Annotated in this window: 52 protein-coding genes (1 of these 52 cut by a window edge); 25 read left to right on the top strand and 27 right to left on the bottom strand. The window is 58.5% G+C overall.

Annotated elements, in window-relative coordinates; all coding sequences use genetic code 11:
- The 4 genes from OXR61_RS19495 to OXR61_RS19480 form a co-directional block, all read right to left on the bottom strand.
- Positions 1 to 687, bottom strand: partial view of a Gfo/Idh/MocA family oxidoreductase gene (locus OXR61_RS19495; RefSeq protein ID WP_021509432.1) — the 5' portion only. The gene continues 387 nt to the left of window position 1, outside the view; 687 of the gene's 1,074 nt are visible here — the first part of the coding sequence; it begins with the start codon at positions 685 to 687; its stop codon lies off the left edge, out of view.
- The gene (locus tag OXR61_RS19490) at positions 687 to 1,433 is read right to left on the bottom strand and encodes an amino acid ABC transporter ATP-binding protein (protein ID WP_021509433.1); all 747 of its coding nucleotides are present in this window, start codon (positions 1,431 to 1,433) and stop codon (positions 687 to 689) included. The genes OXR61_RS19495 and OXR61_RS19490 overlap by 1 nt, the downstream gene beginning before the upstream one ends.
- Position 1,434: 1 nt before the next feature.
- Entirely contained in the window at positions 1,435 to 2,241 is an 807-nt protein-coding gene (locus OXR61_RS19485; RefSeq protein ID WP_021509434.1) for an amino acid ABC transporter permease, read from the bottom strand.
- Positions 2,242 to 2,314: 73 nt separating this feature from the next.
- A complete protein-coding gene (locus OXR61_RS19480; protein ID WP_021509435.1) occupies positions 2,315 to 3,136 on the bottom strand; it encodes an ABC transporter substrate-binding protein in 822 nt (273 codons plus the stop codon).
- A 195-nt stretch (positions 3,137 to 3,331) separates the two neighbouring features.
- Here OXR61_RS19480 and OXR61_RS19475 point away from each other — a divergent pair, with 195 nt between their 5' ends.
- The 3 genes from OXR61_RS19475 to OXR61_RS19465 all read left to right on the top strand — a co-directional run bounded on the left by OXR61_RS19475 (position 3,332) and on the right by OXR61_RS19465 (position 6,091).
- Positions 3,332 to 4,408 carry a LacI family DNA-binding transcriptional regulator gene (locus tag OXR61_RS19475; RefSeq protein WP_021509436.1) on the top strand — a complete coding sequence of 359 codons (1,077 nt, stop codon included), beginning with the start codon at positions 3,332 to 3,334 and terminating at the stop codon, positions 4,406 to 4,408.
- 546 nt (positions 4,409 to 4,954) lie between these two features.
- Entirely contained in the window at positions 4,955 to 5,170 is a 216-nt protein-coding gene (locus OXR61_RS19470; RefSeq protein ID WP_021509437.1) for a hypothetical protein, read from the top strand.
- A 366-nt stretch (positions 5,171 to 5,536) separates the two neighbouring features.
- Positions 5,537 to 6,091, top strand: coding sequence for a hypothetical protein (locus tag OXR61_RS19465; protein WP_155519934.1), 555 nt, complete (start codon positions 5,537 to 5,539; stop codon positions 6,089 to 6,091).
- 457 nt (positions 6,092 to 6,548) lie between these two features.
- On the opposite strand, the gene OXR61_RS19460 is transcribed toward OXR61_RS19465, so the two are convergent.
- Positions 6,549 to 7,241, bottom strand: coding sequence for a hypothetical protein (locus OXR61_RS19460; RefSeq protein ID WP_021509439.1), 693 nt, complete (start codon positions 7,239 to 7,241; stop codon positions 6,549 to 6,551).
- Positions 7,242 to 7,629: 388 nt separating this feature from the next.
- Here OXR61_RS19460 and OXR61_RS19455 point away from each other — a divergent pair, with 388 nt between their 5' ends.
- Complete coding sequence (locus tag OXR61_RS19455) at positions 7,630 to 8,334, top strand: MgtC/SapB family protein (protein WP_021509440.1); 705 nt, start codon at positions 7,630 to 7,632, stop codon at positions 8,332 to 8,334.
- A 24-nt stretch (positions 8,335 to 8,358) separates the two neighbouring features.
- Here the strand turns inward: OXR61_RS19455 and OXR61_RS19450 are convergent, their stop codons facing one another.
- From OXR61_RS19450 to OXR61_RS19430, 5 genes are all read right to left on the bottom strand, one after another.
- The gene (locus OXR61_RS19450) at positions 8,359 to 9,369 is read right to left on the bottom strand and encodes a substrate-binding domain-containing protein (protein WP_021509441.1); all 1,011 of its coding nucleotides are present in this window, start codon (positions 9,367 to 9,369) and stop codon (positions 8,359 to 8,361) included.
- Positions 9,370 to 9,398: 29 nt separating this feature from the next.
- On the bottom strand, positions 9,399 to 10,808 hold the full coding sequence (locus OXR61_RS19445) for a sucrose-6-phosphate hydrolase (RefSeq protein ID WP_021509442.1): 1,410 nt from the start codon (positions 10,806 to 10,808) through the stop codon (positions 9,399 to 9,401).
- Positions 10,808 to 12,178, bottom strand: a complete 1,371-nt coding sequence (locus OXR61_RS19440) for a sucrose-specific PTS transporter subunit IIBC (RefSeq protein WP_021509443.1) — start codon at positions 12,176 to 12,178, stop codon at positions 10,808 to 10,810. Before OXR61_RS19440 ends, OXR61_RS19445 begins: the two co-directional genes overlap by 1 nt.
- A 64-nt stretch (positions 12,179 to 12,242) precedes the next feature.
- Positions 12,243 to 13,769, bottom strand: a complete 1,527-nt coding sequence (locus OXR61_RS19435; RefSeq protein WP_031280094.1) for a carbohydrate porin — start codon at positions 13,767 to 13,769, stop codon at positions 12,243 to 12,245.
- Positions 13,770 to 13,930: 161 nt separating this feature from the next.
- The gene (locus OXR61_RS19430) at positions 13,931 to 14,857 is read right to left on the bottom strand and encodes an aminoimidazole riboside kinase (RefSeq protein ID WP_031280096.1); all 927 of its coding nucleotides are present in this window, start codon (positions 14,855 to 14,857) and stop codon (positions 13,931 to 13,933) included.
- A gap of 236 nt (positions 14,858 to 15,093) precedes the next feature.
- Here OXR61_RS19430 and paoA point away from each other — a divergent pair, with 236 nt between their 5' ends.
- The 3 genes from paoA to paoC are packed head-to-tail and all read left to right on the top strand — an operon-like array spanning position 15,094 to position 18,853.
- Positions 15,094 to 15,714 (top strand): aldehyde dehydrogenase iron-sulfur subunit PaoA, encoded by a 621-nt coding sequence (gene paoA / locus OXR61_RS19425; protein WP_021509446.1) that lies wholly within the window; start codon positions 15,094 to 15,096, stop codon positions 15,712 to 15,714.
- Positions 15,711 to 16,667, top strand: coding sequence for a xanthine dehydrogenase family protein subunit M (locus OXR61_RS19420; RefSeq protein ID WP_021509447.1), 957 nt, complete (start codon positions 15,711 to 15,713; stop codon positions 16,665 to 16,667). The genes paoA and OXR61_RS19420 overlap by 4 nt, the downstream gene beginning before the upstream one ends.
- Positions 16,664 to 18,853 carry an aldehyde oxidoreductase molybdenum-binding subunit PaoC gene (gene paoC / locus OXR61_RS19415; protein WP_021509448.1) on the top strand — a complete coding sequence of 730 codons (2,190 nt, stop codon included), beginning with the start codon at positions 16,664 to 16,666 and terminating at the stop codon, positions 18,851 to 18,853. Before OXR61_RS19420 ends, paoC begins: the two co-directional genes overlap by 4 nt.
- Positions 18,854 to 18,998: 145 nt before the next feature.
- Here paoC and OXR61_RS19410 read toward each other — a convergent pair whose 3' ends face one another.
- Genes OXR61_RS19410 through OXR61_RS19380 form a run of 7 tightly spaced genes read right to left on the bottom strand, consistent with a single transcriptional unit; the run spans position 18,999 to position 25,488 of the window.
- Positions 18,999 to 20,333: an ArgE/DapE family deacylase gene (locus OXR61_RS19410; protein ID WP_021509449.1), complete on the bottom strand. Its 1,335-nt coding sequence runs from the start codon at positions 20,331 to 20,333 to the stop codon at positions 18,999 to 19,001.
- A 3-nt stretch (positions 20,334 to 20,336) separates the two neighbouring features.
- Positions 20,337 to 21,281, bottom strand: coding sequence for an ABC transporter permease (locus tag OXR61_RS19405; protein WP_021509450.1), 945 nt, complete (start codon positions 21,279 to 21,281; stop codon positions 20,337 to 20,339).
- On the bottom strand, positions 21,278 to 22,219 hold the full coding sequence (locus OXR61_RS19400) for an ABC transporter permease (protein WP_031280098.1): 942 nt from the start codon (positions 22,217 to 22,219) through the stop codon (positions 21,278 to 21,280). The genes OXR61_RS19405 and OXR61_RS19400 overlap by 4 nt, the downstream gene beginning before the upstream one ends.
- Before the next feature lie 11 nt (positions 22,220 to 22,230).
- Complete coding sequence (locus tag OXR61_RS19395) at positions 22,231 to 23,202, bottom strand: autoinducer 2 ABC transporter substrate-binding protein (protein ID WP_021509452.1); 972 nt, start codon at positions 23,200 to 23,202, stop codon at positions 22,231 to 22,233.
- Between the two features lie 24 nt (positions 23,203 to 23,226).
- A complete protein-coding gene (locus OXR61_RS19390; protein WP_021509453.1) occupies positions 23,227 to 23,994 on the bottom strand; it encodes an ATP-binding cassette domain-containing protein in 768 nt (255 codons plus the stop codon).
- Entirely contained in the window at positions 23,987 to 24,643 is a 657-nt protein-coding gene (locus OXR61_RS19385; protein WP_021509454.1) for a TenA family protein, read from the bottom strand. The genes OXR61_RS19390 and OXR61_RS19385 overlap by 8 nt, the downstream gene beginning before the upstream one ends.
- The gene (locus OXR61_RS19380; protein ID WP_021509455.1) at positions 24,643 to 25,488 is read right to left on the bottom strand and encodes a BtpA/SgcQ family protein; all 846 of its coding nucleotides are present in this window, start codon (positions 25,486 to 25,488) and stop codon (positions 24,643 to 24,645) included. The genes OXR61_RS19385 and OXR61_RS19380 overlap by 1 nt, the downstream gene beginning before the upstream one ends.
- Before the next feature lie 27 nt (positions 25,489 to 25,515).
- Between OXR61_RS19380 and OXR61_RS19375 the strand changes: the two genes are divergently transcribed.
- Entirely contained in the window at positions 25,516 to 26,379 is an 864-nt protein-coding gene (locus OXR61_RS19375) for a PfkB family carbohydrate kinase (protein WP_021509456.1), read from the top strand.
- A gap of 35 nt (positions 26,380 to 26,414) precedes the next feature.
- On the opposite strand, the gene OXR61_RS19370 is transcribed toward OXR61_RS19375, so the two are convergent.
- A complete protein-coding gene (locus OXR61_RS19370) occupies positions 26,415 to 27,365 on the bottom strand; it encodes a substrate-binding domain-containing protein (protein WP_031280099.1) in 951 nt (316 codons plus the stop codon).
- Positions 27,366 to 27,705: 340 nt separating this feature from the next.
- Here OXR61_RS19370 and OXR61_RS19365 point away from each other — a divergent pair, with 340 nt between their 5' ends.
- From OXR61_RS19365 to OXR61_RS19335, 7 genes are all read left to right on the top strand, one after another.
- Positions 27,706 to 28,743 (top strand): LacI family DNA-binding transcriptional regulator, encoded by a 1,038-nt coding sequence (locus OXR61_RS19365; protein WP_031280100.1) that lies wholly within the window; start codon positions 27,706 to 27,708, stop codon positions 28,741 to 28,743.
- Positions 28,744 to 29,103: 360 nt separating this feature from the next.
- A complete protein-coding gene (locus OXR61_RS19360; protein WP_021509459.1) occupies positions 29,104 to 29,850 on the top strand; it encodes an ATP-binding cassette domain-containing protein in 747 nt (248 codons plus the stop codon).
- 18 nt (positions 29,851 to 29,868) lie between these two features.
- Positions 29,869 to 30,870 (top strand): ABC transporter permease, encoded by a 1,002-nt coding sequence (locus OXR61_RS19355; RefSeq protein ID WP_021509460.1) that lies wholly within the window; start codon positions 29,869 to 29,871, stop codon positions 30,868 to 30,870.
- A 3-nt stretch (positions 30,871 to 30,873) separates the two neighbouring features.
- Entirely contained in the window at positions 30,874 to 31,953 is a 1,080-nt protein-coding gene (locus tag OXR61_RS19350; RefSeq protein ID WP_021509461.1) for a phosphotriesterase-related protein, read from the top strand.
- A gap of 14 nt (positions 31,954 to 31,967) precedes the next feature.
- The gene (locus OXR61_RS19345) at positions 31,968 to 32,723 is read left to right on the top strand and encodes a glutamine amidotransferase (RefSeq protein ID WP_021509462.1); all 756 of its coding nucleotides are present in this window, start codon (positions 31,968 to 31,970) and stop codon (positions 32,721 to 32,723) included.
- Positions 32,723 to 33,838 (top strand): M20 family metallopeptidase, encoded by a 1,116-nt coding sequence (locus tag OXR61_RS19340; protein WP_021509463.1) that lies wholly within the window; start codon positions 32,723 to 32,725, stop codon positions 33,836 to 33,838. Before OXR61_RS19345 ends, OXR61_RS19340 begins: the two co-directional genes overlap by 1 nt.
- Before the next feature lie 142 nt (positions 33,839 to 33,980).
- A complete protein-coding gene (locus tag OXR61_RS19335) occupies positions 33,981 to 34,880 on the top strand; it encodes a LysR family transcriptional regulator (protein WP_021509464.1) in 900 nt (299 codons plus the stop codon).
- Here OXR61_RS19335 and OXR61_RS19330 read toward each other — a convergent pair.
- A complete protein-coding gene (locus OXR61_RS19330) occupies positions 34,877 to 36,172 on the bottom strand; it encodes an MFS transporter (RefSeq protein ID WP_021509465.1) in 1,296 nt (431 codons plus the stop codon). The two genes, OXR61_RS19335 and OXR61_RS19330, sit on opposite strands and share 4 nt — an antisense overlap.
- A 348-nt stretch (positions 36,173 to 36,520) precedes the next feature.
- On the opposite strand from OXR61_RS19330, the gene OXR61_RS19325 reads away from it, so the two are divergent.
- The 3 genes from OXR61_RS19325 to arsC all read left to right on the top strand — a co-directional run bounded on the left by OXR61_RS19325 (position 36,521) and on the right by arsC (position 38,673).
- Positions 36,521 to 36,874, top strand: a complete 354-nt coding sequence (locus OXR61_RS19325) for a metalloregulator ArsR/SmtB family transcription factor (RefSeq protein ID WP_021509466.1) — start codon at positions 36,521 to 36,523, stop codon at positions 36,872 to 36,874.
- Between the two features lie 69 nt (positions 36,875 to 36,943).
- Positions 36,944 to 38,227 (top strand): arsenic transporter, encoded by a 1,284-nt coding sequence (locus tag OXR61_RS19320; RefSeq protein WP_021509467.1) that lies wholly within the window; start codon positions 36,944 to 36,946, stop codon positions 38,225 to 38,227.
- 17 nt (positions 38,228 to 38,244) lie between these two features.
- On the top strand, positions 38,245 to 38,673 hold the full coding sequence (arsC, locus tag OXR61_RS19315; RefSeq protein WP_021509468.1) for an arsenate reductase (glutaredoxin): 429 nt from the start codon (positions 38,245 to 38,247) through the stop codon (positions 38,671 to 38,673).
- Here the strand turns inward: arsC and OXR61_RS19310 are convergent.
- The 5 genes from OXR61_RS19310 to OXR61_RS19290 form a co-directional block, all read right to left on the bottom strand.
- Entirely contained in the window at positions 38,670 to 39,095 is a 426-nt protein-coding gene (locus OXR61_RS19310) for a thiol-disulfide oxidoreductase DCC family protein (RefSeq protein WP_021509469.1), read from the bottom strand. The two genes, arsC and OXR61_RS19310, sit on opposite strands and share 4 nt — an antisense overlap.
- A 128-nt stretch (positions 39,096 to 39,223) precedes the next feature.
- On the bottom strand, positions 39,224 to 39,538 hold the full coding sequence (locus OXR61_RS19305) for a type II toxin-antitoxin system MqsA family antitoxin (RefSeq protein ID WP_058758775.1): 315 nt from the start codon (positions 39,536 to 39,538) through the stop codon (positions 39,224 to 39,226).
- A gap of 232 nt (positions 39,539 to 39,770) precedes the next feature.
- The gene (locus tag OXR61_RS19300) at positions 39,771 to 43,145 is read right to left on the bottom strand and encodes an autotransporter outer membrane beta-barrel domain-containing protein (RefSeq protein ID WP_021509470.1); all 3,375 of its coding nucleotides are present in this window, start codon (positions 43,143 to 43,145) and stop codon (positions 39,771 to 39,773) included.
- Between the two features lie 355 nt (positions 43,146 to 43,500).
- Positions 43,501 to 46,806: an autotransporter outer membrane beta-barrel domain-containing protein gene (locus OXR61_RS19295; RefSeq protein ID WP_267412520.1), complete on the bottom strand. Its 3,306-nt coding sequence runs from the start codon at positions 46,804 to 46,806 to the stop codon at positions 43,501 to 43,503.
- An 18-nt stretch (positions 46,807 to 46,824) separates the two neighbouring features.
- Positions 46,825 to 47,118: a hypothetical protein gene (locus OXR61_RS19290; RefSeq protein WP_127834865.1), complete on the bottom strand. Its 294-nt coding sequence runs from the start codon at positions 47,116 to 47,118 to the stop codon at positions 46,825 to 46,827.
- Between the two features lie 504 nt (positions 47,119 to 47,622).
- Between OXR61_RS19290 and OXR61_RS19285 the strand changes: the two genes are divergently transcribed.
- A complete protein-coding gene (locus OXR61_RS19285) occupies positions 47,623 to 48,246 on the top strand; it encodes a response regulator (protein ID WP_021509472.1) in 624 nt (207 codons plus the stop codon).
- Positions 48,246 to 51,752 (top strand): response regulator, encoded by a 3,507-nt coding sequence (locus tag OXR61_RS19280; RefSeq protein ID WP_021509473.1) that lies wholly within the window; start codon positions 48,246 to 48,248, stop codon positions 51,750 to 51,752. Before OXR61_RS19285 ends, OXR61_RS19280 begins: the two co-directional genes overlap by 1 nt.
- A gap of 10 nt (positions 51,753 to 51,762) precedes the next feature.
- Here OXR61_RS19280 and OXR61_RS19275 read toward each other — a convergent pair whose 3' ends face one another.
- The gene (locus OXR61_RS19275; protein ID WP_021509474.1) at positions 51,763 to 52,347 is read right to left on the bottom strand and encodes a TetR/AcrR family transcriptional regulator; all 585 of its coding nucleotides are present in this window, start codon (positions 52,345 to 52,347) and stop codon (positions 51,763 to 51,765) included.
- A gap of 173 nt (positions 52,348 to 52,520) precedes the next feature.
- Here OXR61_RS19275 and OXR61_RS19270 point away from each other — a divergent pair, with 173 nt between their 5' ends.
- Both OXR61_RS19270 and OXR61_RS19265 read left to right on the top strand, forming a co-directional pair.
- Positions 52,521 to 52,967, top strand: a complete 447-nt coding sequence (locus OXR61_RS19270; protein WP_031280103.1) for a hypothetical protein — start codon at positions 52,521 to 52,523, stop codon at positions 52,965 to 52,967.
- 5 nt (positions 52,968 to 52,972) lie between these two features.
- Entirely contained in the window at positions 52,973 to 53,509 is a 537-nt protein-coding gene (locus OXR61_RS19265) for an RNA polymerase sigma factor (RefSeq protein ID WP_021509476.1), read from the top strand.
- Positions 53,510 to 53,551: 42 nt separating this feature from the next.
- Here the strand turns inward: OXR61_RS19265 and OXR61_RS19260 are convergent, their stop codons facing one another.
- On the bottom strand, positions 53,552 to 54,571 hold the full coding sequence (locus OXR61_RS19260) for an MBL fold metallo-hydrolase (RefSeq protein ID WP_267412519.1): 1,020 nt from the start codon (positions 54,569 to 54,571) through the stop codon (positions 53,552 to 53,554).
- A gap of 214 nt (positions 54,572 to 54,785) precedes the next feature.
- Between OXR61_RS19260 and OXR61_RS19255 the strand changes: the two genes are divergently transcribed.
- From OXR61_RS19255 to OXR61_RS19245, 3 genes are all read left to right on the top strand, one after another.
- Positions 54,786 to 55,127, top strand: coding sequence for a gamma-glutamylcyclotransferase family protein (locus OXR61_RS19255; protein WP_021509479.1), 342 nt, complete (start codon positions 54,786 to 54,788; stop codon positions 55,125 to 55,127).
- A 48-nt stretch (positions 55,128 to 55,175) separates the two neighbouring features.
- Positions 55,176 to 55,979 (top strand): MBL fold metallo-hydrolase, encoded by an 804-nt coding sequence (locus OXR61_RS19250; protein ID WP_021509480.1) that lies wholly within the window; start codon positions 55,176 to 55,178, stop codon positions 55,977 to 55,979.
- A 114-nt stretch (positions 55,980 to 56,093) separates the two neighbouring features.
- On the top strand, positions 56,094 to 56,894 hold the full coding sequence (locus OXR61_RS19245) for a MetQ/NlpA family lipoprotein (protein WP_021509481.1): 801 nt from the start codon (positions 56,094 to 56,096) through the stop codon (positions 56,892 to 56,894).
- On the opposite strand, the gene OXR61_RS19240 is transcribed toward OXR61_RS19245, so the two are convergent.
- The coding region (locus tag OXR61_RS19240; RefSeq protein WP_267412518.1) for a hypothetical protein at positions 56,864 to 57,256 on the bottom strand (393 nt) is incomplete at its 5' end. The genes OXR61_RS19245 and OXR61_RS19240 overlap by 31 nt on opposite strands.

The raw sequence follows: 57,256 nt of genomic DNA, 5'->3' as shown, positions 1-57,256 counted from the left end.
AAAACAGTCCTCGTCGCTGTCCGATTGCGGGCCGGAATGGCGCGCCAGCTCTGCCGTGGCATGGGTGACCGGGCCAAAGAGCTGGATGGCCTGGTCAATCAGATGGCTGCCGAGATCCAGCAGCAAACCACCGCCCTGCGCCAGCGTGACGCTGTCACGCCAATTGCCGAATCCCTGCGGTCGCCACCACTCGAAACGCGACTCAAAACTCCTTACGGTGCCGAAGGCTTCCTGGTGCACCAGGCGCTGCAACGTCAGAAAGTCGCCGTCCCAGCGTCGGTTATGAAACACGGTGAGCAAGGTATTGGCCTGCTGCGCGGCGGCGATCATCATTTCTGCCGCCTGCACGTCTGGTGCGAACGGTTTATCCACCACCAGATGGATCGCGCGCTGGCTGGCCTGTACAGCCTGCTCCGCGTGTTGCGCCGGTGGCGTGGCCAGCACGATGAGATCGATGCCGATCTCGCCGCCATCAATGGCCTTAAGCAGCGCGGGCCAGTCCGGCAGCACGCGCGCCTGGGGGTAACGTTGCTGCGCGATCGCTACGCGTTGGGCATCGCCTGTGACGATAACGTCGAGACGATAGTCGGAGTTATGGGCAAGCAGCGGTGCATGAAACACGCTGCCGGCGACGCCAAATCCCACCAGCGCCGTGCGGACTGGGCCGCTAACCTGAAGATGTGTCATTACAGCACCTCCGACAGAAAACGCTGCAGGCGCGCGGACTGCGGACGGTCAAAGATTTGTTCCGGCGTGCCGGCTTCCACGATTTCACCTTCATCCATAAACACCACCTGGTCGGCCACGCGCCGGGCGAAGCCCATCTCATGGGTCACGACCACCATGGTCATGCCGCGCTGGCACAAATCGGCCATTAACGTCAGAACGCCTTTCACCAGCTCAGGGTCGAGTGCCGAGGTGGCTTCATCGAACAGCATCACTTCCGGTTCCATCGCCAGCGCGCGCGCTATTGCCACGCGCTGCTGCTGGCCACCGGAGAGATCGCGCGGCCGGTGATCGGCTCGCTGAGCAAGTCCCACTTCGGCCAGCCGCTGACGGGCAATCTCCAGCGCTTCGGCTTTCGGGCGGCCTTTCACTTTCCACGGTGCCAGCGCCACGTTTTCCAGCGCGCTGTGATCGGGAAACAGGTTGAAATGCTGAAACACCATGCCAATTCTCAGCCGCAGCGCATCGGGCTTATCTTTCAGAACAGAGCGCCCGGCCAGTAATACATCGCCGTTCTTCGGCTCATGCAGGCGATTGATGCCGCGCAGTAAGGTGGATTTTCCCGATCCCGAGGGACCGATAATGCAGGTGGTGGTGCCCGGTTCGATGCTCAGCGACACATTACGCAGCACCTCAATCGGGCCGTATGCCAGGGTCAGATTGCGCAGCTCGAGGCTGGCGCCGTGAAATGCAGATGGCATGGCCATATTAGTGTCCTCGCTCGCTGGTAAGGGAGACCGCCGGAACCACGTTGCGCTTTTGCTGCACTTCATCGAGCTCCTTCAGGCCGCTTTGTGGCGCGGTGGCGCGGCGACGTCCGGTACGGTAGCGGACGTCGATGTAGTTCACGGCGTGGGTGAGCGGCACGGTGATCACCAGATAGAACAGCCCGGCCAGCATCAGGGGTGACAGGTTGCCGCTCAGCACGGCGGCATCCTGACCGACGCGGAACAGCTCACGCTGACCGGTCATCAGACCCAGCAGATAAACCAGCGACGAGTCTTTGATGATGGCGATGAACTGATTGACTATCGCAGGCAACACGCGGCGGATGCCCTGCGGAATGATCACCAGGCGCATCGCCCGGCCATAGCTCATTCCCAGCGCCCGGCAGGCTTCCATCTGCCCCTGTTCCACGCTCTGGATACCGGAGCGGAAAATCTCGCCCATGTAAGCGCTGGCAATCAGGCTCAGGGCAAAAATGCCGAGCGGATATGGCGTCGGGCCAAACAGCTGATAGCTGAAACGCGCCAGACCCTGACCAATCAACAGAATGGTGAGGATGGAAGGCAAGCCGCGAAACAGATCGGTATACAGCCGCGCGGGCACGCGCAGCCAGCGCGAGGGCGAAATGCCCATCAACGCCAGTATCAGGCCGAATAACGTGCCCAGCACGGTGGCCGCCACGGAGATAATGATGGTGTTGACCAGTCCGGTTGCCAGCAGCTGTGGCAGGACGTCCATCATCGATGGAATATCAAAAAACGTACGGGAAAGAATAGTGATCAGATCCATAGCCGATTCTCGGTTGCGGGTGACGGACATGCGCCGTCACCGGATGCAGTCTCACGCATAACGATGCGCAGGGTTATTGGCCGCCGGGCAGATACTGTTGCGGCATTGGTGAACCCGGGAACCATTTCTGGTACAGCTGTTTCCAGGTCCCATCCTGCATCGCCGCTTTGATGGCTTTATCCAGCGCTGCTTTGAACTCGGGCTTGCCTTTGGCGATGGCGACACCCGCAGGCGCGTCAAATGAAGGGATGTTCGCTGCCGTGACCAGCTTAAAGCGGGTGGCATAATCTTTGGCGGCTTCGTAGTCGAGGAACATGGCATCCAGCGTGCCGTTATTCAGCGCGGACACCGCTGCGTTGTTATCGGGGAAACGCACCAGATCGGTCTGTTTGAAGTGCTGCAGCGCATAGTTCTCCTGCAGCGTGCCCTGAATCACTCCGAGCCGTTTATGCGCCAGGGTTTCTACGTTTTTCACCCCGGAATCGCTGCGGGTCAGCACTGTCAGATAGCCCGCAAGATAGCCGGTGGAGAAATCGACGGTTTTTTCGCGCAGCGGCGTGATACCAATCGCGGCGACGCCGGCATCATACTGGCCATTTGCCACCGCCGGCAAAATGGCGGAGAAGTCCTGACCGATAAAATCCACCTGATCGATGCCCATGCGATGCGCCACATTTTTGAAGAATTCGACGTCAAAGCCGGTGAAGTTGCCGCTTTTATCGGTGAAGGTGTAGGGCTTCGCGTCGCCGAGGCTGGCAACGCGGAGATGACCGGGTTCGATCAAACCCCATGGATTACTGTCGCTGGCGGCGTGGGCGCTCCAGCTGGCGGAAACCAGCATGGCCGTGCCGAACAGGGCGGCGGTCAGGTGATTGAAACGTTTGTGCGATGTCATAAGGCTCTTCCGTCTGTGCAGGTGAAACTTCAGAGTTCGCCAAGCCGGTTTATTGTTATTGAGACCGGTCTCAACGCGGGGTAAAATGAAACCGGCTCTGGTTGTGAGACCGGTCTCATTCGGATATACTGATATTAAGCACACGCTATCAGCAGCGTCAATTATGTTGTTATCAACTTGTGATTCGAAATAATTATGACCAATGAAAATGCTCGTTCCCGCGGTCCGACCGTTGCCGACGTCGCCCGCGCCGCCAATGTTTCCAAAGCTCAGGCGGCACGCGCGCTGGGCGGATATGGTTCCGTCAGTGAAGACGTGCAGACGCGGGTGAATCAGGCGGCTGAAGCGCTGGGTTACCGGCCAAACGAGCTGGCGCGCAGCATGAACACTGGCCGCTCCAATACTATCGGGGTGATTGTCGGCGACATCGAAAACCCGCACTTTGGCCTGGCGCTGCGCGGCATGGCGGACGTAGCGCGCCAGGCGGGCTTTCACCTGCTGCTGAGTAACAGCGATGAAACGCTGGATGAAGAGCGGGAAGCCGTGCGCGTGATGCTGGATAAACGCGTCGATGGCATCATCGTCGCGCCGTGCAGCTCATTGTTTGAGGATAACGAACATCTTCGCCAGGTGCTGGCAGAAGGGCGTTCATTAATGATGTTCGACCGGGCAGTGCAGGGGATGGAGGTGGAGACCATCCAGGCAAACTTTGTCGCAGTGGCCAAACAGGCGACGGAACTGTTACTGGCGGCCGGGCATCAGCGTATTGCTTATCTCTCCAGCATGCGCAGCGCTGCACCGTATTCGCCGGCAATCACGCTGGGCCCCACGCCGGTGGCGCAACGTGTTAGCGGAATGATTGATGCTTACCGGGCCGCAGGTAAGGAACTGGATCCAGCGCTGATTCGGCTTAATGCGCTCAGCGAAGCCATCATCGAGCAGATCCTGACTGAACTGCTGGCGCTCGCCGAACCACCCAGCGCGCTGATTGCCTCCGATAACCTGATTGCGATGGGCATCCTGCGCGGTCTGGCCAAACGCGGCCTGCGCGTACCCGAAGATATCTCTTTCGTGATGTACGACGATTTTCCCTGGACCGAGCTGATGTCACCGCCGCTGACCGTGGTCGCCCAGCCGGTGTATGAAATGGGGCGCGAAGCCGCGCGCCGGTTGATTTGCCATATCCGCCAGCAATCCCCCGGCGTCTTACCCGCGTTTGACAGCTGGATGGTGGTGCGCGGTTCGGTGGGGGAAAATCCGTCGGCCCGGTGATACAATGTGCGGCAGCGGGTTTGTGGAATTTCACCTTGCTTTTTTTGGTCGCCATGAATGGCGCCCCTACAGAAAACGGCGCGGTTTTGTTACTTCATACGCCTCAGAGAAACAGTAAATTGTGCGATGCCTCGCAGGACGCGCATTCATGCACACCGGAGAAACATCAAATTGTGCGATATCCCGTAGGGTGCGCATTCATGCGCACCTGGATAACCCTGCATAGGCGTAATCAAGCAGATTCCCCCGTTTCATTAATTCGCCAGAGTGGGTAAGTTTTTATATCCAGTTCCACCATTAATGAGATAGTTGTAATTACCACGAATAAATCTCAGCGCTTGTCAGCAATTATAAAGCAATTCTCTTTTAATTTGAGTTAGCGCAGCACACCACATCAAATTAAGTGCTATCAAAAGATCATTCTCGTTTTATTCCCTCATCAGGAACTTTCTGATTGTTTAAGTGATATTATGAGCAAGCAGGCTTACAAAACATTTACAATCAATTTCACTTAAGCCTTCTATGATGGCAAATACAGGAAAGTTAATGGCGCTAAGCGTCAGTTTATTTACTGCTTCAGCGCTGGCCGCACCGTTGAATCCCGGCGACCGCAACTATATTCAGAATCAGCAGCAACAGCGACTGCAGCAAGACCAGCAGCAGCGAGACGCGCTTTGGAACGCCGCCGCGCCGCAGGCCACAGCATGCAGCGGGGTTATATTACCAGTCGGGCATTTTAACCGAACAGGATTTATCGACTAATGAGCTGGTTATTCCGGTGCTAGAAAGGAAACGCGACGAAATACGCCTCGATGGCCAGCACCCGTGATCGCTGGCCATGTCGTTTCCCGAACTCGACTGTTTTGCAGCGCGGGCTACATTTCACCTCTCGCAAAGCCGGATCTGGAGTATAGGAACGACGCGCACCGATTCAGGCTCGCGGTGCCGACAGGGTGAATTTGTGATATGCGCCCGGACACCGATCCTTTTACTTAAACATTATCGAGAAGCGCGATCTTAACTTATTGAATAAATTTAACTTTAACTGAAAAATAAGATTAACTTTACTTTTTTGATATATTATTCAGGTATGTAAGCATAAACTTTAACTTAGACAAAGAGGATTCCATGATGAATTTTTCGCTTGATAAAAAATTGAAATCATTTGGGTGCAGATTTGGTGCAATATTATTAGGAGTTAATTTAACGACATTTTCCATCTCTGCTTCGCCGTTAATGGCTATTGAGGTGGCTGAAACAGTATCAAATATAAATCACACCTTCGAAGGAATTAATAGAGTAAAAGCCATTTATAAACCAGTGGAAATAGTCGCTTTAATATCTCCACCGTCCAATGGATACTATAACAACCTTGAAGAAAGTTATATCAGTTACGAGAGCAAAGGGTCTGACTGGTTGAAGAGATTTTATATCGACATGAAAATCCCGGAAAATTTATTTATAAAAGAAATCCCACCTCTTGATGGTAAATCTAAAGATGTGAAATACTTTGCTTACATTATCACAAATTTAGATAAAAATTCCTGTAAAATGCTTCATAGTGAGATTAAATCACTTTTTGACTATGAATATATAAACCCGGGCAAGGAAGTCAATACATTAGAGAAAAGAAAGGGTAAATGTGAAGACAAAAAAGACAACGAAATTGTTGTAATGAAATAAGAAACTGCCTGGATTAAAACCTTCTGAAAATAACTAGCTATATCCAGCAAACAAATCGATAGCGCTACGTGAAATCTGACGAAAGCGCTGAGGGATAAACGGGATGTTTTCGCGTAGCGTTGTCATTGTGGATGAGCTAAAGAGATAGTTGAAGCACCGAGGGCGAAGCTAACCGGGTATTCAGTTGTAGGGTGCGCATTGATGCGCACCAGGATAACGCAGTGGTGTCCATCAAACGGACCGGTGGGATAAGTTTTCACATAGTATCGCCGTGGTGGAATGCGTTGTGGGCCTGTTAAGAGGCGTGAAGGGCGAAACTGAAGGATTGAGATACGTGATCAGATATCTTATTTAACATAATCATGATTATGCGCACTTTGGCGCAAAAGGCAAATCAGTAGCATCTATAAACAGCTCCATTAGTTTAAGGCTGCCAGTTATGGCGCATTCACCATATTCAAATCCTCGCTGGCAATAATGGATAACACTTCGTCCAGTTATAATTAGTCTTCGCCAGCATCAGTTCTCCCGCCACCTCAGCAAAATTGATGTCCTGACGTTCATAAAAGAATTGACGCAGAATGCCAGGTAAAAACTCAGCGCTGTAGCGCAGTAACGTGCTGTGCCAGAAGGGTGCCGGCAACGGGCTGTTGCCATGCCGCATCAGCAATTCATTTTTCCAGTCTGAATCCAGAATCTTGTCGCAAAATGACTGGCGCATGGCAATCGCAGGCGTGTCAGGTATGCCTGCAAGCAATAACTGACTGGGTAACGCCACTAAGCGCAGATCCCGGATAACGATTTTTTTCGCAGCAAATTCCTGCCAGATTGTGGTCAGTTGCGCCACTTTCGCTGGTAAACGCTCATTGATGTTGTAAAGCGGCAAGGTCAGAGGCAAAAAAGTAAAATGAAGACCTTGCGCTGGCAAGGTATCGGCAAGCGGATCAGCCTGTGTGAGTCGTTGCAATTCATCAATCAGACGTAACACCGGTAAGGAAACTGACGGCTTTATCCCTGCGGCAAGCGCCAGTTTTACCGGATCGTAATAGTTCTCTTCATGGATGTTCCCGATGCCTGCATTTTTCGCCCACAGCGCAATGGTGTTCTCGTTTGCAGAACGGTACCGGGTTTGCAGACTGATTGGTTGCATGTCAGACCTTAGGGTATTTGGATAAGCGCAGATAATTAATTATGAAACGTTTTTTAGCAGATACTCCAGCCTGATTGTGGTGAAAACGCGTGATTATCTCATGCCTATTCAACCCCGCTTAAACGATGCGCGATTTGTCTTCGCTCTGACGGAGCAAAGCGTCTACAATGCCGGCGAAATTTTTACTGATGAGGATACACAATTGGACACCTGTCCCACACGATTACAATCGGTGCCGATGCTGAGATAGCCTCATCGCTGTCTTAGCCCTGCGTTAAGACGGTGGATTTCCCTCCCCCCTTTTTCCTGCGTTCTGTCTGGCCCCGCTGTAATCCATTCTTACAACCCTGAATATCCATTGCCCGGCGGTGATGGAGTGAGGTCTGACATGGACTGGAAAATCTTTTTATTGCGCGTCACGGTCGCGCTGATTCTGGGCGCGCTGATTGGCAGTGAGCGCCAGCTGCGCCAGCGCCTGACCGGGCTGCGCACCAATGCGCTGGTCAGCACCGGTGCCTGTTTGTTTGTACTGATGACGCAAAGCGTACCGGGAATTGCCGCAGATGCCTCGCGCGTCGCCGCCTATGTGGTTTCCGGCATTGGCTTCCTTGGCGGTGGCGTCATCATGCGCGATGGCCTGAATGTGCGCGGCCTTAACACCGCAGCCACCCTGTGGTGTACCGCGGCGATTGGCGTGTTATGCAGCATGGGCTTGCTGCTGGAAGCAGGCATCGGTTGCGTAGTAATTCTGTGCGCCAATATCCTGCTGCGCGAACTGGCGCAAGGCATCAATCGGCAGAGCATCATTACTGCGGAGGACGCCAGCCAGTATTACAAAGTGCAGATCATCTGTCTGGCGGCCGATGAGGTGCAGGTGCGCAGCCTGATGCTGCATAGCCTTGGCGGCAGCGGTCTGCGGCTGCAATCCCTGCACAGTGAGGATCTGGAACCCTCACACCGCATGGCGGTGAATGCGGAAGTGCTGGGTAAACCCAGCCTGACCGATCAGCTGGAAAATCTGGTCAGCCGCATCAGCCTGGAAAAAGGCGTCAGCTCGGTCAGATGGCAGGTGTGTGAGCCGGAGACCGATTAAGTCGTTAAACGCGATGCGGCTGCGCTACCTGCCAAAGCGCAGCCGCAGCGTTGCCGGCAGCACGGTATGCTGGCTGATGGGTTCATCGCTGTTAATCATGGTAGTGAGCAGCGTAAAACACTCCTGCGCCAGGCGCGGCACATCCTGTTCGACGGTATCGATCGGCAGAGTTAGTGAGTCATACAGGTAGTGGTCGTCAAAGCTGGCCACGCGGATGTCGCTGTGCAGCAGGTGATGCTGGCTCATGTAGCGCAACACCCCTTCCAGCAGACCGCAGGCGGCGGTGAAAATCGCTTTGGGCGGACGCCCCAGCCGGGCGCACAGCGCGGCAAACATTTCATAACCGCTGCTCGGGTGATAGTTGCCGTGAATGATCCACTCCGGCCGTGGCGTCACACCTGCTCGTTCGAGACCCTGCATGAAACCGGCCAGACGATCTTTGGTGGGTGACAAACGCGGCTGACCGCCGAGGAAATAAATTTCATCCGGATTGGCGCGCGCCAGCCGTTCCACCAGCTCGGCAGTCGGCGTGACCGAATCGGTCATCACCAGCGGCAGTTGCGTATCATTAACGTAGCGGTCAAACAGCACGATCGGCAGTTGATCGCTCAGTTTGACGTAGTCACTGTCGCTTAACATGCTGGACGCCACAATCAGCCCATCCACCTGACGCGCCACCAGATTATCCACCACCACCCGCTCCTGCCCGGCGTTCTCGTCAGTGCAGGAGATCAGCAGCTGTAAGCCCGCCTCGCGACACAGATTTTCCAGCGCGTGCGAGAACACGGCAAAACCATGGTTGGTGATCTCCGGCACCACTAAACCCAGCGTATGGCTGCGATTATCGCGCAGCGAGCGCGCGTGAATACTGGGCTGGTAGTGATGCTCGCGCGCCAGCGTTAATACCCGTTCACGCGTCTCTTTCGCCACACGCAACTCTTTGCCACGGCCATTCAGCACCAGGCTGGCGGTGGCTTTGGACACCCCCGCCAGCGCGGCGATATCCGCTATGGTAACGCGTTTGGTTTTTCTCACGTCAGTGCATCGGTTAAGGAAACAATGACTTATTCTACCATGCACGGCCGCAACGACCAGTAGCGCGCCGTCACTTCTGCGTGTCCGGTCAGGGTTAATTGCGCCGGATGCGCCGGGAAGTAGCGGCTGCTCATCACCCCTTCCCCTTCATTAATGAAAATCTCGACGCTGGAGTGATCGCACAGTAACTGGAGCTGACTCACCGCGCCGCGCCAGTAACGGAACTGCCACTCGCCGCTTGCCAGACTGCGCCGCGCGAGCCGCAGCCCGTCGGCGCGCCACTCCAGCCGTAGCTGGTCGGCGAAATCCAGGGTGATGTCGCCCTGCCCGCTCAGCAGTAATTCCAGCCGCTGCGCATCAATGACCGGCGCATCGGCGGCTGGCCCCTGATAGTGCTGTTCAGCGCTGCGCAGCGCCTGCAGTTCAGTAACCGGACGCTGGAACAGCCGGCCATCACGCGTGCCCAGTTCGCGCACGCAGGTCATCTGATGGATCCAGCCATTGGCCACCGTGGGCTGCAGCATCTCCTCGCCATCCGGCACGCCCATCCAGCCCACCAGCAGCCGGCGTCCGTTGGCGGTTAGCGTGGTTTGCGGCGCGTAAAATTCGAAACCGGCGTCAAGCTCATGTAATTCGCCATGGCTAAAGCGGGCGTTAGCATAATCAAGATCGCCGGAGAGCCACGCGCTGGGATGTGCATTGAGAAAACGATGCTGTTCCTGCGCAAGCCCCTGCGGGCAGCAAATCAGGAAGGTGGTATCGCCGAGGATAAACATGTCCGGGCATTCCCACATATAACTGGCTGCCGCCAGTCCGTTAAGGCCGCTGCCGGCAATCTCACCCAGATTGTGCCACTCACGCAGGTCCGCCGAGCGCAGCAGCAACACTTTGCCCTGCTTTTGTTGATCCTGCGCACCCAGCACCATGAACCAGTGCTCGCCATGCCGCCACACTTTCGGGTCGCGCACGTGTCCGGTATAGCCGTCGGGCAGCGCGATCACCGGCCCGAGTTTGTCAAAGCCGCCCTGCGCATTCTGCACCGCCAGACACTGCCAGGCGGTGCGCGAACCATCCACGAACTTCACGTTGCCGGTATAGACCAGGGTCAGTGCGCCATTATCATCAACGGCGCTGCCCGAATAGCAGCCGCTGCGGTCATACTCCTCATCCGGCATTAGCGCTATGGGTTCATGCTGCCAGTGCAGCAGATCGGCTGAACTCCAGTGGCCCCAGCATTTATGCTGATGCTGGCAGCCCAGCGCATTCCATTGATAGAACAGATGGTAACGCCCGGCGAAGTGGATAAAACCGTTCGGATCGTTAAGTAATCCGGTAACGGGTGCCAGATGCCAGCCCGGATAATGCGGGTCGCTTAGCGCGCGCGGCTGACCGCGCATCACCGCCTGTAAAATATCGGGTAACAATGTAGAAGCCGCCATTATTCCGCGTCCGTTTTGTATTTGAGCAGATAAGAGATCATAAATGCGCTGCTGAACGCGATCACCATGCCAATGGCATAATTAAGCAACGAGCTGGCCTGCACAATCGCCATGCCCGGCAGACCGGTGAGACCGACAGCCGTCATATATACATGCACCGACACTACCCAGGCACCGCCCAGCGCGCCGCCAATCAGGCCGGCGATAAAGGGTTTCATAAAGCGCAGGTTGATACCGAAAATCGCCGCCTCGGTAATACCCAGCAGCGCTGAAAAGCCGGACGGCAGCGAAATCGCTTTGATTTTCACATCTTTGGTTTTGAACCATACCGCCAGACAGGCACCGCCCTGCGCCACGTTAGCCATCGCCCAAATCGGCAGCAGGAAGTTGACGCCAATCGCCGGATTGCCCAGCAGTCCGGCTTCAATCGCATGGAAGCTGTGGTGCACGCCGGTGATCACGATAACCGAGTAAAGCCCGCCAAACACCAGTCCGGCCAGCCAGCCGGCATGGGCAATCAGCGTGCTGAGGACGAATGAAATACCGTCGCCCAGCATCCGTCCTGCCGGACCAATCACCAGCAGCGCAACGAAGCCGGCGATAATCACCGTCAGGAACGGCGTCAGGATCAGATCCAGCGCGTCCGGAATCACCCGGCGCAGCTGCTTCTCCAGCACACTCATAAACCATACCGCCAGCAGCACCGGAAACACCGTGCCCTGGTAGCCGATCATCGCCACTTCGATACCGAAAAAGTTCATGGTATGGAAGCCGGCCGCCACGCCCCAGGCGTTGGTGAGCGCCGGATGCGTCAGGATGCCGCCGAGTGTGGCACCGAGGAACGGGTTTCCGCCAAACTCACGCGCCGCTGTGAAGCCAATCAGGATCGGCAGGATGATAAAGGCCGCTGAGCTGCACATATCCAGCATGATATACAGCGCGTTGTCGGGGTTAACCCAGCCGTAGGTTTTAACCATGCCGAGCAGTCCCATCAGCAGGCCAGAGGCCACAATCGCCGGGATGATCGGTACAAAAATGTTCGACAGCAGACGCGCAATGCGCTGGAACGGATTGAGCTTGCGCGCAGCGATATCCGCCGCTTCCGACTTGCTGGTTTCACTGATGCCAGCTTCGCGGATAAACGCGGCATACACTTTATTCACCACGCCAGTGCCAAAAATCACCTGCAGCTGTCCGGCATTGCGAAAACAGCCTTTCACGCCCTCCAGTTTGCCAATCGCGGCGGTGTCGGCTTTGGCGTCATCCACCAGCACCAGGCGCAAACGTGTGGCACAGTGCGCCGCACTGGCGATATTTTCCCGGCCTCCCAGCAGCGGCAGCAGCGACCGGGAAAGAGTAACAAAATCCATAGTAACCTCTGTTTTTGGTTGTTATGCCATCATGCGCTAAGCGGCCCGCACGCGGGCCGTTTCATCAGAACCAGGTTTCCATTTGCACGCCAAAGTTCCACTCGCCACCGGATTTAAAGCCGGTGCTGCCAAAGGCGTCATCGCTGGCGTAGTTATCCAGACGATGATCCCAGTCCATCCAGCTGGCGAACAGGCGGATTTCCGGACGCTTGAGGAATTCGCCCACGTCGCTGGCTTTGAGCGTGGGGGCGACGGTGAGCTTGTAGAAGTTGCCGCTGACGGCCTGGCGATTGTTATAGCCTTCAGGCCGCAGATCCATGTACTGATATGAGCCTTCATACTGCATCTCAAAGTTCTGCGTAAATGCCTGAATCAGGCGCAGGTTCACGGTGGCCCACTCATAGCTGTCGCCTTTGACATAGCGGTCTTTGCTGCTCTGCGCCAGCAGCGCTGGCGCGATGTGCCAGCCAGCGCCCAGCGGCGTCATGCCGTAGCTGGCGAGCCGCCAGGTATTCGCCTGCGGCAACAGCGCGCCGTCGGAACCGATGCTCTTCACTTCTGCGCCGAGGCCATGACCGTACAGCAGCGCGGTTTTCGCTGAACCTTCACCCAGGCCGTAGAAGCTGTCGTTGTGCAATCCGACCAGGGCGTGCACACCGTCACTGGCGGCATCACTTTTCACGCGATTGCCGTCAATATCGGTGCGCTGATCGTTATCTTTCGCGCGCATGCCGCTCACCATCAGCTGCAGTGGCCCGACGAAGTTATTCAGCGACAGAATGTAGTTTTGCGCGGTGTTGTCGTTATTTTCGATGTCCCCGAAGGTGCGGCCATAAATCGACAGGTTGCTGCGGGCGTCATCGCCCCACTTCATGTCGTAAATACCGGCCCCGGTTCCGGCCAGGAATACCACATCGGAATCGATCCAGTGGATGTCGAAGTTATCGCGGTCGAAACGCTTACCGGCCCACACCGTGGAGTCTTTGAACGCACCGGTGAAGGTCGGTAGCTGCCCCAGTTCGACAAACGCCTGACGCAGGTTGAGATCGCTGCTGGCGGCAGTCCAGTCGTTGTAGGTGCGCTGTCCGTCGGCCAGCATCGCCTTGAAGCGCGTGGTGGCACCGTTGGTCAGCGTTTGTTTATGTTCGAGGTTAAGTTCAACGTAGGTATCCGGCTCATTGCCGAGCCGCCCGACGTGACCGCCGGTCTCACCGGCTGGCGTGACGGTGGGCCCGCCCTGAGTTTTCGCAGCGGAACTGTTCATCAACAGGCCAGAGCGTGCGTAGCCATGAAACTCAAAGCCCTCTGACTCGCTGCTGGCGGCGGGCGCAACAGGCTGAGCGGCCTGCGGTTCGGTCTGTGCCACGGCAACCGGCGTCGGGTTCTGCTGCTGCACCGCAGCCAGCTTTTGCACCTGCTGTTCCGCTGCCTGCGCGCGCTGCTCCGCCACGCTGGCACGCTGTTCAGCCGCGGCCAGCCGTTTTTCCATCGCCGCCAGGCGCGCTTCAATACTGCTCATGTCGTCAGCCGCCCAGGCTGAGCCTGAGCCTAATACGGTGCTAAGGGTTATCGCGATTATACTTTTTTTCACTGTTTTGCATCCCTGAGGCAAGGCTATCATCAGATGTATTTTTTTTGCTAAACCGGTTTAGGCACCGCATCATAGCGGTGCCGATTTTTAAAGCGCAATGGATTTTGCTAAACCGATTTAGTGGATGTGAGATACATCGCAAAACAGGGAAAACGGCGGGGTCAGATACTGTGCTGCTGTAGCTGTTGATGGTTGGGTAACGCGGTCATCGCGCCTTTGGCGGTAGTGGCCAGCGCCCCGCACGCCTGCGCCGTGCGCAGGCAGGCCGCCAGCTGCGCTTCATCCGCCGGCAAACCCCGCTGCGCCAGTTCCCACAGCAGTCCCGCCACGAAGGCATCGCCGGCACCGGTGGTATCCACGCTGATCACCGCGCGCGCGGGATAGTGAGTTTGCCGGCCATCAAAATAAGCACGCACGCCAGCGCTGCCCTGCGTGACTAATAACAATTTAAGAGAGAAGCGCTGCGCCAGTTGCGCGATGCCGCTGTCAATGTCGGCGGTGTCCGTCATGAAGGCCAGTTCTTCCACGGAGAGCTTCACCACATCCGCCCGTTGCAGGGCCGCACTGAGGCATTGCAGCAACTCCGCCGCATCGGACCACAAATCAAGACGGATATTCGGATCGAAGCTGACAAAACCGCCCGCCTCACGCACGCGCTGCATGGCGGTTAACGCCGCCGTGCGCGACGGCTCGGCGAGTAACGCAATCGAACAGCAGTGCAGCCACTCGCCACACTGAAACCGCGGCAAATCGTCTGGCGTGAGAAACAAGTCGGCGCTGGGGCGCACCATGAAAGTGAAGGTACGCTCACCGTACTCATCCAGGGCCACGACCACCGTGGAGGTGCGCTGCTGCACATCTTTGCGCATATGGGAAACATCCACCTTTTCCTGCGCCAGCGTGCGACACAAAAACTGGCCAAAAGGATCGTCGCCCACCCGTCCGATAAATCCGCTGTTACCCGCCAGCCGTGCGATACCCACTGCCACGTTGGCGGGTGCGCCACCGGGACACTGCAACAAACGGCCTGCGTCATCAGGCAGCAAATCCACTACGGCATCACCCAGACACCAGATACGTTTCATCATGATTCAGTCTCACTTAATCGCTAAAACGGTTTAGCAAAGCATGCATATTAATCATGAATGCGGGTATTTGTCACCGTGAACAGTCCGACAGGCTTCAGACTTGTCCGTTGCTGGGATCGGTTTTGCCCTGCCGCATGGTCGTCTGCGTATTGACGTCTATGCTTAAAGTTTTCCAAAACCTTATAAAAATCGGTGTCATTGAAATTTCATTTCGCCACTTGTCCGGAGGCAAAGGCATGAGCAACCCACGCGATGAGAAGACGCAGCGGTATTCACCGCAGCAGGAAGAGACAGAGCGAGCCCGGCTGACAGCCGGTGCCGGTTCCGCCGCGCCGGCCCCCGTCACGGTGCCGGTCACGCTGCAGGTGAACGGCGAACCTCAGCAGCTTAACGTGGATACCCGTACCACGCTGCTGGACGCGCTGCGCGAACATTTACACCTGACCGGCACCAAAAAAGGCTGCGATCACGGTCAGTGCGGTGCCTGTACCGTGCTGGTCAACGGCCGGCGCATCAACGCCTGCCTCACTCTCGCGGTGATGCAGCAGGATGCCGAAGTGACCACCATTGAAGGCGTCGGCACGCCGGATGATCTGCATCCGCTGCAGTCCGCCTTTATCCGCCACGACGGCTATCAGTGCGGCTACTGCACGCCGGGGCAAATTTGTTCCTCGCTGGCGGTACTGCAGGAAATTGCGGCGGGCATTCCCAGCCATGTCACGGGCGATCTGACCGCCGCGCCAGCGCTGAGCGATGAAGAAATTCGTGAGCGCATGAGCGGCAACATCTGCCGCTGCGGCGCTTATGCCAACATTCTTGCCGCCATTGAAGAGTACGCCGGAGGCCAGAAAGCATGAGAGCCTTTACCTTTGAACGGGCTGCGACGCCTGCACAGGCCGCCAGCAGCGCAATGCAGCATCCGGGCGCACGCTTTATCGCCGGCGGTACCAATCTGCTCGATTTGATGAAGCTGGAAATTGAAACCCCGTCGCACCTGATTGATGTTAACGGACTGGCGCTGGACAGCATTGAACCCACCGCCGGGGGCGGCTTACGTATTGGTGCGCTGGTGCGCAATACCGATCTGGCGGCAGACGCGCGCATCCGGCGCGACTATGCCGTGCTGACGCGCGCGCTGGTGGCGGGCGCTTCAGGCCAGCTGCGCAATCAGGCCACCACCGCTGGCAACCTGCTGCAGCGCACGCGCTGTCCCTATTTTTACGATGTTAATCAACCCTGTAATAAGCGTCAGCCGGGTACGGGCTGTGCCGCACGCGAAGGATTCAGCCGCCAACATGCGGTGGTGGGTGTCAGCGAAGCCTGTATTGCCACCCATCCCAGCGATATGGCGGTGGCGATGCGACTGCTGGATGCGGTGATTGAAACCGTCAGCCCTGATGGCAGCCAGCGCGCTATTCCCATCGCTGAATTCTACTGCGCACCGGGCGACACGCCGCATATCGAAACCGTGCTGCAGCCGGGTGAGCTGATCGTCGCGGTTACCCTGCCTGCACCGCTGGGTGGCACCCACATTTACCGTAAGGTGCGCGATCGCGCTTCTTACGCCTTTGCGCTGGTCTCGGTGGCAACGGTTATCCTGCCTGAGGGTAGCGGCCGGGTGGCCGTCGGCGGCGTGGCCCATCAGCCGTGGCGCAGCGCGGCGGCGGATGCCGAAATTCCTCACGGGGCGCAGGCGGTCTGCGATGTGCTGTTTGCTGATGCGCGTCCCACTGAAGCCAACCGATACAAACTGTTGCTGGCGCAGCGTACGCTCGCCTCAGCGATCGCGGAAGCGAGGAGCAACGCATGAAATTTGACACACCAGCAACCGCCAATCCTATCGATCGGCAGCGCGTCGTCGGCCAGCCGCTGGCGCGCATCGACGGGCCGTTAAAAACCACCGGCTCGGCGCATTACGCCTATGAATGGCACGCTGAAGCACCGGATGCGGCCTACGGTTATGTGGTCGGCGCGCCAGTTGCCAAAGGCAATATTCTCTCGATTGACACCCACGCCGCAGCACAGGCACCGGGCGTGCTCGGCATCGTCACCGGAGCAACAGCCGGCAAGCTCAACAAGGCAGAGCGCAACACCGCGACGCTGCTGGCAAATAATAGAATCGAACACTATCACCAGGCTGTGGCGCTGGTGGTGGCGGAGACTTTCGAGCAGGCACGTGCGGCCGCGCAGTTGGTTAAGGTTAACTGCCAGGCTGAAACGGGGGCTTACGATCTTGAAGCGGCCCAGCCTGAAGTGACAACGTCACCCGAAGGTGAGCCTGATAAAACACTGGGCGACGTCGATGCTGCCCTGCACAGCGCAGCCTTTACGCTGGACGCCACCTACACCACGCCCGATCAAAGCCATATGGCAATGGAACCGCACGCTTCCATGGCGCTGTGGCAGGATGATCACCTGACGGTCTGGACCTCGAATCAGATGATTAACTGGTGCCACACCGACCTGGCGCACACGCTCGACATGCCGATGGAAAAGGTGCGCGTGCTCTCTCCTTACGTCGGCGGTGGCTTTGGCAGCAAACTGTTTCTACGAAGCGATGCGCTGCTGGCGGCTCTGGGTGCGCGCGCCGTGGGACGCGCGGTGAAAGTGATGGTGCCGCGCCCGATGATCCCTAACAACACCACGCACCGGCCAGCAACGCGGCAGCGCATCCGATTAGCTAGCGATGCGCAAGGCCATCTCACCGCCATTGCCCATGAAAGCTGGTCCGGTAACCTGCCGGGCGGAACGCCGGAAACTGCGGTGCAGCAGACTGAATTACTTTACGCCGCCGCCAATCGGCTTACCGGACTGCGCCTCGCCGAACTCGATCTGCCCGAGGGCAACGCAATGCGTGCGCCAGGTGAAGCGCCCGGTCTGATGGCGCTGGAGATCGCCATGGATGAAATGGCCGCCATCGCCGGTATCGACCCGGTTGAGTTTCGCATCATCAATGATACACAGGTCGATCCGCTGCATCCGGAGCGCTTCTTTTCACGCCGCCAGCTGGTGCAATGCCTGCGCACCGGCGCCAGCAAATTTGGCTGGGCGGAGCGCTGTGCTAAACCCGGGCAACGGCGCGAGGGGCGCTGGCTGGTGGGCATGGGCGTGGCAGCCGGTTTCCGTAATAACCTGCTGGCGCCCTCCGCCGCGCGCGTGCAGTTGGATGCGCAAGGCACAATCACCGTCGAAACCGATATGACCGATATCGGCACCGGCAGCTATACCATCATCGCCCAGACGGCAGCCGAGATGATGGGCGTGCCGATTGAGCAGGTCAGCGTGCGGCTCGGCGATTCGGCGTTTCCTGTCTCGGCGGGTTCGGGTGGCCAGTGGGGAGCCAATACCTCCACGGCCGGGGTGTACGCGGCCTGCGTCCGGCTACGCGAGAAGGTTGCCGCACAGTTGGGTCTGGATGCAGAAAGTGCAGAGTTTGCCGATGGGCACATTCACGCCAGCGGACAGCGCCTGCCGCTTACTGCGGCGGGTTCGCTGATGGCGGAAGAGACCATGGAATTCGGCGATCTGGATAAAACCTTCCAGCAATCCACCTTTGCCGGCCATTTCGTCGAAGTGGCGGTCGACAGCGCCACCGGCGAAGTGCGCGTGCGGCGCATGCTGGCGGTGTGTGCTGCGGGGCGCATCCTCAACCCCAAAACCGCGCGCAGTCAGGTGATCGGCGCGATGACCATGGGCCTCGGCGCCGCGCTGATGGAGGAGCTGGCGGTGGACACCCGGCTCGGCTACTTCGTCAATCACGACATGGCAGGCTATGAAGTGCCGGTACACGCCGATGTGCCTGAGCAGGAGGTGATTTTCCTCGATGACACCGATCCGGTCTCTTCGCCGATGAAAGCCAAAGGCGTCGGTGAACTGGGGCTGTGTGGCGTCGGTGCTGCGCTGGTTAATGCGGTCTACAATGCAACCGGCGTACGAGTGAGAGACTATCCGGTGACGCTGGATAAGTTACTCGCCGCGCTGCCCGACCAGCCGTAACGCAAGTCCCCTCCGCCAGTGCATGCTGGCTGGCGGAGGGTGGAAACGCGTGAATGGCTAAGCCGTCAGGACTGCTCAGTGACAGAATGCGCTAACGCATGACGCCGACCATCTGCGGCCAGCGTCACTGCGGTGGTTAATGCTCTCAGCGCCCCGCTTCCTTAGCCAGCCCGCACCAGTGCACCAGCGTCAGCGCAATGGCTTTGGTGCAGGCCACCAGATCGGCAATCGGCACATGTTCGTTAGGCTGATGCGACAGCGCCGGATCGCCGGGACCAAAGTTGACCGTCGGCGTCTGGCCCAGCGTGCTGGGCAAGCCAATGTCGCTGTGGGCACCAAAGCCGGCCAGCTGCGGGCTCAGTGCCGCGTCACTCACGCCCTGCTGAAAAGCGCTGACAAAAGGATGAGCGGCCGGGATCTCGGCGCAGTCGGCGTCCAGTATCCACTCCACGCGCGCCGGATGCTTTGCCAGGTAAGGATCCAGCGCGCATACCTTCGCCACGTGCGCCTCAATCTCCTGTTTTACCTTACCGCCCAGCCCCATCTCATCCTTTTCTGCCGGCAGATATTGCACGTCGATGACGATCTCGGCGCGGCCGGCAATCGACGCCGGGTGCTCGCCCACTTTCAGCTGCGTCACGATAATCTGGTTGGGCAGATCCATGAGTGGATGGTTTTTGTCGGGCTGCGTCTGCCAGCGGCGGTTCAGCACATCGAGCCCGTCCAGCATCTGGCGACACAACATCACGGCATCAACCGGACCGCTGCTGTCCCAGCTGTTCGGCGTTAATTCCGCATGGCCGCCGATGCCATCGAGGATGATGCGCGCCCACAAAATGCCGTGGCAAATCGGCGCGATGCGGTTGGCAGTGGGCTCCGTCATGATACCGGCATCGGCTTTGAAGCCGCGATCCACCATTGCCAGCGAGCCCATGCCGCCGATCTCTTCATCCACTACCGTGGTGAACACCACGTCGCCGGCCAGCTGCACGTTGAGATCCTGCAGCAACTCCACCGCCATGAGCATGCAGGCCACGCCGCCTTTCATGTCCACCGCACCGCGACCATACACCGCCTCGTTGCGGATCTCCGGCACAAATGGATCGCTGTGCCAGTGCTCAGCCGGACCCGGTGGTACCACGTCAATATGGCCGGTAAGCATCAGCGACCTGCCGCCACCGGATCCGCTCAGGGTGCCGCCCAGATTGGGACGGCCTTCAAAGGTGCGGCCTTTATTGGCGCCCGGGCGGCCCTGATACTTCTGGTACAGCGCCGGGCCATCCGGATCCCACAAATCAGTGTCCATGCCCAGCGCCATCAGCCGCTGCTGCAGGTAGCGCTGGCAGTCGCGCTCGCCTGGCCCGGCCTCGCGCGGATCGACCTTTACCACTGAGGGAAACGCCAGCAGGTCGCATAATGTCTGCGCGATACGCTGCGCGCTGGCATCGACGTGCGCGCTAATTTTTTCAGTCAGACTCATGTGTTATCTCCGATAGATAAAAAGTCGTTGTGCCATTAACACCATGATTAACAGCATGCCCACCACGCCCAGTTGCCACACGCTGTTCAGCCCCAGCTGCAACATGCAGGTTTTGAGGGTGACCAGCATCAGCGCGGCAGCAAGAACGCCGATGACACTGCCGCGCCCGCCAAAGATCGCCACGCCACCCAGCAGCGCGGCAGTCAGCGATTCCAGCTCAAGATTGACACCGATTTCCGGGCGGGCGCTGCCGAGCCAGCACAGGGAAATAAAGCCGGCGCAGCCCGCCAGCGCGCCGCTCAGGCAGTAAACCAGCAGCCGCAGGCGATCGACCGGAATGCCCACCAGCCGCGTGGCGTGCTCATTGAAGCCGCAGGCGTAGATCCATTTGCCCCACGCGCTGTTGCTGAGGATCAGCCACGCCAGCAGAAACGCCGGGATGACACAGGTTAAGAAAGGCAACGGAACGGACAGCATGGCCGCCCGCCCCCACTGCGTAAGCAGCGGCGGCACGCCGGCCAGCGCCGCACCACCGGTTAATGCCAGCGCCAGGCCGGAAAACAGATAAAAACTGCCCAGCGTAACGATCAGCGGCCAGAGGCGTAAGCGCGCCACCAGCAGGCCGTTCAGCGCGCCGGCCAGGCTACCGCTCAGCAGGCAAATCAGCGGCAGCCAGCCGGGCGCAATGCCCTGATCGAGTGCCAGCATGCCAATGACCGCCGAGAGCGAAACGTTACCGCCAACCGACAAATCAATGCCGCCGCCGCCAGTCATCACCACCAGCGACTGCCCGAGCGCCACCAGCGACAACAGCGTGGCAAACTGCAGGATGGAGGTCAGCGACCATGCCGCCAGCATCTGCGGCAGCACAATCGCGATGGCCCCCAGCAGCAACAGCCACAGCGCCAGCAGCAGCGTCAGATCGGGGGCTTTGCGCCACAGTTTCATGCCAGCCTCCTTAGCGATAACAGCCGCCCACTGGCTGCTTCACTGCTCAGCACCAGCAACAGCACCGCCCCGGTGACCACGGTTTGCCACAGCGAGGGCACGCCAATCAGCAGCAGGCCATTTTGCAGAATGCGCAACAGCAGCACGCCGAGCAGCGTGCCGAGCAGACTGCAGGAGCCGCCGGTAATGCGCGTGCCGCCCAGCACCACCGCGGCAATCGCCTCCAGTGCCAGCGTGCCGCCGACGGTCATCTCCACGTTACGATAGGTGGCGATGTAGCAGGTGGCGGCCAGGCCGCACAGCACGCCGCTGAGGGCAAAGGTCGCAACACGCACCCGGGTCACCGGAATGCCCGCCAGCCGCGCTTTTTCTTCGGAGTTGCCGGCGGCCAGCAGCCATAACCCGTACGGCGTATGGCGCAGCGCCAGCCACACCAGCGCCCAGGCCGCGATAATCAGCCAGGCCATCAGCGGCAGTCCCAGCAGCGGCCGCATCAGCGCATGCGTCAGATCGCCTGGCAGACCGGAAAGCCACTGCCCGCCCAGCAGCACAAACAGCGCCGTGCGCCAGACGCCGAACAGCCCCAGCGTGCCAACAATCGCCGGAATGCGGCCAATCACCACTACCAGCGCGGTGATCAGCCCTGCCAGCAGGCCAATAAGCGGTCCGGCCAGCGCCGCCAGCAGCGGGGATTGCAGCATCAGCAGTTGTCCGACGCCCCACGCGGCCACGCCCATCACTACGCCCACCGACACATCGACGCCGCCCATGGCGATGACCAGCGTCATACCCAGCGCGATCAACAGCAGTTCGCTGCTGTTGCGCAGAATGGTCAACAGGTTGTCAGCGGTGGCAAACCACGGTGAAAACCACGTAAAGCAGGCGCCAGCCAGCACGGCGATCGCCAGCAGGACGATTTCCCGCGAAGTCATATGCATCACAGGCCTCGTCAGAATTTGAACTGGTCGACGTTATCTTTGGTAAACACCGCCGGCCTGCCGAGCAGCAGCACACCGGTTTTGCTGTCAAAGGTCACCGGTTGAGCAAAGCCGGGAACATGGTTTTCGGCGGCAAAGGCTTTACCGTCGATCAGCTGTTTGCCCGCCCACACCGTCAGATAGCCAAGCTTTTCCGGGTCCCACAGCACGGTGTAGCCAAACGCCCCGCTTTTCAGGTAGGCGCGCGCGGTGTTCGGGCTGCAGAAACCGCTGCCGATCACCTTGCCGTTTTTGCCAGCGGTTTCGATGGCCTGCGCCACGCCCGGACAGGTCGTGGACGCCATGGCAATCACCCCTTTCAGATCGGGGTTAGCGGACATCAAATCGGTGGTGATTTGCGCCGCGCGGCTGGCGGAGCCGCCGGCGTACTGGGGTTTGAGCAGCGTAATGTGCGGATATTTGCTTTTCACCCGCTGCTGCATAAAGCCAATCCAGCTGTTGAGGTTGGACGCGGTGGCTTCGCCGGAGACGATGCCAATTTTGCCGCGCTCGCCGACGCGTTTGACCATCTCATCGATCACCGTATCGCCCAGTCCCTCATCGGTGGCCTGCGCCACATAAACCGGCCGGCCGCTGTCGGGCGCATCGCTGTCGCTGGTGAACAGATGCACATTACTCGCCTGCGCCTGCGCCATCACCGGCGCAATACTGGAGGCATCCAGCACGCTGATGCCAATCGCACTGACCTTCTGCGCAATCAGGTTCTGCACGATCTGCAGCTGATCCATCGGGTTAGTATCTACCGGACCGCTATAGACAAACTCCACGCCGAGATCGTGCGCGGCGCGCTTGCCGCCCGCCTCCATCGCCTGAAAATAGGGAATACCGATGATTTGTGGCACAAAGGCCACCTTTTGCGCCGCGAGGGCGTAACCCGATACCAGCAGTGACAGCGAACAAACAGCAGTAGCAATGCGATGCATGATGATTTCCCCTGGTGTACGTGCTTAGGTGTTTTCGAAAATGCGCGCATCAGGATGCGCACCGGTAATGAGTGCAACGATTTCGTCTGGCGTGGTGTCCGCGTGACGGCGCTCGGCGATTTTGCGGCCGCGACGAAACACCACCATGCGATCGGCCACGGCAAACACATCGCTGATGTTGTGGCTGATCAGCACCACGGCGCAGCCGCGTTCCGCCAGGCGGCGCGTCAGCTGCAGGACTTTCTGCGTCTCCGCGACCGCCAGCGCGGCGGTGGGTTCATCCATGATCACCAGCTGCGCGTTGAGATTGAGTGCGCGGCAGATCGCCACCGCCTGGCGCTGGCCACCGGACAGACTGCCGACCGCCGCTTCGGCATCGGAAATGTGCGCATCGAGTTCGGTCAGCAGTTGATCCACCGTTTCGCGCATCGCGCGGCGGCGCAGAAAAGGAATGCCGAGCACGCGGCGCTTCAGCTCGCGGCCAAGAAACACGTTCTCGGCAATCGACAGATTCTCTGCCAGCGCCAGCTCCTGATAGATGGTGGCAATACCGTGCTCGGCGGCCTGGCGTGGCGAGGTGAATTTCACCGCCCTGCCGTCTACCCACAGCTCACCCTCGCTGGCGCTGTACGCACCGGATAACACTTTGGTAAAGGTCGATTTGCCCGCGCCGTTGTCACCCAGCAGCGCCAGCACTTCGCCGCGATGGATCGACAGATTGACCTGGCTGAGCGCCGTTAGCGCGCCGAAGCGTTTACCGATGTTGCGCGCTTCGATGAAACAGCTAGTCATGGGCGCCCTCCGGGTAAGCCGCGCTGTGGAAATCAATCTCCCACTGCAGCACGCGGGCGTAAAGCTGCGACAGCTGCGCCTGTTGCGCCGCGCTGAGCGTCAGTGCGCACTGGTCGAGTTCGGTTTTCAGCCACTGCGCCTGCTGATGGAACTCGTCTTCAGCATGCATCTCTACCCAGCGGCGCACGTCAGCGTCCTGCTGCGATTGCGCGCTGACGCGCAGGCACCAGTGGTAATACATCCACTCGGCACCGAACATCAGGGTGATGATTTCCGCATAGCTGCCCTGCTGCGCGACTTTCAGCATGCCATCGCGGAATGCGCTGACGCCGGGCAGATCGTCCGGATAATCCGCTGGCTGAATGCCGCGCCGCGCCAGCACCGCCTCAAACCAGGCGATTTGCGTATCCACCAGCGCATTGAGCACGCCAATCAGCCAGCGCTGCTGACGAATGCCGGGCGCCTTGCTCACCGCCAGCGCAAAAATAGCGATGGCGGTGGCGACGAAGTTACCCTCAAACACCAGATAACGATTAAACACGCTGTCCGGCAGCCGATCGTGCTCAATGTCGACGACAAAGCGGTGCTGCTGCATCGCCTGCCATAGCGCCTGATGCTGCGTCAGCAGCCGATCGCTGAAGCTTTCCATCACGCCTCCTCCAGCGCAGCCTGCGCCACCGCCATGAAGTGCTTCACGCGCGCCAGTTCCACCGGGTTCCACCACACGCCATCGACTTTCAGCGTGCTGGCGACAATCACCCCCTGCGTGCGGCCAAGGATCTGGCAGACGTTGTCCGGCGTCACGCCTGAGCCCACCAGCAGCGGCAAGGCAGTTGCGGCGCGGATTTCGTCGATCTCACTCAGCGTGGCGCTGTCGCCGGTGCGCTGGCCGGTGGCGATCACCGCATCGGCTTCGAAGAAGTCGACGTCACGCGTCAGCTCCTGAATTGAGCGGTCGGCGACAATCGCGTGGCTGCCGTGTTTAACATGGCTATCGGCAAATACGCGGATATGATCGGCCCGCAGCTGATTGCGATAGCGCAGCGCTTTAGCGGCTGCCCCTTCGATAAAACCTTCATTGGCGATATAGGCATTGGCCCACTGGTTAACGCGCACAAAATCCGCCCCGCCGGCTAATGCCGTGGCAATTGCCGGGATTGCCGCATTGGCCAGCACGTTAATTCCCAGCGGTGCAGCAAAACGCTCGCGGATTTTATCGGTGATCACCGCCATAAATGCCGCCGTTTCCGGACCAATATCGTCGGGCTTGGCAAAGGGAATATCGCCATGATTCTCAACGATTAAACCGTGCACGCCGCCAGCGAGATAATTATCCGCATCGCGCAGGGCGCAATCGATAATTTCACTCGCCGGTTTACCACGATATTTCGGCGAGCCGGGAAAGGCATCGCAGTGAATAACACCAATCACCGCTTTACTGCGTGAAAAAATATCTTGTATTGCGTTACTTTTTTCTGCTGATATAGAAGCCATCTCTTTCACCTTATTAACGAGAAAACTATGCGTGTCTATGTTGCAGGCAATATTGTGGTGGATGAAACCTGGTCCATCGATCAACTCCCTGAAAAAGGCGCCTCAATTCATGGCAAAAAAATTGCGCAGGATATCGGTGGCAAAGGCGCCAATCAGGCAATCATACTTTCGCGTTGCGGCATCGATACGCGCTTAATTAGCGCCACCGGCGATGATATTAACGGCCAGTGGATCCGCGGACGCATCCGGCACGAGAAATTAACCTTACTGCCGCCTCAGTTTTTGTCTGCTCACAGTGACACCTCAATTATTTTTAATAGCAGCGATGGCGATAATGCCATTATTACTACCACCGCCGCGGCCGACGCACTGGCAGCGGATATTATCCTGGCTTACTTAGCCGATGCCGCTGCCGGCGATATTCTGCTGCAGCAGGGCAATTTTTCTGCGGAGAAAACCCGCCGGTTATTTAGCTGGGCAAAAGCGCATGGCTTAACCACGGTATTTAATCCTTCACCGGTCAATCCGGACTTCGCCGATCTCTGGCCACTGATTGACATCGCGGTGGTCAATCAACCGGAAGCCGATCTGCTGCAACCCGCCGGCGTTAACACACTGGTGATTACCCAGGGTGCTGCCGGTGCGCTGCTGATGCGCGGCAATCAGCGCGTGTACTGCCCGGCGATGAACGTCGCGACCGTCGATACCACCGGCGCCGGTGACACCTTCCTCGCCGTGCTGCTGGCGTCTGCCCTGCTGCGCGGCGTCGCGCCCGACCTGCTGGCGCTGCAGCATGCCAGCGCGGCGGCGGCGATCACCGTCAGTCGCACTGGCACGCTGAACGCGTTTCCCGATGCTGATGAATTGCAACGTATTCTGGCGCAGCGCTAAGCCTGGGCGCAGACGTTCGCGTCTGCGCCTGGCGGTTACTTAAACAGCGAACGGTAGCTGTCGACGTTGGCTTTGGTCACCACCGTGGCCGGAACCAGAATGGTTTTGCTCACGGTTTTGCCGGCCGTCAGGCTATTCAGCGCTTTCAGCGCTTCTTCACCCATTTTCTTTGGATCCTGCTGCAGCACGGCGGTAACGTAGCCACCGTCAATGCCGCTGATGGCTTTTGCCGTCAGATCCCAGCCGAATACCTTGATGTCCTTCTGCCGTCCCTGGTTTTCTACTGCGGCAATGGCACCCAGCAGCGCCGGCTCGCCGGTGGCATAGATCGCGGTGAGATCCGGGTTGCCGGTAATCAGGTTTTCGGCAGCGGTCATGGCGTTGTCCTGAATATTCTGGCCATCGACCACATCGGCGACCGTTATCTGGCTGTTGCTTTTAATCGTCTCTTCAAAACCTTTCTGGCGCTGGTTTTGGATGGCCGAATTGAGCGCGCCGACAATTCCCAGTCGCGCTTTACCGCCCATCTCTTTCGCAACATAATCGACAAAGTATTTACCAAGGATTTTTCCGCCTTCGAGGTTATCTACGCCCACCTGCGCTGCCTGCGGACCGGCAGGCAATACGGCATCAATCGCAATCACCGGAATATTCGCCGCTGCGGCTTCTTTTATCGCTGGCACAATACCGTTGACATCGATTGCATCCACCAGAATGCCTTTCACTCCCTGCTGAATATAGTTTTCAATCGCATCGTTTTGCGCCACGGGATTATCGTTGGCGTTATAAATCACCAGCTGTTTACCGCTGGCTTTGGCCGCTTCCTGCGCGCCCTGATTCATCAGGTTAAAAAACAGCGCCTGCTGATTAATCTGGACTAACGCATAAGTGGGTGCGGCGTGAGCCTGAACGCATAATGAACCTGCGGCGAGTAAACCACTCGCGATGAACAGTGAACGCAGTTTTCCGCTGAAAGATGACATCATTGAGTTCCTCGTCGGGAATAATAATAACCAGCGCTTCTCAGCGACGTACCGCTGAGCGTTTTTTTTGGCAGGTAAATATCAGTTCAATGATTCTGAGCACGGCGATAATGCCGTGTTTTGATGCCGCCGGCGTTATCTTTTTCGGCATCCCATCCACTGGGAGTGCGGGGTGAAAAAAACAATGTCGGGTTGGGAAGTTAATCCCGGTACTGCGGTAAACGCTTTATACAATTCGCCCGACGAATTTTTTTGTCAAGTGTTTATTTCTCCAGCAATGCAATCGGGAAAGCGCTGTATTAGTCGCGCTTAACTGTGTTACAGATAAGCCACCCCGGCAAACATGGCGAAATGGATGAGTACAAAACGCGTGTTGTTATCTGACGTGGCAAAGCTGGCTGGCCTGTCAAAAGCCACGGTGTCACGCTATCTGAATCACAGTATTGTGCTGCCGCAGGACACCGTTGACCGCATTGAAAGCGCGATCCGCACGCTGGACTATCGCGGTAATTCTCTTGCGCGGCGTTTAAGCAAAGGCGGCAGCGAAACCCTGGGCCTGGTGCTGCCGGATATCACTAACCCGTTTTTTGCCGAACTGGCGGATGCCGCCGAAGAAGCGGCGTCGGCACACGGTTACAGTCTGGTGCTGTGCATCACGCGTAACAACCCGGACAAAGAGGCGCAGTTTATCCGCTGGCTGGATACGCGCCAGGTGGATGGCCTGCTGTTCACCACCAACCGGCCGGACAACGGCCTGCTGCGCGATGAAATTCAGCGGCAGCGCCATGTGGTGCTGCTGGATGAAGACATTCCCGGCAGTAACGTGCCGAAGGTCTTTGCGGATAACGTGCAGGGTGGCCGCATGGCCACCGAGCAGTTGATCGCCGCCGGGCACACGCAGATAGCGTTTATCGGCGGCCCGGAGCAGCTGATGAGCGTGCGCGAACGCTATCTTGGCTTTTGCACCGCGATGCAGCAGGCCGGTTTAACCGTACCGCCGCAATGGGTGATGTATGGCAACTACGAACGCGAATTTGGTCAGCAGGCGTTGCAGCACCTGTTCCGCTGCACGCCGCGCCCTACCGCTGTGTTCGCCGCCAGTGACTATCTGGTGCTGGGACTGCTCGACGGTCTGCGCGCCATCGGCCTGCAGGCACCGGCGGCGCTGTCGCTGGTCGGCTTCGATGACGCCAACTACAGCGATCTGACCCAGCCGCGGATCTCCACCATCCGCCAGCCAGCGCGCCAGCTGGGCCACACGGCGGTAAGCATTATGCTGCGCCTGCTCAACAACGACAGCAGCATCCCGATGGAGACACGTTTACCGGTGGAATGGATCGGTCGCGATTCGGTGGGATTTGTTAGCGATGTCCCAAAATGAGGCAAAACTGCACAATTATGGCGCAAAAAGTGAGCGATTTTTTCCGTTAGCGGTATAGTGAGTAAACCGGTTTACTTGCTGATTACATAACATACGATGTATTACAACAAGTTAGCCGCGAGTGCAGTGCCTGTTATTCAGGCTGGCATGGATGCTGCAATGTCATACCTGGCGAGTAAATATCATTGTAGCGTTTACCCTGTTGCTGTGAGTTAAGGGTTTATCTGACAGGTAAACCGGTTTACTAGATTGTAAATCGTGTCAGATAGCCTCTTTTTCGCGACCGGCTAAACATTTCCCACAGGCGTTGATGGGAGTGATCCAATGCAGCAATTACCAGCTCTTCCGGCCCGGGTGGAGATGATTAACATCACTAAAACCTACGGCTCAATTCGTTCTCTGCGCGGCGTCAATCTGCAACTGGCCCCCGGGGAAGTGCTCGGTCTGGTGGGCGACAACGGCGCCGGCAAATCGACGCTGACCAAAGTGCTGTCCGGCGCGGTGATCCCTACCAGCGGCGCGATCCGCATTGATGGTGAACAGCAGCACTTCAGCAATCCGGCGGATTCGCGCCGTTGCCATATCGAAATGGTGTATCAGGATCTGTCGCTGTGCGACACGGTCGACGTGGCCGGTAACCTGTTCATGGGCCGCGAACCGACCAGACGCATCCTCGGCGTGCCGTTTCTCGATCAGGCCACAATGCATGCGCAGGCGCGTGAGATGCTGAAAGGCCTCGGCATCTCAATTCCCGATACCCGTCTGCTGGTGCGTAACCTCTCCGGCGGGCAGCGTCAGGCCATTGCCATCGCCCGTGCCGCTGCGTTCGATCCCAAAGTGCTGATTATGGATGAACCCACTGCCGCGCTGGCGGTGGCGGAAGTTGAGGCGGTGCTGGAGCTGATTCGCCGCGTGTCGGCGCGCGGCGTCAGCGTGATCCTCATCACCCATCGGCTGCAGGATCTGTTCCTGGTGTGCGATCGCATCATGGTGATGTACGAGGGCACCAACGTGGCCGACCGCCGTGTGGCGGACACCAGCCTGAGCGATATCGTCAACCTGATCGTAGGTGAGAAATTTACCGCGCAGTCCGCGGCAGCACACTGAGGTAACAGGATGAGCATCATGAATTTAGGCAGTTCACGCATGATCCAGCACTCTCTGCCGCGCCGCTTGTTGCATAACCATTCGGGTGTGGTGAGCATCGCGCTGTTTTTTGTCTTTTGCTGCGTGGTGTTTTCGCTGATCACCAGCAACTTTCTTACCAGTACCAACTGGCTGAATATCATCCGGCAAAGTGCGCCGCTGCTGATCGTCGCCACCGCGATGACGCTGGTGATTACTACCGGCGGCATCGATTTGTCGGTCGGCTCAACGCTGGCGCTGGTGGGCGCGCTGTCGGCCATTGCGCTCAATAACTGGGGCTTGCCGTGGCCGGTGGTGCTGATTGGCGGGCTGCTGCTCGGTGCGCTGGTGGGCGCCATCAACGGCTTCTTTATCGCCTGGGAAGGGATACCGGCATTTATCGTCACACTGGCCACGCTGGCAGTGGTGCGCGGCATCGCGCTGCTGGTGACGCAGGGCTATTCGATCCCGGTGCCGGCTGACAGCCTGTTCACCTTAATGGGGCGCGCCTGGGTGCTGGGGATTCCCATGCCGGCGCTGATCGGCATCGTGGTGCTGCTGGCCGGTCACATTGTGCTTAATCACCTGCGCTTTGGCCGCTACGTCACCGCCATCGGTGCCAACGCGGAAGGTGCACGGCGCAGCGGTATCAATACCAAAGCGGTGACCATGAAAGTGTACATTCTCAGCGGTATGGCGGCGGCGCTGGCTGGCATGATCATCACCGCGCGCCTCGGCAGCGGCTCCTCTAACCAGGGCGAAGGTTTTGAACTGCAGGTGATTGCGGCGGTAGTGCTGGGCAGTACCAGCCTGTTTGGCGGCTTTGGAACCGTGATCGGTACGCTGCTCGGCGCGCTGTCGATTGCCATTATCCAGAACGGCCTGATTTTGTCGCATATCTCGCCGTTTTATACCCAGATCGCCACTGGCACCATCATTCTGCTCGCCATCTGGCTCAACACCCGCATTCTCAACCCGAGCCGCGCGCCCGCCAAAGGATAGCCCATGAAAGGATCAATTTTTCGCCATGCAGATCCGTTGCCGCTCGGCGTCAGCAGCGGTCAGGTGATGACGGTACTCGGTCCGCTGCCGGTGGCGGAGATGGGCGTCACGCTGATGCACGAGCACATTTTACTGGATGCCTCCGGTAAATGGGTACCGCCCTGCTGCTGTAGCGACCGCCACATTGCTGAAATGCCGGTGCGCATCGAGAACCTCGGCGAGCTGTCGCTTAACCCGCTGATGAGTCGCGACAACTGCCAGCTGTTTGATGTCGATACCGCAATTGACGAGCTAATGAAATACCGCGCGCTGGGCGGCGAAACGGTGATCGATCCGACCAATATCGGCATCGGCCGCGATGGTAAAGCACTACAGCGCATCGCCCGTCTCACCGGCCTGAATATTGTGATGGGCACCGGTCTGTATCTGGAGCCGTCGCATCCGGAGTGGGTAAAAACCATCAGCGTGGAACAGCTGACCGACAAGCTGATTTATGACCTCGGCGGACTGCCGGAGAAGCCGGAGGTGCTGGCCGGGCTGATCGGTGAAATCGGCATATCCAGCCGCTTCACGCCCGATGAAGAAAAATCGCTGCGTGCCGCCGGGCGCGCCAGTGCGGCCACCGGCGTACCGATTCAGGTGCATCTGCCCGGCTGGGAACGGCTCGGCCATAAGGTGCTGGATATTCTGGCGCAGGAAGGTGCCGACCTGCGCCACACCGTGCTGTGTCACATGAACCCCAGCTTTGCCGACAAAACCTACCAGCGCGAGCTGGCGGATCGCGGCGTGTTCCTCGAATACGACATGATCGGCATGAGCTACTACTACGCCGACGAATCGGCGCAGTCACCGTCCGATGAGGAGAACGCGCGCGCCATTTGCGCACTGATCGACGACGGTTATCTGCAGCAGATTCTGCTGTCCCAGGACGTGTTCCTGAAAACCATGCTGACGCGCTACGGCGGTCATGGCTATGGCTACATCCTCAAACATTTTGTTCCGCGCCTGAAACGTCATGGCGTCAGCGGCGAACAACTCGAAACCCTGATGATCACTAATCCGCAACGGGTGTTTGGCGGATAAACGGAGAAGTTGGCATGCAAAAGAATGTCTTGCTGGTCGGTGAATCCTGGACCAGTACCGCAACGCACGTAAAAGGCTTTGATCAGTTTGCTACCGCCACCTGGCACAGCGGTGCGGCGGATTTTCTCGCTGCGCTGCAGGATAGCACCTATGCCGTCACGCATATGCCGGCTCACGCCGCCGCCACTGATTTTCCGCAGACGCTGGAGGATTTGCAGCGCTGGGACGTGATTATTCTGTCCGATATCGGTGCCAATACCCTGCTGCTGCATCCGGACACCTGGCTGAAAAGCCGGCGTACGCCCAATCGCCTGGCGCTGATACACGACTATGTTGCCGCAGGTGGCGCATTGATGATGGTGGGCGGCTATTACAGTTTTCAGGGGATTAACGGTGGCGCACGCTATCGCAATACGCTGGTGGAGAAAGTGCTGCCGGTGCGCTGTCTGGCCTGGGACGACCGTATCGAAACGCCGGAAGGCAGTTACGCTGAGGTGACAACGTCACACAAAGTGGTTACCGATCTTCCCGGCGACTGGCCGTGGCTGCTCGGTTACAACGAAGTGGAGATGCAGCCGGAAGGCACGCTGCTGGCCACCGTGGCGGGCACCGGCCATCCGCTGCTGGCGGTGCGCGAATATCAGCAAGGCCGCTCGCTGGTGTGGACCAGTGACATGTCAGCTCACTGGCTGCCGGAAGAGTTCAGCCGCTGGCCGGGCTATCGCCAGCTGTGGATCAACTGCCTCGACTGGCTGACGGAGCGTGACTGATGCCAGCGCGCTCACTGCCTCTGGCGCAGCAGCTGCTGAGCTTTGACACCATCAATCCACCGGGCAATGAGCTGGCCTGTGTGCAATTCCTCGCCGCGTGGCTACAGGAGCAGGGCTTCGTTGTCGAACTGACGGGGTTTGGCGAGCAGCGCGCCAACCTGATCGCCCGCCTGCCGGGCCAGATGCCGGGCAAACCGCTGGCCTTTACCGGCCATCTGGACACCGTGCCGCTGGGTAATCAGCCGTGGCAGTTTGATCCGTTTGGTCACGACATTGATGGCGACCGGCTCTACGGGCGCGGCGCCAGCGATATGAAAGCGGCGGTAGCGGCGTTTGTGCTGGCCTGCGTGCAGCATAAAGCGGCGATTGCTGCCGGGCGCGGCGTGGTACTGCTGCTGACCGGCGGTGAAGAGACCGGCTGCCATGGTGCGCAGGCGCTGATCGCGGCCGGGCAGTTGCCTGAAATTGGCGCGCTGATCGTGGGCGAGCCGACCGCCAACCAGCCGGTGATCGGCCACAAAGGCGCGCTGTGGCTGCGCTGCGAAACGCGTGGCAAAACCGCGCACGGAGCCATGCCGGAGCTGGGTATCAACGCCATCTACCTGGCGGCTGATGCGCTGGGTAAAATTCGTCACTTTTCACCGGGCGCGCCGCATCCGCTGATGAAACAGCCGACGCTGAACGTCGGCCGCATTGAGGGCGGCCTCAACATCAACTCGGTGCCTGACCGCGCCGCGTTTGATGTGGATATCCGCAGCGCGCCCAACCTGCAACACGCGGTGATTCGCCAGCAGCTGGCGACCTTTCTCGGTGACAGCGTGCACATCAGCACGCTGGTCGATCTGCCGGCGGTGCTGAGCCCGGAGCGGCACCAGTGGATTCAGTCGGTGTACCGTGCCTGCGAAGCCGTGACGCAGCAACCTGCGGAAGCGCGCATCGTGCCCTATTTTACCGATGCCTCGCTGCTGCTGCCGGCGCTCGGCGATCCGCCTTGCATCATTCTCGGTCCCGGTGAGCCGACGCAGGCGCACCAGACCGATGAATATTGCCTGGTGAGCCGTCTGAGCGAGGCAGAGCAGATTTACGGGCAGCTCATCGCTGACTGGATGCGCTGAGTGCCGCTGATGCGCTAAAAACGGATTTTTTCCCTCTGCGCCGCCGGAAACGCGCAGCAGCCTGTTACACTCGTCGGCTATAACAACTTTTTAACGTCAGCGGCGCATTGTGCTGGCGTTATTACGCAGGATAGTCGCGGTTATGCCCGTCAATTTTGACCTCAACGATCTCTACGCCTTCCGCGCGCTGGTGGAGTACGGCAACTTTCGTCTGGCGGCGGAGTCAATCTGCCTGTCGCAGTCAGCGCTCAGCCGCAGAATTGAGAAGCTGGAAGCGGCGCTCGGCACCCGGCTGTTTGACCGCACCACGCGGCGCGTCACGCTAACGCTGTATGGCCAGAACTTTGCTCAGCGCTCGGAGCAGCTACTGGATAATGTCGAATCGATGCTGGCCGACGTCGAGCGCGCCAGCCAGGATCGCACTGGCCTGATCACCGTCGCTACCGTGCCCTCGGGCGCGTACTATTTTATGCCGGAGGTGATCCGCCGCTTTCAGGCGCGTTACCTGCGCGTGCGCATCAAGCTGATTGATAGCAGCGTCGGCAACGTGATGGATGCAGTGAGCAGCGGACAGGCCGATTTTGGTATCTGTTTTGCGCGTAATATACCGCCGGAGCTCACCTTCACGCCGCTGGTGGAAGATGTTTACGTCGCCGCCTGTCGCCACGATCATCCGCTGGCGACGCGCCAGCAGCTCAGCTGGCAGGAGTATTTTGCGCAGGATTATGTGGCGCTGGATAAGGTGTCCGGTAACCGCAATTTGCTGGACAGTGCGCTGGCGCATCTTACGCCCGCCCGGCAAAGTATCTGCGAAACGCGCCATGTCACGACGCTGCTGGGGATGGTAGAAGCGGGCATCGGCATTGCTGCCGTGCCCGCGATGTCGATGCCGGCGAACGGGCATCCGCTGCTGCGCCAGCTGGCGCTGACCGATCCGCAGGTCACCCGTTCGGTAGGATTAATTCGCCGCAGCGGACGTATGCAATCTTACGTCGCTGCGGAGCTGGAAAAGCTGATTATCGAACAGTCTCAGCACGTTTAACGCGCGGTTTGCAACGTCAGCGCGCGGCGGCGATACAGGTACAGCGTCGCCAGCAGCGCGCAAATCGCCGCAAAGCTCATCCAGTAGCCCGGTGACGCCTTGTCGCCGGTGTATTCGATCAGCGCGGTAGAGACCACCGGCGTGAAGCCGCCAAACAGCGCGGTTGCCAGGCTGTAGGCCAGCGAGAAACCGGCGACGCGCACTTCTGCCGGCATCACTTCAGTCAGCGCCGGGATCATCGCACCGTTATACAGGCCGTAAATAAACGACAGCCACAGCAGCACGCTCAGCATCATGCTGAAGGTCGGCGTCTGCGCCAGCAGCGTCAGTGCCGGGTAGGCGGTCGCCAGCGCCAGCAGCGTCATCGCCAGCAGCACCGGTTTACGCCCAAAGCGGTCCGACAGCGCCCCGCCAATTGGCAGCCAGATAAAGTTGGAGATCGCCACCAGCAGCGTCACCAGCAGGCTGTCCGAGGCGCTCAGCATCAGCACTTTTTTGCCGAAGGTGGGCGCATAGACGGTAATGAGGTAGAACGCGGTGGTGGTCATCGCCACCATCAGCATCCCGGCAATCACCACCGGCCAGTTCTGTAACAGAGTACTAAATACCTGACGCATATCCAGATGATGACGGCGCGCGCTGAACTCCTGCGTTTCCTCCAGACGGCGACGCAGAATAAAGATAAACGGCACGATCAGGCAGCCAAACAGGAACGGAATACGCCAGCCCCAGGCGCTGATGGCGCTCTGCTCCAGCGCGGCATTGAGCGCGAAGCCCATCGCGGCAGCGACCATGATGGCAACCTGCTGACTGCCGGATTGCCAGCTGGTGTAGAAACCTTTGCGCCCCGGTGTGGCAATCTCTGCCAGATAAACCGACACGCCACCCAGTTCTGCCCCGGCCGAGAAGCCCTGCAGCAGACGACCAATCAGCACCAGCAGCGGCGCCCACAGGCCAATCGACTGGTACGACGGAATCAGCACAATCAGGAAGGTGCCCGCCGCCATGATCGACAGTGTGACGATCAGCCCTTTGCGCCGGCCAACCTTATCGATATAAGCGCCCAGCACAATCGCGCCAATCGGCCGCATCAGGAAGCCGGCACCAAACACCGCAAAGGTCATCATCAGCGACGCGAATTCGCTGCTGGCGGGGAAAAAGGTGTGCGCGATATAGGTGGCATAGAAACCGAACAGAAAGAAATCGAACTGTTCGAGGAAGTTGCCGGAGGTGACGCGGAAAATAGCGCCAACCCGGGCTCGGGTGGTCATCGGTAAGGCAGAGGAATGCATAAGTATCTCCAGTTTGTCCCTGGCGCTGTTATCAATCGCGCCTGCTTCGGAAGACTGGATCAGAACGTTAAGGTTAATAAGCGCAATAAACGCATGGCGTGATGCGTCTTACGCATTAATCGCTACCGGCAACGGGCCGCCCTCAATATTAACAATGAGTTAACAAAGGCAGCCCCGTTTTTACTCCGCTCAGGCCCGCGGGCACCACAATACAGATTTGTGACCCGCTTCAAGCCGCTCACGGTGAGCCTGGCGCATCACAGGATTAACATATCTCTTTTTTCGCATATGTTTTTGACTTCATCACGTCGCCGTACCACACTGTCGGCTTTCCATTCAGGAGGGATTATGTCGCCGCTAACGCCACTGCAGCTGTTTAAAAACCTTTCCGACGAGACGCGTCTGACGCTGGTGCTGTTGCTGAAAGAACGTCAGGAGCTGTGCGTGTGCGAGCTGTCTGCCATCCTGCAACTGCCGCAGCCGAAGATTTCCCGCCATCTGGCGCTGTTACGCAACAGCGGTTTGCTGAGCGATCGCCGTGACGGCAAGTGGATCCACTATCGCCTTTCGCCGCATATGCCGGTGTGGGCAGCGACGGTGATCGAACAGGCATGGCAATGCCAGCGCGATGCGATCCATGCCCTGCTGCTGCCGGTGCAGCGTGACCAGCTGACCACCGATGGCCGGGCGGTGTGTCTGTAAAAAATTTTACCCATACATATTCGATTTACCATATATGAAACGAACACAACCTGACTTTCCGGAGGAAACATGTTACTGGCAGGGACTATTTTCGCCATTACTTTACTGCTGGTGATCTGGCAACCGCGCGGGCTGGGCATTGGCTGGAGTGCCAGCGCCGGCGCGCTTCTGGCGCTACTGACGGGCGTGGTGCATCCCGGCGATATCCCGGCGGTGTGGCAGATTGTCTGGAACGCCACCGCCACCTTTATCGCGGTGATCATCATCAGCCTGCTGCTTGATGAGGCCGGCTTTTTTGCCTGGGCGGCACTGCACGTGGCGCGCTGGGGCGGTGGCAGCGGTAAAAAATTGTTCTCCTTTATTATCCTGCTGGGCGCCGCAGTCGCCGCGCTGTTTGCCAATGACGGAGCCGCGCTGATTCTGACGCCTATCGTGATCGCGATGCTGCTGGCGCTGGGTTTCAGCCGGGGGGCCACGCTGGCGTTTGTCATGGCGGCCGGGTTCATCGCCGATACCGCCAGCCTGCCGCTGGTGGTGTCCAATCTGGTTAACATCGTCTCGGCCGACTATTTCCGGATCGGCTTTGGCGATTACGCCGCTGTGATGGTGCCGGTCACGCTGGCGGCGGTGCTGGCGACATTGCTGATGCTGCACCTGTTTTTCCGCAAAGAGCTACCGCTCAGCTACGATCGCGCCCGGCTGACGTCGCCTGCGGCGGCAATTCGGGATCGAGCTACTTTCCGCGCGGGGTGGCTGGTGCTGCTCTTATTGCTGGCTGGCTTTTTTGCCCTTGAGCCGCTGGGCGTACCGGTAAGTGCCGTGGCCGCCGCAGGCGCACTGATGCTGTGGCTGGTGGCGCGGCGGGGTCCGGTGATTGATACGGGTAAAGTGCTGCGCAGCGCGCCGTGGCAGATTGTGGTGTTTTCGCTCGGCATGTACCTGGTGGTGTATGGTTTGCGCAACGCCGGGCTGACCCTCTGGCTTACCGGCTTGCTGAATAGTTTTTCTGCAACCGGCCTGTGGGGCGCAACGTTTGCCACGGGCTTCTTCAGCGCCCTGCTCTCCTCCATCATGAACAATATGCCGACGGTGCTGGTGGGCGCCCTGGCGATTGATGCCAGCACGGCGCACGGCGTGGTGCGCGAAGCGATGATTTACGCCAACATTATCGGCTGCGATCTGGGCCCGAAAATCACCCCGATTGGCAGTCTGGCAACGCTGCTGTGGCTGCACGTGCTGGCGCAAAAAGAGATTCGCATCAGTTGGGGCTACTATTTTCGCGTCGGCATCACCCTGACGTTACCGGTGCTGGCCGTGACGCTGGCAGCGCTGGCGCTGCGCCTTTCCCTTTGACCGTTTAGAGACTGACAATGACTAACATTACGATCTATCACAACCCGGACTGCGGCACCTCGCGCAATACGCTGGCACTGATTCGCAACAGCGGCGTCGAGCCCACCATTGTGCTTTATCTGGTTACGCCGCCCACGCGTGAAACGTTGCAGCAATTAATCGATGCCATGGGGATTGGCCTGCGCGCGCTGGTGCGCCAAAACACCGACGCCTGGCAGGCGCTGGGGCCCGCACGTGAAGCGCTGAGCGATGAGCAACTGCTGGATGCCATGCTGGCGCAGCCGATTCTCATCAACCGCCCGATAGTGGTGACGCCACTGGGAACGCGTCTGTGCCGTCCTTCTGAGCAGGTGCTGGATATCCTGCCCGATGCGCAGCGCGGTCCGTTTATTAAAGAGGATGGTGAGGTAGTGATTGATACGCAGGGCCGGCGCGTCAGTCTTTAGTCGGTCAGAAATCGTCCCGGATAATCTGCTTCAATCGCGTGTACCTGGTCATAACGGCCAAACAGGCGATAGCGATTGCGGGCAATCAGGTTGTAGATCAGATTAGTGAGCCCGTCCGGCAGATAACGCAGAACGCCGCAGGCGCGCCACGGCCAGGGCAGCGAGTGCATAATGCGACAGATAGCCTGCGCGCGCAGCCAGTGCTGCCCATCGCGCAGTAACACGATGGTGCGGATGTTATCGTGCGGTAATCCGGCGCGCTGCAGCAGCTGTTTGCCGCGTTCGCTCTGGATCGCCGCAAAGTGATAATCGCGCGGCAGGCGGTGGCGCAGCAGAAAAATCACCCAGGCATTGCACAGCTTGCATTGTCCATCATAAAGAATGATCGGCTGGCCGGACTCGGGTTGTACGGATGATGACACCTGACCTCCGCATTGCAGATACAAATAAACTGGTGAAGCGACACGCCCCACCGGTTTAATTATATGTCACTTATCAGAAGCTGACTTTCACGCCCGCTACCGCGCTGGTGAGCGCGGTTTCAGGCGCATCAGAATTGCGCGAGAGTCTGCAGTGTTTCAGGATTTTGCTGCACCATGCGAATCAGCAGTACGGCCTGAGCGTTAGGTTTTGCCCTGCCCTGCTCCCAGTTCTGATAGGTGGTTTCGCCCGTGTGAAGATAGTGCGCAAAAACGGCCTGTGACAGGTTAAGCTTTTCGCGCACGTCGCGCAGCTCCTGCGGCGCAATGGTGACAGGCGCGCGCTTACTGACCTTATAGGTCTTGAGCGTGATTTTTCCGTCCTGGTGGTCTTTCAGCTCCTGCATACCCGCCATCAGCTCACTGAAAATATCGCGTTCAGTCATGTCTCAGCCCCTTTTTGATCACGTTCAGCGCCTCTGCCAGGGCATCGCGCTGTTGTTTGGTCAGATCGTTGTTGAGTAATCTGCCCGGTATTTCTGAAAGCTGGAAAGCTCAATAACCGTCGCTTGCATGGCCCTTTCCTTGCTTCCATCTAAGGGACATCATATCCCCATATTGGGGATAGTTCATCTCAAGCGAAAAAGAAAGGGCCCCCGTTGCGGGAGCCGTTCATTATCAGAAGCTGACTTTCACGCCCGCCACCGCGCTGGTGTCGCTGTAGCTGTGGTTGCCCAGCTGCTGCGCCACGCCGCCCCACAGATTGACGTTCGCGTTCAGCCGCGCGTCCACGCCCAGCTTCACCTCGGCGGCATTGCGCGTGCCCGCCTGCTGGATGTTGACGCCGTTCAGCGCGGTGCCGAACGCCCTGCTGTTGTGCAGCCAGTTGGCCTCAGCGTACGGCTCGATGGCGCTCTGCGCCTGCGGGTCGAGCAGCGTGCGCAGCGAGGCGCGCACGCCGAGGCGGCTCTGCAGGTTGTCCTCTCCGGTGGCCTGCACGCGGCTGCCGTTCTGCTCTTTCACGTCGTCCGCCTTCACGCCCTGCCAGTTCAGCTGCGCCTGCGGACGCAGCCACAGGCTGGTGCTGTTGCTCAGCGTTGCCACCTGTGCGCGGTAGCCGCCGGCCAGCGACGCGCTGATGCCTTTGGATTTGTACGACTGCTGGCCGATGTCGTCGCCCTTCACGCTGTTGTTAAACCAGCCGTAGCTCAGCGAGCTGTCGACGAACGCGCCGCTCTGCTCTGCCGCATTCTGCTGCCAGCTACCGTACACGCCCAGGCTGTAGCCGTTCACCTGACCACGTGACTGGTAGCCGCTCACCGCCGAGCGCGACTTGCTCTGCGCGTTGCCGTAGCCGGCCATCGCGCCGAGGCGCAGGCTGTCGCTGCCGCTCAGCGTGCCGCTCGCCACGTCGCCGCCCAGCTGAATGGCGTAGCGGTTGGTGTCTGACTTCAGCTGGCCGCTGCTGTCTTTCACCCGGCTGTGGCCGGCGCTGTTGTGCAGCCACAGGCGCGTGCTCTGATGCTGGCCGCTGGCGTCGGTGTAGAAGGTTTCCGCCGGACGGTCGTCCATGCTGGTGGTAAACAGCGTGTTGGCCGCCGCCAGGTTGGCGCTGTAGCTCGCCGCTTCCGGACGCACGATCATGTTGTGCTGATTTACCGGCGGCTCGACGATCTGGCCGCCCTCACCTTCGCCCGGCGTCACCACCGGATCGGGCTCGCTGCCGTTTTTATCGCTCATCAGATACCAGCCGTGCTGATCCGCGCCCTTCACCAGGCTGTAATCATAGGCACCGGCGACGATACGCCCTTTCTGACGGAACTCGCCGTTGCTGGCGCCGTCCACCTGAATGATGTTCAGGCCCTGAATGGTCTGCGCGCCGCTGCCGCCGGCGTTGTTCACCACCACGTCGGTGCTGCCGCTGCTGTCGCCGAGGATGTGCAGCTTATCGCTGGCCGAGTGGTCGTCGCCCAGCGCCGCGTTCATCACCAGCGTGCTGTTGTCGCCGCTGTAGTTACCGTTGACCGTCAGGGTGCTGAAGCCGGCGCCGTCGTGGGTGAAGTTCAGCGTACTGTTGCTGGCGCTCAGCGCATCAACGCTGCTGTCGCCGGTGATGTTCCACTGGCTGTTGTCGCTGAGCGTCAGCGTATTCAGGCCGGATGACGCGCCGGTCCACACCGAACTGCCGCTCAGGTTGATCTGGCTGTCAGCGGTCTGGCTGCGGTCAATATCCACGTTACCCTCGAACAGCGAGTGGTTGCTGCCGTTCAGCACCACCGAGCCGGCGGTTGAACCTTGTGCGGTGTTATAGCCGGTTTTCAGCAGCGTGCTGCCGCTCAGCACCGAGTTGTCGGCGTCAATGTTCATGCTGGTGCCGGTCAGCACGTTGACGGCGGTGCCGTCGGTCGCGGTGATGGCGGTATTCGCCAGTTTTATATCCGCCAGCGTTGTCTGATACTGCGATTGAATACCTGTGGCGTTTTCGCCGGAAACATTAATCTCTGAACTGGTCAGGGACAGGCTATTGCTCAGATCCGGATGAAGTAAGTTCACTAAGTTGATTGCTGCGTTGAATCCTTCAGCATCAGAACCCGTTTTATCAATGGTAATCTTATCTCCGTTAAATGTGCTACCGTCCTGCACTTCAATACCGTAACCGCCGCTGCGCTTCTGCACGGAAACATTTTCAGCATTCATTGTCGCGGAGAAAGCTGAAGCCAGGGCAGCTGCGCTTTTTGCGTCCGAAATGATGTCGATATTTTTCAGATTCGCGGTGCTGCTATATCTGGCATGGACCGCGATTGAAGCGTCAGGTCCCGTTTCTATCTGGCTGTCGGAGAGATTCAACTTCGTTCCGGTTCCTGACGCCAGCACGCCCATGCCGTTACCAGTGACTTTTATCGCAGTATTTGACGCATTAAGAGCCGATTTTGAATCCGCCGTCAGACCATTAGCACCTGCGCCACTGACCGCAAACGTACTGTTATCCACATTCAGTACTGAACCTTCGCCGCTGGCATAGCCGCCGTAAGCATTTTTGCCAGCGGTGCTGACCTGCACGTTACTGACGCTTACGGTTGAAGCGCCGCCGGCATAAACACCAAATGCACTTGCTCCGGCGGTTGTAACCTTGCTGTTATCCAGATTAACTTCCGTACCGGCATTGTTAGCTGTCACGCCATTCGACTGGTCGCCGCTGGTGGTTACCTGCACGCCGCTGGTGTTAAGTTTGCCACCGGAACCCGCAGCCAGGCCGTAGGCTTTGATGCCGCTGGTGGTGACGCTGCCGCCTTCCAGAGTGACCTCTGTGCTGGCCAAATTACTAAAAACTCCCGATGAATCGTCACCACGGGTGATAACAGCCACACCACTGGCATTGAGTTTGCTACCGTTACCCGCCACCAGGCCGTAGGCTTTATTGCCGCTGGTGGTGACGCTGCCGCCGGTCAGATCGATCAGCGAACCCGCTGCGCGGGAATAAGCACCGTACGCGCCGTCGCCGTGAGTGACATAGTCGGTGTCAGTGCTGTTGATGATACCTGCCGAAGAGGCGTAGGCGGCATGGGCACCCTGCCCGGAGGTTTCCACCTTTGTGCCGTTGGTCTTCACCGCGCCGGTCAGGCTGGCCACCACACCGTAGCCGCCGGTGCCGGTGGTGGTCACGCTGCCGCGCGTCATCTCCGCAGAGGCAGCGCCGGCGGTGGAAAACACACCGTAGCCGCTGGTGCCCGCATTCAGCACCGTCACATCCGTGGCGCTTGCCTTGCCGCCATTCTGCACCAGCAGTCCATAGGCTTTGTCACCGGTCGCCTGCAGCGTCTGATTATTCAGTTCAACCGGCTGCGCCGGATCGCTGATGGTGGCACCGTTGGCCGCCAGCGCCGCCGGTGAACCGGCCAGCAGCAGCGCCGAGCCCAGCGCGCCGCCGATCAGTGCTGATTTATTCGCCGTTTTGCCGGAGCAGGATGATTTGACTTTGCCGCGCGCCAGTTCCGAGGTGACGACATAACATTGCAGGGCATAATTCCAGATAACGCGATAGCTCTTGTTCATATTCTTTTCCTGATTCAGGTTAAAGCAATCCCTTCCGGCAATAAGCGGAATAAGCGGTTATTAACGGGCAGGCGCGGAAGAAACAGCCATCACGCTATTTACGGTGACGCGCTGTCTTACCGGCCTTAATTAATCTCTGCCAAAGCGGCTGATGGGAAAATATTCGCAAAATCGCGGAAGGGTGAATATGAGAGCACCGGCATACGGCTGTAGTCGCAGGACTACAAAAAGTAAGTCGCCGCGCTATGTTCCAGATCAATTAATTCTGTGTTAACACGTCAGGTGAGCAGTAAACAAAAGCGGAGAACGCGGGCGGGCATAAAAAAACGGCCCCCGTTGTGGGAGCCGTTGAGCATCAGAAGCTGACCTTCACGCCGGCGATGGCGCTGGTGTCGCTGTAGCTGTGGCTGCTCAGCTGCTGCGCCACGCCGCCCCACAGGTTGACGTTGGCGTTCAGCGTGGCGTCCACGCCCAGCTTCAGCTCACCGGCGTTGCGCGTGCCGGCCTGATGGATGGTAACGCCGTTCATCGAGGTGCCCAGCGCGCGGGTGTTGTGCACCCAGCTGGCCTCGACGTACGGCTCCACGCTGCGCCCCTGCTCCAGCCCGGAGCGCAGTGAGGCGCGCACGCCGACGTGGCTCTGCAGGTTATTTTCACCGGTGCCGCGCACGCGGGTGCCGTTGCCTTCCGTCAGGTCATCGCCCTTCACGCCCTGCCAGTTCAGCATCGCCTGCGGACGCAGCCAGAAGCCGGTCGACTCAGAGAGCGTCGCCACTTCGGCGCTATAGCCGCTGGCCAGCGACGCCAGGATGCCCTTCGATTTATAGGACTCCTCACCGATGTCCTCGCCCTTGATGCTGTTGTCGAACCAGCTGTAGCTCAGCGTGCTGTCGATAAACGCGCCGCTGCGCTCGGCCGCGTTCTGCTGCCAGGTGCCGTAAATGCCCAGGTTGTAGCCGTGCACCTGACCGCGCGACTGATAGCCGCTCACCGCCGAGCGCGATTTGCTCTGCGCGTTGCCGTAGCCGGCCATCGCGCCGAGGCGCAGGCTGTCCGCGCCGGTCAGCGTACCGGTCGCCAGGTCACCGCCCAGCTGGATGGCGTAGCGGTTGGTGTCGGTTTTCAGCTGGCCGCTGCTGTCTTTCTGGTGGTTGTGGCCGCCGCTGTTGCGCAGCCACAGGCGGGTGTGCTGCTGCCGGCCGTTCGCGTCCGTGTACTGCGTGACGCCCGGGCGGTCGTCCATGCTGGTGGCGAACAGCGTGTTGGCCGCCGCGATGTTGGCGCTGTAGCTCGCCGCTTCCGGGCGCACGATCATATTGTGCTGCTCCGCCGGCGGCGCGATGATGTCACCGCCGGTGCCTTCGCCCGGTGCGGTCACCGGATCGGTATTAACCGGATCGGTCTCGCTGCCGTTTTTGTCGCTCACCAGATACCAGCCGTGCTGATCCGCGCCTTTTACCAGGTTGTAGTCATAGGCACCGGCGACAATACGCCCTTTCTGACGGAATTCGCCGTTGGTCGCGCCGTCCACCTGAATCAGTTGCAGGCCCTGAATGGTCTGCGCGCCGCTGCCGCCGGCGTTGTTCACCACCACGTCGGTGTTGCCGTTGACGTCACCCAGCACGTGCAGCCGGTCGGTGGCCGAGGTGTCACCGCCCAGCGCCGCGTTCATCACCAGCGTGGCGTTGTCCGCCGTGTAGTTGCCGTTGACGGTCAGCACCGTGAAGTTCGCGGTGTTGTGCGCCACGTTGATCACGCTGTTACTGGCCGTCAGCGCATCCACGCTGCTGTTGTCCATGATGTTCCACTGGCTGTTGTCGCTGAGCGTCAGCGTATTCAGGCCGCTGGAGGCACCGGTCCACACCGAGCTGCCGCTCAGGTTGATCTGGCTGTCGGCGGTCTGGCTGCGGTCGATGTCCACGTCACCGACGAACAGCGAGTGGTTGCTGCCGTTCAGCACCACCGAGCCGGCGGTTGAACCTTCTGCTGTGTCATAGCCGGTTTTCAGCAGCATGCTGCCGCTCAGCAGCGAATTATCGGCGTCGATATGCATGCTGGTGCCGGTCAGCACGTTGACGGCGGTGCCGCCGGTCGCGGTGATGGCGGTATTCGCCAGTTTTATATCCGCCAGCGTGGTTTGATACTGCGATAGAATACCGGTGGCGTTTTCGCCGGACACATTAATATCGGAATCGCTCAGGGAAAGAGTATTCCGTGGATCCGGATAATATAAATTCAGCATGTTGATGGCTGCGTTAAAGCCTTGAGAATCTGTGCCGCTTTTTTCAATGGTAACGTTATTACCCTTAAATGTGCCTCCGTCCTGAACTTCAATGCCGTAACCGCCGCTGCGCGCCAGTATGGAAACATTCTCAGCATTGATATTGCCTGAATATCCTGCAGCCAGGGCTGCATTGTCCGCATCAGTGATAATATTAACGTTTTTCAGGTTGGTGGTTGCACTGTAATTGCTTAAAGCAGCGTATCCGCCATCCTGGCCGATGTTGATTCGGCTGTCAGAGAGACTGAGCACCGTTCCGGAACCACTGGCGGCCACGCCTGAACCATTGCCGGTAACTTCTATTTCAGAGTTCGACGCATTCAGCGTCGATTTTGGATCTGCAAGCAGGCCATTAGCACCGGTGCCAGTAACCACAAATGTACTGTTGTCCACGTTGAGCACAGAACCCTCGCCGCTGGCGTAGCCGCCGTGTGCATTCCGGCCAGAAGTGCTGACGTGGGCATCTGAGGCGGTCATCGTCCCCGAGCCACCGACGTACAGACCGTGGGCATCCTGCCCGCCGGTCGCAACCTGCACGCCGCTGGCGTTGAGTTTGCCACCGGAAATCGCTGCCAGACCGTAGGCATTGGTACCGCTGGTCGTTACTGCTCCGCCTGCCAGCGTAACTTCTGTCCCGGCCAGGTTAGCAAAAACACCAAAGGACTGGTCGCCATGGGTGACCACATTTACGCCATCCGCAGTCAGGCTGCCGCCGGAACCCGCCACCAAACCATAAGCCTTGGTGCCACTGGTGGTGACGCTGCCGCCTGTGATATCGATCAGCGAACCCGCAGCGCGCGAATAAACACCATAGGCACTGTCGCCGTGCGTTATATAGTCTGCGTTCTGGCTGTTAATGATACCGGCCGAAGAAGCGTAGGCGCCGTAGGCGGTTTTTCCGCTGGTTTCTACACGGGTGCCATCAAGTTTTAATGTGCCGGTCAGGCTGGCGACCACGCCGTAGCCGCCATCGCCCGTGGTTTGCACGCTGCCGCGCGTCATCTCAATCGCAGAAGACGCAAGGGTGGAGAATACACCGTAGCCGTTATTGCCATCATTGAGCACGATGACATCCGTGGCGCTGGCCTGCCCGCCATTCTGCACCAGCAGCCCATAACGATCGTTACCGGTCGCCTGCAGCGTCTGGTTGCTCAGTTCCAGCTTATCCTCAGGGCCGTTTACCATTGCGCCATGAGAAGAGGCCAGCGCCGCCGGTGAACCGGCCAGCAGCAGCGCCGAGCCCAGCGCGCCAATAATCAGTGATGATTTATTTGTCGCTGCACCAGAGCAGGAAGACTTCACTTTGCCGCGCGCCAGTTCCGAGGCCACGACATAACATTGCTGGGCATAATTCCAGATAACACGATAGTTTTTGTTCATGCTTTTTCCTGATTCTGATTATGTCGAACCCGGACGGATACGACCTAACGGTTTAAACGGCGGCGATGCGATAAGAATTTTCTCCTCCACCTGATGCCGCAAAATAATTAAAGCTACGGGATTGGGCTGAATTCTAACGTTGAGACAGGTCTTGACCTCTTTAAGACCTGTCTCAAAACTAATCGCCAGACAAATAAAAACCATCAGGTTACGCTGTAGGCTGAGGACTACAGGTTTGCTCACCTTGAAATTTAAATAACTCAAAAACAATGCTTCCGCGCAACCTGAGTGCGCAGAGAATAAACGCCACATCTCCCATTGCAACCCGCAATGCAGCATGGTTAATTCAGCGTTTATTCATTTACCCGAATTGATGCACACTCGGCTTATTACCTAAATATAACAACAACGACTAATTTATTTATCAAATAATTCACCTGATGCAGATCTCATAACTTACCCATAACATCAAACATTTAAAGATTTACGGTAAATCGCTGTTATTAAAGCGCTAACCTTGCCACCCTCTGTTGTCATGTTAACTTTTTAAAAACTTACGAACCTTTAATCTTCAGCACTTAAGTTTAATAAATTCGCGCCGTTTATCCTTAGTGAATAATCTTTATGCTAAGCAGAGAAGTCGCAGGCGAGATTTTATCATTGTAAATAAGACAGCCAGTAATCAGCTGTAAGTTATGGACTACATTTAAAAATAAATGCCCATGTACAGAATGATCTTGAGTTGATTAAGATGACATTATATAAGTGTGCTTTTGAACGAGCGTACTCAGTTTAATTAAGAGAAAGGCAGTGCGTATGGCTAACTTTGTTATTGTTGATGATCATCCCATTGTGCGCGTGGCGATAAGACTGGTGCTGGAAAATGCCGGGCATCGTGTTTCAGCAGAGGCTGTTGATGGCGACAATATATTTAGCCTGATCAAAGAGAATGGCGCCGATGCGGCAATTATTGATATAGATCTGCCCGGCATTGATGGTATTGAAGCGGTCAGGAATCTTCGCACCGCGGGCTCATTAATTCCGGTGATTGTGATGAGCGGGAAAAACGCGGAATTTTACGCCTATAAGAGTAAAAAAGCAGGTGCCAATGGTTTTATCAGTAAAAAGAACAATCTGAACGACCTGGCACAAGCCGTTGACGCGGTGCTTTCCGGCTATGGTTTTTTCCCGCTGCGCCTGAGTCATCAGGCGGAGGGCGATCAGCTGGTGCAGGACAGCGACAAGCTGCTGCTGCTGTCGCATCGCGAATACGAAGTGCTGCGCTACCTCGGTGAAGGCACCGAGATTGTCAAAATTGCCAACCGCATGAAGCTCAGCAATAAAACGGTCAGCACCTATAAAGCCAGACTGATGGAAAAGTTATCGCTCAAAAATCAAAAGGATTTGCTCGATTTCACCCGCCGGAACCAGATCAACTGATGCGACTTTTTTTCCTGTGCGCGCTGTACTGCGCGCTGCTGCTGGTCGCCCCACTGCGCGCGGCGGTGCAGCAGCTTAATTATCAGCCTAACGATTTGCCGACGATGCCCGCGCCGATGCTCAATGACAGCGACTGGCACTGGCTGGGGCAAAAGCGCGACAGCGTGATTGGCATCTATGGGCCGGATCGGCCACCGATGTTGCGCACCAATCCTGAGGGAAGAGTGTTTGGCTACATTCCCGATGCGGCTTACGCTGCGCTGCACAGCCTGGGTATCAGTTTTCGCGTCAAACATTACGACACCGCGCCCGAAGCCTTTGCCGCGCTGGCGCGCGAAGAGCTGGATATGATATTTGTGCCGGCCGGTGAAGCGGTGCCGGCGCATGTTAACGACACCATTAGCGTAACCGCGCTGAAAGCCAGCCCGGTTCGGGTGGTACGCAGCAGCAGTAACCCGCTGGCCGGTCAGGAGTTTTTACCCGGCCCGGCGATAACTTCCCCTTACAGCCAATTGCCGCAGGTCGCAATGGGTACGCTGCCCTATGCCGATGTGCCGGCGGTGGAAGCCTATTACCTGATTGAACGCAACTACCTGAATACGCTGACCATCGATCACATTCTGCCCGATCTCAGCTCGCCGTATCGCTTTGTGGTTAACAGCAAAGAACACGTGCTGGCGCGGGCGATGCGTATTGCCTTTGACGCGCTGCAGCGCCACGCAGCCGGCGAGATCATCGCTGCGCGCTGGGATATTGCCAATATCACGCGGTTTGTTACTACACCGCTGTCGCTGACGCCCACCGAGCAGGCCTGGTTACAAACTCATAACCAAATCAACATGGCGGTCACGGACCTGGTGGCGCCGTTCTTTATCAAAAACAGTGAGGGTGAGATCACAGGTATCGTGCCGGAGTTGCTCAACCTGATTGAAATGCGCACCGGCATTACCTTCAATTTTGTGGAGATCAGTGACAGCCGCGATCTTGCTGCCCGTATGAAACATGGTGATGTCGCCATCGCCGCACCGCTAATCTGGAGTCAGCAGCGCAGTCGTGAGTTTTTGATGACCACACCGTTTATGTTCACGCCGGAAGTGCTGGTGACCAACACGGCCGCGCAGGATGCGCCGCCAAAACGCGCCGCGCAGGTGCGCGAGCAGGATGCCTCCCACTGGTTTCTGAGAAAATATCCTGATGTGTCAGTGGATTATGTTGGCAATCCCAGCCTGGCGATGCAGTGGGTGGCGGATGGGCAAACCGACGCCACCATTAATACGCTGGTGGGCGCGCGCTACCTCTCTGAAGGCCTGTATCCCGGCAAACTGCGCTTAACCGAGCTGAAACCGGCGCAGGAAGCAGCTATCGCTTTTGGCGTCAGCCGCAGCGAACCGGAACTGCAGGACATCATGAACAAAGCGCTGGCCGCGATTCCGGCCGGCATGATGACCGATGTATTAACCCACTGGCAGGCCACGCCCGCCGCGCATTTCGACACCTGGAAGCTGTACCGCAAAGAGTTTTATGTCGGCGCGCTGGGCGCAGCCACCATCATCGCCGTCACCTTTGTCTGGGCAGTGTTGCTGATGCGGCAGGTCAAACGCACGCGCCGCACCAAAGCGCTGCTGCGCCAGGAAATTCAGCTGCGCGATCGTCTGATCAATGGTCCGCCGCGGCCGTTTTATGTGGCGTCGCTGGATGGGATGATCGTGCACACCAATCCGGCGTTTACCCAGTTTTTCACCCCGGAAGAGCAAACCCATCTGGGCTATTCGCTGTATGACTGTCGCCATCCGCTGTATCACGTGTGGCAGCAGATCGACAAAAACATCCAGCCCGGCGATATTCCGGAAGAGGCGGAATTTGTTATTGATGACGGGCGGCAGAAGCGCCATATCCGTCACTGGATGACTTCGTACACCGGCGATGAAGTGGGCAGCGGAGGGCTGATTTGCGGCTGGCAGGATGTCACCGACTACCTGCAATTGCTGGAAGATCTTTCGCTCGCGCGCGAAGCCACCGAGCTGGCCAGCCAGAGCAAAAGCGACTTCCTCGCCACCATGAGCCATGAAATTCGCACGCCGCTCAGCGCGGTGATTGGCCTGCTGGAACTGCAGACGCAGGAAGGCCGCGCCGATACCGAACTGATTCGCGTGGCGCACGAAGCGGCGGTCAGCCTGATGGATATCGTCGGCGACATTCTCGATATGGCGAAAATTGAGTCCGGACGCATGACGCTGCAGCCGCAGTGGGTTAGCCTGCATGCGCTGGTGCGTCCGGTGATCTGTGCCTTCGACGGCCTGGCGCGGCAAAAAGGCATTAACCTGAACCTGATGTTGCCGGTCGGCGATGACGATCTGTTTTGCGATGCCAGCCGCGTACGCCAGGTGCTGTCTAACCTGGTGGGTAACGCCGTTAAGTTCACCGATCAGGGTGAAGTGAAGGTTACGGTGGGTCTGACGCCGCTGGAGAGCCATACCGAGCTGCGGATCCAGGTGGCCGATACCGGACGCGGCATCGATAAAGCGGCGCAAAATGCGCTGTTCCGCCCGTTCGAACAGGCGGGCCTGTCGGATAACGCTGGCACCGGACTGGGCCTGTTTATCTGCCAGGAGATTACCCGCCTGATGGGCGGCAGCATTTCTCTGAAGAGCGAACCCGGCGTCGGCACCGTGCTCAACGTCGCCGTGCCGGTCAGCGTGCGTGATATCGCTACCCCGCTGCCGTCTCCGGTCGCGGAACCGTTGCCCGCTGCGCCGCAGGTCGCGCTGAATGTGCTGATCATTGACGATCATCCGGCCAACCGCCTGCTGATTTCGCGTCAGCTGACGCTGTTAGGTCATAGTTTCCGCGAAGCGAACAACGGTGAAGAAGGCCTGGCGCAGTGGCGGCAGCAGAAGCCGGACGTGATCATTACCGATTGCAATATGCCGGTAATGAACGGTCTGGACATGACGCGCAACATCCGCCGGGAAGATAAACACACCTACATCATCGGTATCACCGCCAACGCGCAGCAGTCCGAGCGCCAGCGCTGCCTCGAAGCGGGCATGAACGAGTGCGTGTTCCGGCCGGTTAAGCTGGCGCAGTTAACCACGATTCTGAGCCAGATTCACAGCGCCAGCACGCTGTCGGTCGGTGATGATTTTTCTGACTGGGTGGATATCGCCGAAATCGAGAAATATATGCCCAACAGCCCCGGCGCTATCGCGGATTTTCTCGACATCGTGATTAATGAAGCACGCACCGATCTGACGCAGGCGATTGACGTGGTGCAAAGCGGCGATCTCGCCACTGCCGCCAGCCTGTTTCATCGCATCACCGGATCGCTGCGCGTCACGGGCATCCGTCAGCTGACGGAGCAGTGCGAAATGCTGGAAGAGCTGGCGGAAATGCAGGAAGACAGGGCAATTATCCTGCTGCATTTGCGGGAAGCGCTAACGCTGGTGGACAGGATGGAAGCTTCGTTCCGAAATCAAACCACACCCGCCCAGGCCGGCGCGCACTGATTGTGCGCCGTCAGGCGGTTTTGATCAGCTTATGCAGCAGCGGATGAGTAATCTGCTCAAACATCCCGGCGTTATTAAATGCCCGCGCCGCCAGCATCGCGCCGTGCACGCTGGCCATCAGCGTTTTGGCTTCGTTTTCAGCGCTGTCGCTGAGCTGGAAAACGCCGCTGGCGGCGCCTTTACTCAGCTGGCGCGCTAACCAGCCGGAGAGATCGCTGAAGTGGCCGCTGACTTCCGTGGCAACATCCGGCGGCAGCGTGGGCATTTCCGCCGCCAGCATCGCGCAGATGCAGAAAGGTGAAGTTCCCTCTTTAATGCAGTGCGCCCAGTAATCGACGTAGGCTTTCACTTCGTTCAGCGGATCGTTGATCTGTTCATCCATCGCCTGCATGCCCGCCTGCGCCTCAGCACGATATTCCTCCACCACCGCTTTCACCAAATCGGCTTTGCCGGGAAAATGGTGGTGAATGCTGGCTTTGCGGATATCCACCTGGGCGGCAATATCGGCATAGCTAAAGCTTTTATAGCCGCCGGCGGTGAGCAACTGGCGGGTGCAGGCCATGATTTCGCGGGCTTTAGAGGAACGGGCAGTCATAACGCAATCCGGTAGAACAACAGAGATCGGTCAACCTACTGGCAGGCAGGGAAGAAGTCAAGCCAGCGGCCTGGCGTGCAGCGCGCACTTTTTTCATTTTTTCAGCAATATTTTCATCGCTGATTCGTCTACCTCATCACCAACCCTGTTTATCACCGTAATGAGGAACCCCAATGAGAGATTTTGACAGGCATCAGCATCCCCGTGGTCACCGCTTTGTTCATCACCGTATGGCGAAACCGCTGCTGCTCGGCGTGGTGCTGTTTGCTGCCCTTGGCCTGCTGGTGATGTCGCTGTGGAATGCGCTACTGCCGGAACTGACCGGCGTAAAAAGTATTGGCTTCTGGCAGGCGCTGGGACTGCTGGTGCTGTGTCGCATCCTGTTTGGCGGGCTGGGCTTCCATCCCGGTATGTTTGGCATGGCGCGTCGCCGCATGCATGAACGCTGGATGCAGATGACGCCGGAGCAGCGTGAAGCCTTTATGCAGCAGCGGCGCGAGCGGTTTGGCGGCCGTGGTCATCATGGCGGACGCTGTGACTGGCACGATCGCCGCAGCCAGCGTGACGATCCGCGCCCGCCCGCGGACGATGCGCCCGCCAAATCCCCGGATGCAGAGTAAACAGCATGGCGCAGGATTCGCGGCTGCTGGCGGCCCTCGGCGCCTGCCGCACTAAGCTCAGCGCCTTTATTCGCGGCCGCAGCGAGCGGCACGATGAGGCCGAAGATATCCTGCAGGAGATCAGCTGGAAACTGCTGCAGGTGGAACAGCCGGTGGAGAACGTCAGCGCCTGGCTGTTTCGCGCCGCGCGCAACGAGATCACCGATCGGTCACGAAAAAAACGCGAGCTCTCGCTGTTTAACGCCGCCGGAGACGAAGACTTTCCCGAGGATGAAATTGCCGAAACGCTGTTTGGCGTGGCGCAGACGCCGGAGGATGAGTATCTGAAGACGCTGCTGTGGGAAGAGCTGGACGATGCGCTCGCGGAACTGCCTGCTGCGCAGCGCGAGGTATTTGAAAAGACCGAACTGCTCGGCTTCAGCTATCAGGATCTGGCCGCTGAAAGCGGCGACAGCGTGCAGGCGCTGCTGTCGCGCAAACATAAAGCGGTTCTGTTTCTGCGCACCCGGCTGCGCAGCCTGTACGACGAACTCACGGCATGACCAGCGCAACCCGATAGCCAAACGGCCATCGGGTTGCGTGCTTTACCACCAGGCCGCGGTGGGCTGCGGCTGTAACAGATCAATGCCCTCGCCCAGCATCGGCAGACACAGTGCAACCTGATGCTCCGACGCCAGCTGGACGATTTGAGTAAACGGATCGTCCCAGCGATGAAAAGCTAAATCAAACGCCGCGTTGTGAATTGGAAACAGCCAGCGCGCGTTCAGGTCCTGAAACGCGCGCAGCGTGTCCTGCGGCAGCATATGAATGTCGGCCCAGCGCGCATCGTAAGCGCCGTTTTCCAGAAACGCCGCATCAAACGGACCGTATTTCCGGCCAATCGCTTTGAAACCGTCGAAGTAACCGGAGTCACCGCCAAAAAACAGGCGGAACTGGTCAGAGATCAGCGTCCACGAACACCACAACCGTTTGTTGCTGTCGAACAAGCCACGTCCGGAAAAGTGCTGCGACGGCGTTGCGACAAAATGGATGCCGCCGATATCCCGCGACTGCCACCATTCGAGCTGGATGACTTTCTCCGGCGCAACGCCCCACTTAATCAGCAAATCGCCGACGCCGAGCGGGGTGAGAAAGTGCTTCACCCGATCTTTCAGCTGCACGATGGTGTGGTAATCAAGATGATCGTAATGGTCGTGCGACAAAATAATGCCTTCGATCGGCGGCAGATCGGCCACGGCAATCGGCGCTGGCTGAAAGCGCTTTGGTCCCAGTCGCTTAAAGGGCGACGCGCGCTCGGCGAACACCGGATCGGTCAGCCAGAACTGGCCATTGAGCTTCAGCAACAGCGAAGAGTGGCCGAGGCGAAAGACGCTGTTCGGCGCGGCCTGTGCCAGCGCGGCGGCCGTGATGGGCTGCACCGGCAGCGCGGCCGGCGGCTGGGTATCTTTCGGTTTATTGAACAGGAAATCCCACAGCATTTTACGGTAGTCGCCAAAGCTCAGCGACTGACGCGGCTGGACATTGCGAAACTTCTTGCCATCAAACTGGGCGGAGTGCGGATACTCCCTGATTGCACCCCGGCAGAGGCTGGAACCCTTCAACATAGCGCGGATACCTCGAAAATGAGAAAGCTGGCTGGCAGCAGCGGTAAACATCTGCGGCTACGTTAACCGTTTTATGCCGCGCGCGTCCTCACATTACGAGCCATCGCACCACCGGTAACGCAGAATTTCGCTGCCGGTGTGGCCTTCTTCTGGCGGATGACAGGGCGGCAGCAGGCAGGTAAAGTAGCGCTTTTGCATGATTTTACGAGGAAAAATGAACACGCTTTTCGTTTACGGCACGCTGCAGCCGGGCCAGTGCAATGCGCATATCCTGGAAAACATCGGCGGTGAGTGGCTGGCAGGGACAGTCGCCGGCACTTACTATGCCAACGGCTGGGGCGCGGCCGCTGATTTTCCCGGCATCGTACTGGATGAGCACGGCGCGCGCGTGCCGGGTTATCTGTTCATCTCGGATCGACTGGCGCTGCACTGGCCGATGCTGGATGAGTTTGAAGATGGCTACGACCGGGTGCCGGTTGAAGTCACCACGACCGACGGCCAGCAGCGGACGGCGTGGATTTATCAGCTGCAGCCACAGCAGGACGCCGCGCGCTAACCTCGCAGCTTGCCTACACTGATCCTCACCGGACTGTGAGGAGACAATATGATTACCATTTGTACCGCCTGCGGCACGTCTTATCAGCAGCAGCAACCTGCCCTTACGCAGTGTCGCATTTGTCAGGATGAACGCCAGTTTGTGCCGCCCGGCGGGCAGCAGTGGATCGATCAATCTGCGCTGCGCGCCTCGCATCAAAACCAGTGGCAACAGCTGGCGCCCGGGCTGCTCAGCCTGCAAACCGTACCGGATTTTGCCATCAACCAGCGCGCCTTTGTGCTGCAAACGCCGCACGGCAATATCCTGTGGGATTGCATCGCGCATCTGGATGACGCCACCATCACCCTGCTGCGTGCGCTCGGCGGCCTGCACGCCATCGCCATCTCCCATCCCCACTATTACAGCACCATGCAGGACTGGGCCGACGCCTTCGACGCGCCGGTGTATCTGCACGCCAGCGACAGCGAGTGGATCATGCGCGCATCGCCCCGTCTGCAGCCCTGGCACGGCGAAAGCTGTGATCTGCTGCCGGGCGTGCGGCTGTTACGTCTCGGCGGCCACTTTGCCGGCGGCACGGTGCTGCACTGGGCGCACGACGATGGCGTGCTGCTGAGCGGCGATATCTTGCAGGTAACGCCCGGTGCCAGTGCAGTTTCGTTTATGTGGAGCTATCCCAATATGCTACCGCTGGCCGGCGCCACGGTGACAGCCATGCTGCAGCGGTTGCAGGGCGTGAAGTTTACGCGCCTGTACGGCGCGTTTGCCGGCCGCGAAATTCTCTCGCGTGCCGATGAGGCGGTGCAGCAGTCGGGCCGTCGCTATCTGGCCTGTCTGCAACATCCCCAGCCGTAGCGCTTACACAGGCGCGCTGGATAAATACCAGGCGATCGCACCGCGCACGGATGTACAGACGTCTGGACGTATACTATAGTCGGTTTCCTGCAAACATAAGGAAACCTGCAAACAATGAAAAAAACATGGCTTACCGCCCTGCTGGCGGCCTCTGTCACCCTGCTCAGCGCCTGTGACAACCACAACGACAACAAAATCAAAGTGGCGATCAATACCGGACCGGATGAGGCGCTGTGGCAGACCGTGAAGCAGGTGGCACACGATAAATATCAGCTCGATGTCGATGTAGTGGCGTTTAACGATTACGTACAGCCGAACGAAGCGCTGTTCAATAAAGATGTGGACGCCAATGCGTTCCAGAGCCTGCCTTATCTGGAGATGCAGTCCAAAGAGCGCGGGTATAAATTTGCCGTCGTGACCAATACCTTTGTGTTTCCGATTGCCGGTTATTCACGCAAAATTAAATCACTGCAGGATCTGCCGGATGGCGCTACCGTGACCGTGTCTAACGAAGCGACCACTCTGGGGCGTAGCCTGCTGCTGTTGCAGGCGCAGGGCCTGCTGAAGGTGAAACCCGAAGCCGGTCTGCTGCCGACCACGCTGGATATTACCGACAACCCGAAAAAGCTGAAGATTGTGGAAGTGGATACGCCGCAGCTGGCGCGCACGCTGGACGATCCGCAGGTTTATCTGTCGATCATTAATAATAACTTTGCCGCGCTGGTGAATTTATCCGCCTCGCGTGACGGGATGTTTATGGAAGGCAAAGCGTCGCCATATGTGAATGCAATTGTGGCGCGCGAAGATAATAAAGACAGCCCGAACGTGCAGAAGCTGAAAGAAGCGTTCCAGTCCCAGCCGGTGCTGGATAAAGCCAACGAGATTTATAAAGGCGATATTATTAAGGGTTGGTAAGCGTATGCGATCGCCATTAATCGCAACCCTGCGGCAATTACGGTCGCCATAAATGGCGACCCTACATCAATCGCGGTCGCCATTAATCGCAACCCTGCGGCAATTACGGTCGCCGTAGATGGCGACCCTACATCAATCGCGGTCATTATTAATCGCGAACCTGCGGAAATTACGGTCGCCATAAATGGCGACCCTACATCAATCGCGGTCATTATTAATCGCGAACCTGCGGCAATTACGGTCGCCATAAATGGCGACCCTACATTAATCGCCGTCATCATTAATCGCGAACCTGCGGCAATTACGGTCGCCATAAATGGCGCCCCTACATCGATCGCGTCCTCATTAATCGCGAACCCAGC

It is taken from the genome of Pantoea sp. GM_Pan_4 (assembly GCF_026541005.1).
Classification (GTDB): Bacteria; Pseudomonadota; Gammaproteobacteria; order Enterobacterales; family Enterobacteriaceae; genus Pantoea; species Pantoea dispersa.
This window is presented reverse-complemented; position numbering and strand designations above follow the sequence as displayed.

Coding starts and splice junctions, on each gene's coding strand:
- OXR61_RS19440 (WP_021509443.1), bottom strand. CDS start 12,178: ATGGATTTTGTTACTCTTTCCCGGTCGCTGCTGCCGCTGCTGGGAGGC.
- OXR61_RS19490 (WP_021509433.1), bottom strand. CDS start 1,433: ATGGCCATGCCATCTGCATTTCACGGCGCCAGCCTCGAGCTGCGCAAT.
- OXR61_RS19355 (WP_021509460.1), top strand. CDS start 29,869: ATGAATTTAGGCAGTTCACGCATGATCCAGCACTCTCTGCCGCGCCGC.
- OXR61_RS19260 (WP_267412519.1), bottom strand. CDS start 54,571: ATGTTGAAGGGTTCCAGCCTCTGCCGGGGTGCAATCAGGGAGTATCCG.
- OXR61_RS19335 (WP_021509464.1), top strand. CDS start 33,981: ATGCCCGTCAATTTTGACCTCAACGATCTCTACGCCTTCCGCGCGCTG.
- OXR61_RS19400 (WP_031280098.1), bottom strand. CDS start 22,219: ATGCATATGACTTCGCGGGAAATCGTCCTGCTGGCGATCGCCGTGCTG.
- OXR61_RS19245 (WP_021509481.1), top strand. CDS start 56,094: ATGAAAAAAACATGGCTTACCGCCCTGCTGGCGGCCTCTGTCACCCTG.
- OXR61_RS19325 (WP_021509466.1), top strand. CDS start 36,521: ATGTCGCCGCTAACGCCACTGCAGCTGTTTAAAAACCTTTCCGACGAG.
- OXR61_RS19360 (WP_021509459.1), top strand. CDS start 29,104: ATGATTAACATCACTAAAACCTACGGCTCAATTCGTTCTCTGCGCGGC.
- paoC (WP_021509448.1), top strand. CDS start 16,664: ATGAAATTTGACACACCAGCAACCGCCAATCCTATCGATCGGCAGCGC.
- OXR61_RS19445 (WP_021509442.1), bottom strand. CDS start 10,808: ATGGCGGCTTCTACATTGTTACCCGATATTTTACAGGCGGTGATGCGC.
- OXR61_RS19275 (WP_021509474.1), bottom strand. CDS start 52,347: ATGACTGCCCGTTCCTCTAAAGCCCGCGAAATCATGGCCTGCACCCGC.
- arsC (WP_021509468.1), top strand. CDS start 38,245: ATGACTAACATTACGATCTATCACAACCCGGACTGCGGCACCTCGCGC.
- OXR61_RS19420 (WP_021509447.1), top strand. CDS start 15,711: ATGAGAGCCTTTACCTTTGAACGGGCTGCGACGCCTGCACAGGCCGCC.
- OXR61_RS19390 (WP_021509453.1), bottom strand. CDS start 23,994: ATGACTAGCTGTTTCATCGAAGCGCGCAACATCGGTAAACGCTTCGGC.
- OXR61_RS19395 (WP_021509452.1), bottom strand. CDS start 23,202: ATGCATCGCATTGCTACTGCTGTTTGTTCGCTGTCACTGCTGGTATCG.
- OXR61_RS19255 (WP_021509479.1), top strand. CDS start 54,786: ATGAACACGCTTTTCGTTTACGGCACGCTGCAGCCGGGCCAGTGCAAT.
- OXR61_RS19410 (WP_021509449.1), bottom strand. CDS start 20,333: ATGAGTCTGACTGAAAAAATTAGCGCGCACGTCGATGCCAGCGCGCAG.
- OXR61_RS19295 (WP_267412520.1), bottom strand. CDS start 46,806: ATGAACAAAAACTATCGTGTTATCTGGAATTATGCCCAGCAATGTTAT.
- OXR61_RS19300 (WP_021509470.1), bottom strand. CDS start 43,145: ATGAACAAGAGCTATCGCGTTATCTGGAATTATGCCCTGCAATGTTAT.
- OXR61_RS19385 (WP_021509454.1), bottom strand. CDS start 24,643: ATGGAAAGCTTCAGCGATCGGCTGCTGACGCAGCATCAGGCGCTATGG.
- OXR61_RS19270 (WP_031280103.1), top strand. CDS start 52,521: ATGAGAGATTTTGACAGGCATCAGCATCCCCGTGGTCACCGCTTTGTT.
- OXR61_RS19320 (WP_021509467.1), top strand. CDS start 36,944: ATGTTACTGGCAGGGACTATTTTCGCCATTACTTTACTGCTGGTGATC.
- OXR61_RS19250 (WP_021509480.1), top strand. CDS start 55,176: ATGATTACCATTTGTACCGCCTGCGGCACGTCTTATCAGCAGCAGCAA.
- OXR61_RS19405 (WP_021509450.1), bottom strand. CDS start 21,281: ATGAAACTGTGGCGCAAAGCCCCCGATCTGACGCTGCTGCTGGCGCTG.
- OXR61_RS19380 (WP_021509455.1), bottom strand. CDS start 25,488: ATGGCTTCTATATCAGCAGAAAAAAGTAACGCAATACAAGATATTTTT.
- OXR61_RS19465 (WP_155519934.1), top strand. CDS start 5,537: ATGATGAATTTTTCGCTTGATAAAAAATTGAAATCATTTGGGTGCAGA.
- OXR61_RS19330 (WP_021509465.1), bottom strand. CDS start 36,172: ATGCATTCCTCTGCCTTACCGATGACCACCCGAGCCCGGGTTGGCGCT.
- OXR61_RS19485 (WP_021509434.1), bottom strand. CDS start 2,241: ATGGATCTGATCACTATTCTTTCCCGTACGTTTTTTGATATTCCATCG.
- OXR61_RS19430 (WP_031280096.1), bottom strand. CDS start 14,857: ATGATGAAACGTATCTGGTGTCTGGGTGATGCCGTAGTGGATTTGCTG.
- OXR61_RS19345 (WP_021509462.1), top strand. CDS start 31,968: ATGCAAAAGAATGTCTTGCTGGTCGGTGAATCCTGGACCAGTACCGCA.
- OXR61_RS19455 (WP_021509440.1), top strand. CDS start 7,630: ATGGACTGGAAAATCTTTTTATTGCGCGTCACGGTCGCGCTGATTCTG.
- OXR61_RS19265 (WP_021509476.1), top strand. CDS start 52,973: ATGGCGCAGGATTCGCGGCTGCTGGCGGCCCTCGGCGCCTGCCGCACT.
- OXR61_RS19370 (WP_031280099.1), bottom strand. CDS start 27,365: ATGATGTCATCTTTCAGCGGAAAACTGCGTTCACTGTTCATCGCGAGT.
- OXR61_RS19340 (WP_021509463.1), top strand. CDS start 32,723: ATGCCAGCGCGCTCACTGCCTCTGGCGCAGCAGCTGCTGAGCTTTGAC.
- OXR61_RS19460 (WP_021509439.1), bottom strand. CDS start 7,241: ATGCAACCAATCAGTCTGCAAACCCGGTACCGTTCTGCAAACGAGAAC.
- OXR61_RS19475 (WP_021509436.1), top strand. CDS start 3,332: ATGACCAATGAAAATGCTCGTTCCCGCGGTCCGACCGTTGCCGACGTC.
- OXR61_RS19470 (WP_021509437.1), top strand. CDS start 4,955: ATGGCGCTAAGCGTCAGTTTATTTACTGCTTCAGCGCTGGCCGCACCG.
- OXR61_RS19365 (WP_031280100.1), top strand. CDS start 27,706: ATGGCGAAATGGATGAGTACAAAACGCGTGTTGTTATCTGACGTGGCA.
- OXR61_RS19285 (WP_021509472.1), top strand. CDS start 47,623: ATGGCTAACTTTGTTATTGTTGATGATCATCCCATTGTGCGCGTGGCG.
- OXR61_RS19290 (WP_127834865.1), bottom strand. CDS start 47,118: ATGTGGCGTTTATTCTCTGCGCACTCAGGTTGCGCGGAAGCATTGTTT.
- OXR61_RS19350 (WP_021509461.1), top strand. CDS start 30,874: ATGAAAGGATCAATTTTTCGCCATGCAGATCCGTTGCCGCTCGGCGTC.
- OXR61_RS19305 (WP_058758775.1), bottom strand. CDS start 39,538: ATGACTGAACGCGATATTTTCAGTGAGCTGATGGCGGGTATGCAGGAG.
- OXR61_RS19480 (WP_021509435.1), bottom strand. CDS start 3,136: ATGACATCGCACAAACGTTTCAATCACCTGACCGCCGCCCTGTTCGGC.
- OXR61_RS19280 (WP_021509473.1), top strand. CDS start 48,246: ATGCGACTTTTTTTCCTGTGCGCGCTGTACTGCGCGCTGCTGCTGGTC.
- paoA (WP_021509446.1), top strand. CDS start 15,094: ATGAGCAACCCACGCGATGAGAAGACGCAGCGGTATTCACCGCAGCAG.
- OXR61_RS19375 (WP_021509456.1), top strand. CDS start 25,516: ATGCGTGTCTATGTTGCAGGCAATATTGTGGTGGATGAAACCTGGTCC.